General features: G+C 51.7%; 44 protein-coding genes, 2 tRNA genes and 1 riboswitch (2 of these 47 cut by a window edge). Of the genes, 38 read left to right on the forward strand and 8 right to left on the reverse strand.

From position 1 onward, the window contains the following. Together addB and addA are read left to right on the forward strand one after the other, a co-directional pair. Positions 1-1,588, forward strand: the 3' portion of a protein-coding gene (gene addB / locus SPTER_RS22830) for a helicase-exonuclease AddAB subunit AddB (protein ID WP_144352490.1). The gene continues 1,910 nt to the left of window position 1, outside the view; only the last 1,588 of its 3,498 coding nucleotides appear in the window; the start codon falls outside the window, past its left edge; its stop codon occupies positions 1,586-1,588. Further along, a complete protein-coding gene (gene addA / locus SPTER_RS22835) occupies positions 1,572-5,321 on the forward strand; it encodes a helicase-exonuclease AddAB subunit AddA (protein ID WP_144353050.1) in 3,750 nt (1,249 codons plus the stop codon). Before addB ends, addA begins: the two co-directional genes overlap by 17 nt. 44 nt (positions 5,322-5,365) lie before the next feature. On the opposite strand, the gene SPTER_RS22840 is transcribed toward addA, so the two are convergent. The 4 genes from SPTER_RS22840 to SPTER_RS22855 form a co-directional block, all read right to left on the reverse strand. Continuing rightward, entirely contained in the window at positions 5,366-6,253 is an 888-nt protein-coding gene (locus SPTER_RS22840) for an LPP20 family lipoprotein (RefSeq protein ID WP_144352491.1), read from the reverse strand. Between the two features lie 18 nt (positions 6,254-6,271). Continuing rightward, a complete protein-coding gene (locus tag SPTER_RS22845; RefSeq protein WP_144352492.1) occupies positions 6,272-7,372 on the reverse strand; it encodes a hypothetical protein in 1,101 nt (366 codons plus the stop codon). A gap of 28 nt (positions 7,373-7,400) precedes the next feature. Further along, positions 7,401-8,201 (reverse strand): CsgG/HfaB family protein, encoded by an 801-nt coding sequence (locus SPTER_RS22850; protein WP_144352493.1) that lies wholly within the window; start codon positions 8,199-8,201, stop codon positions 7,401-7,403. Positions 8,202-8,425: 224 nt separating this feature from the next. Beyond that, positions 8,426-9,376, reverse strand: coding sequence for a magnesium transporter CorA family protein (locus SPTER_RS22855; protein ID WP_144352494.1), 951 nt, complete (start codon positions 9,374-9,376; stop codon positions 8,426-8,428). A 631-nt stretch (positions 9,377-10,007) separates the two neighbouring features. Between SPTER_RS22855 and SPTER_RS22860 the strand changes: the two genes are divergently transcribed. The 8 genes from SPTER_RS22860 to SPTER_RS22890 all read left to right on the forward strand — a co-directional run bounded on the left by SPTER_RS22860 (position 10,008) and on the right by SPTER_RS22890 (position 17,902). Beyond that, a tRNA-Ser gene (locus SPTER_RS22860) sits at positions 10,008-10,096 on the forward strand. 62 nt (positions 10,097-10,158) lie between these two features. After that, a tRNA-Ser gene (locus tag SPTER_RS22865) sits at positions 10,159-10,249 on the forward strand. Between the two features lie 377 nt (positions 10,250-10,626). Then, positions 10,627-11,319, forward strand: coding sequence for an aspartate/glutamate racemase family protein (locus tag SPTER_RS22870; protein WP_144352495.1), 693 nt, complete (start codon positions 10,627-10,629; stop codon positions 11,317-11,319). A 160-nt stretch (positions 11,320-11,479) separates the two neighbouring features. Further along, entirely contained in the window at positions 11,480-11,770 is a 291-nt protein-coding gene (locus SPTER_RS25140) for a GNAT family N-acetyltransferase (RefSeq protein WP_211367371.1), read from the forward strand. A 1,280-nt stretch (positions 11,771-13,050) separates the two neighbouring features. After that, positions 13,051-15,696 carry a phosphoenolpyruvate synthase gene (locus SPTER_RS22880; protein ID WP_144352496.1) on the forward strand — a complete coding sequence of 882 codons (2,646 nt, stop codon included), beginning with the start codon at positions 13,051-13,053 and terminating at the stop codon, positions 15,694-15,696. 185 nt (positions 15,697-15,881) lie between these two features. Next, positions 15,882-16,064, forward strand: a riboswitch (cobalamin riboswitch). A 287-nt stretch (positions 16,065-16,351) separates the two neighbouring features. Beyond that, entirely contained in the window at positions 16,352-16,528 is a 177-nt protein-coding gene (locus SPTER_RS22885; RefSeq protein ID WP_211367372.1) for a hypothetical protein, read from the forward strand. Between the two features lie 260 nt (positions 16,529-16,788). Beyond that, entirely contained in the window at positions 16,789-16,932 is a 144-nt protein-coding gene (locus SPTER_RS24950) for a hypothetical protein (protein WP_170233377.1), read from the forward strand. Then, complete coding sequence (locus SPTER_RS22890; protein WP_144352497.1) at positions 16,907-17,902, forward strand: TIM barrel protein; 996 nt, start codon at positions 16,907-16,909, stop codon at positions 17,900-17,902. Before SPTER_RS24950 ends, SPTER_RS22890 begins: the two co-directional genes overlap by 26 nt. 118 nt (positions 17,903-18,020) lie before the next feature. Here SPTER_RS22890 and SPTER_RS22895 read toward each other — a convergent pair whose 3' ends face one another. Beyond that, on the reverse strand, positions 18,021-18,749 hold the full coding sequence (locus SPTER_RS22895; protein ID WP_144352498.1) for an alpha/beta hydrolase: 729 nt from the start codon (positions 18,747-18,749) through the stop codon (positions 18,021-18,023). 160 nt (positions 18,750-18,909) lie between these two features. On the opposite strand from SPTER_RS22895, the gene SPTER_RS22900 reads away from it, so the two are divergent. The 4 genes from SPTER_RS22900 to polX all read left to right on the forward strand — a co-directional run bounded on the left by SPTER_RS22900 (position 18,910) and on the right by polX (position 24,144). Further along, positions 18,910-19,107, forward strand: a complete 198-nt coding sequence (locus SPTER_RS22900) for a hypothetical protein (RefSeq protein ID WP_144352499.1) — start codon at positions 18,910-18,912, stop codon at positions 19,105-19,107. A gap of 506 nt (positions 19,108-19,613) precedes the next feature. Further along, the gene (locus tag SPTER_RS22905; RefSeq protein ID WP_144352500.1) at positions 19,614-20,297 is read left to right on the forward strand and encodes a TerC family protein; all 684 of its coding nucleotides are present in this window, start codon (positions 19,614-19,616) and stop codon (positions 20,295-20,297) included. A 133-nt stretch (positions 20,298-20,430) separates the two neighbouring features. Further along, positions 20,431-22,410 (forward strand): penicillin-binding protein, encoded by a 1,980-nt coding sequence (locus tag SPTER_RS22910; RefSeq protein WP_144352501.1) that lies wholly within the window; start codon positions 20,431-20,433, stop codon positions 22,408-22,410. Positions 22,411-22,422: 12 nt separating this feature from the next. Further along, positions 22,423-24,144, forward strand: coding sequence for a DNA polymerase/3'-5' exonuclease PolX (polX, locus tag SPTER_RS22915; RefSeq protein WP_144352502.1), 1,722 nt, complete (start codon positions 22,423-22,425; stop codon positions 24,142-24,144). A gap of 62 nt (positions 24,145-24,206) precedes the next feature. Here the strand turns inward: polX and SPTER_RS22920 are convergent, their stop codons facing one another. Next, positions 24,207-24,488, reverse strand: coding sequence for an alpha/beta-type small acid-soluble spore protein (locus tag SPTER_RS22920; protein WP_144352503.1), 282 nt, complete (start codon positions 24,486-24,488; stop codon positions 24,207-24,209). Positions 24,489-24,705: 217 nt separating this feature from the next. Here SPTER_RS22920 and hypA point away from each other — a divergent pair, with 217 nt between their 5' ends. The 8 genes from hypA to SPTER_RS22960 all read left to right on the forward strand — a co-directional run bounded on the left by hypA (position 24,706) and on the right by SPTER_RS22960 (position 32,639). Then, positions 24,706-25,047: a hydrogenase maturation nickel metallochaperone HypA gene (gene hypA / locus SPTER_RS22925; RefSeq protein ID WP_144352504.1), complete on the forward strand. Its 342-nt coding sequence runs from the start codon at positions 24,706-24,708 to the stop codon at positions 25,045-25,047. A 2-nt stretch (positions 25,048-25,049) separates the two neighbouring features. Continuing rightward, the gene (gene hypB, locus SPTER_RS22930; protein WP_144352505.1) at positions 25,050-25,739 is read left to right on the forward strand and encodes a hydrogenase nickel incorporation protein HypB; all 690 of its coding nucleotides are present in this window, start codon (positions 25,050-25,052) and stop codon (positions 25,737-25,739) included. Beyond that, positions 25,732-25,923 (forward strand): aspartyl-phosphate phosphatase Spo0E family protein, encoded by a 192-nt coding sequence (locus SPTER_RS22935; protein WP_144352506.1) that lies wholly within the window; start codon positions 25,732-25,734, stop codon positions 25,921-25,923. Before hypB ends, SPTER_RS22935 begins: the two co-directional genes overlap by 8 nt. A gap of 97 nt (positions 25,924-26,020) precedes the next feature. After that, a complete protein-coding gene (locus SPTER_RS22940; protein WP_144352507.1) occupies positions 26,021-27,385 on the forward strand; it encodes an amino acid permease in 1,365 nt (454 codons plus the stop codon). Positions 27,386-27,476: 91 nt separating this feature from the next. Next, positions 27,477-28,589 (forward strand): alanine racemase, encoded by a 1,113-nt coding sequence (alr, locus tag SPTER_RS22945; RefSeq protein WP_144352508.1) that lies wholly within the window; start codon positions 27,477-27,479, stop codon positions 28,587-28,589. A gap of 311 nt (positions 28,590-28,900) precedes the next feature. Then, positions 28,901-30,283 (forward strand): amino acid permease, encoded by a 1,383-nt coding sequence (locus SPTER_RS22950; protein WP_144353051.1) that lies wholly within the window; start codon positions 28,901-28,903, stop codon positions 30,281-30,283. A 269-nt stretch (positions 30,284-30,552) separates the two neighbouring features. Continuing rightward, positions 30,553-31,668 (forward strand): alanine dehydrogenase, encoded by a 1,116-nt coding sequence (ald, locus tag SPTER_RS22955; RefSeq protein ID WP_144352509.1) that lies wholly within the window; start codon positions 30,553-30,555, stop codon positions 31,666-31,668. A 191-nt stretch (positions 31,669-31,859) separates the two neighbouring features. Further along, complete coding sequence (locus SPTER_RS22960) at positions 31,860-32,639, forward strand: CheR family methyltransferase (RefSeq protein ID WP_144352510.1); 780 nt, start codon at positions 31,860-31,862, stop codon at positions 32,637-32,639. A gap of 9 nt (positions 32,640-32,648) precedes the next feature. Here the strand turns inward: SPTER_RS22960 and SPTER_RS22965 are convergent, their stop codons facing one another. Continuing rightward, entirely contained in the window at positions 32,649-33,809 is a 1,161-nt protein-coding gene (locus tag SPTER_RS22965) for a D-alanyl-D-alanine carboxypeptidase family protein (protein WP_144352511.1), read from the reverse strand. 128 nt (positions 33,810-33,937) lie between these two features. On the opposite strand from SPTER_RS22965, the gene SPTER_RS22970 reads away from it, so the two are divergent. Beyond that, on the forward strand, positions 33,938-34,657 hold the full coding sequence (locus SPTER_RS22970) for a polysaccharide deacetylase family protein (RefSeq protein ID WP_144352512.1): 720 nt from the start codon (positions 33,938-33,940) through the stop codon (positions 34,655-34,657). Between the two features lie 22 nt (positions 34,658-34,679). Here SPTER_RS22970 and SPTER_RS22975 read toward each other — a convergent pair whose 3' ends face one another. Continuing rightward, a complete protein-coding gene (locus SPTER_RS22975) occupies positions 34,680-35,063 on the reverse strand; it encodes a hypothetical protein (protein ID WP_144352513.1) in 384 nt (127 codons plus the stop codon). 434 nt (positions 35,064-35,497) lie between these two features. On the opposite strand from SPTER_RS22975, the gene SPTER_RS22980 reads away from it, so the two are divergent. The 15 genes from SPTER_RS22980 to SPTER_RS23050 all read left to right on the forward strand — a co-directional run. Next, complete coding sequence (locus SPTER_RS22980; RefSeq protein ID WP_246105405.1) at positions 35,498-37,003, forward strand: 4Fe-4S dicluster domain-containing protein; 1,506 nt, start codon at positions 35,498-35,500, stop codon at positions 37,001-37,003. Positions 37,004-37,190: 187 nt separating this feature from the next. Continuing rightward, the gene (locus tag SPTER_RS22985; RefSeq protein WP_246105406.1) at positions 37,191-37,787 is read left to right on the forward strand and encodes a glucosaminidase domain-containing protein; all 597 of its coding nucleotides are present in this window, start codon (positions 37,191-37,193) and stop codon (positions 37,785-37,787) included. A 132-nt stretch (positions 37,788-37,919) separates the two neighbouring features. After that, positions 37,920-39,083 (forward strand): glucose-1-phosphate adenylyltransferase, encoded by a 1,164-nt coding sequence (locus SPTER_RS22990; protein WP_144352514.1) that lies wholly within the window; start codon positions 37,920-37,922, stop codon positions 39,081-39,083. A 117-nt stretch (positions 39,084-39,200) separates the two neighbouring features. Beyond that, on the forward strand, positions 39,201-41,123 hold the full coding sequence (gene glgB, locus SPTER_RS22995; RefSeq protein ID WP_144352515.1) for a 1,4-alpha-glucan branching protein GlgB: 1,923 nt from the start codon (positions 39,201-39,203) through the stop codon (positions 41,121-41,123). 26 nt (positions 41,124-41,149) lie between these two features. Beyond that, complete coding sequence (locus SPTER_RS23000) at positions 41,150-42,352, forward strand: glucose-1-phosphate adenylyltransferase (protein ID WP_144352516.1); 1,203 nt, start codon at positions 41,150-41,152, stop codon at positions 42,350-42,352. Between the two features lie 44 nt (positions 42,353-42,396). Then, positions 42,397-43,509 (forward strand): glucose-1-phosphate adenylyltransferase subunit GlgD, encoded by a 1,113-nt coding sequence (gene glgD, locus SPTER_RS23005; RefSeq protein ID WP_246105651.1) that lies wholly within the window; start codon positions 42,397-42,399, stop codon positions 43,507-43,509. A 1-nt stretch (position 43,510) separates the two neighbouring features. Further along, positions 43,511-44,944 (forward strand): glycogen synthase GlgA, encoded by a 1,434-nt coding sequence (gene glgA, locus SPTER_RS23010; protein WP_144352518.1) that lies wholly within the window; start codon positions 43,511-43,513, stop codon positions 44,942-44,944. A gap of 55 nt (positions 44,945-44,999) precedes the next feature. Then, positions 45,000-47,441, forward strand: a complete 2,442-nt coding sequence (locus SPTER_RS23015; protein ID WP_144352519.1) for a glycogen/starch/alpha-glucan phosphorylase — start codon at positions 45,000-45,002, stop codon at positions 47,439-47,441. A gap of 17 nt (positions 47,442-47,458) precedes the next feature. After that, complete coding sequence (locus tag SPTER_RS23020) at positions 47,459-50,968, forward strand: bifunctional glycogen debranching protein GlgX/4-alpha-glucanotransferase (RefSeq protein WP_144353054.1); 3,510 nt, start codon at positions 47,459-47,461, stop codon at positions 50,966-50,968. A gap of 135 nt (positions 50,969-51,103) precedes the next feature. Then, positions 51,104-51,532 carry an RrF2 family transcriptional regulator gene (locus SPTER_RS23025; protein WP_144352520.1) on the forward strand — a complete coding sequence of 143 codons (429 nt, stop codon included), beginning with the start codon at positions 51,104-51,106 and terminating at the stop codon, positions 51,530-51,532. 4 nt (positions 51,533-51,536) lie between these two features. Beyond that, positions 51,537-52,922, forward strand: a complete 1,386-nt coding sequence (locus SPTER_RS23030) for a cytochrome ubiquinol oxidase subunit I (RefSeq protein ID WP_144352521.1) — start codon at positions 51,537-51,539, stop codon at positions 52,920-52,922. Further along, positions 52,913-53,917 carry a cytochrome d ubiquinol oxidase subunit II gene (cydB, locus tag SPTER_RS23035; RefSeq protein WP_144352522.1) on the forward strand — a complete coding sequence of 335 codons (1,005 nt, stop codon included), beginning with the start codon at positions 52,913-52,915 and terminating at the stop codon, positions 53,915-53,917. The genes SPTER_RS23030 and cydB overlap by 10 nt, the downstream gene beginning before the upstream one ends. A gap of 24 nt (positions 53,918-53,941) precedes the next feature. Beyond that, on the forward strand, positions 53,942-56,050 hold the full coding sequence (locus SPTER_RS23040) for a WD40 repeat domain-containing protein (RefSeq protein WP_144352523.1): 2,109 nt from the start codon (positions 53,942-53,944) through the stop codon (positions 56,048-56,050). Between the two features lie 17 nt (positions 56,051-56,067). Next, on the forward strand, positions 56,068-57,396 hold the full coding sequence (locus tag SPTER_RS23045; RefSeq protein WP_144352524.1) for an Hsp70 family protein: 1,329 nt from the start codon (positions 56,068-56,070) through the stop codon (positions 57,394-57,396). 14 nt (positions 57,397-57,410) lie between these two features. Then, on the forward strand, positions 57,411-57,671 hold the 5' portion of the coding sequence (locus tag SPTER_RS23050; RefSeq protein ID WP_144352525.1) for a DUF1257 domain-containing protein. Its footprint extends 120 nt past the window's final position; only the first 261 of its 381 coding nucleotides appear in the window; the start codon lies at positions 57,411-57,413; its stop codon lies off the right edge, out of view.

Consider the following 57,671-nt stretch of genomic DNA (forward strand, 5'->3'; position numbering starts at 1 on the left):
GCTTGGCGGCGGCGCCGTTGCTGATACTTTTGCGGAGCAGTTTTTGGTCTATACGGCCTTAACCCGGGCCAGCCGCTGGTTGTGGGTGAGCTATTCAATGGCTGATGCAGAGGGCAAAGCTCAGGGGCCGTCCCCCATTGTACGCCGGCTTAAAGAAATTACCGGTAACCAAGTGCGGGCATTGCCGGTTGAGCCGCCGCCCGGGCAGGAGGCGCAATATCTGGCCAGATCCGAACGGGCGCTGGCGGCCCTGGCCTGTGCCCTCAGGCTGTATAAGCAGACAGGCCGTATCAGTCCTGCCTGGTGGGATGTCTATAACTGGGCCTTGGCTAAAACCAGTCTGCGTCCACAGCTGGCTGCCGCCCTGGGAGGCTTGTTTCATTATAACCAGGTCGAACGGCTGCCGCAGAATCTCTCAGGCCGGCTCTACCTGAATAATGGAGTGCTGCGCGGCAGTGTCACCCGGTTTGAGGCCTTTCGGGCCTGCCCGTTTAAGCATTTTGCCCAATATGGCCTGGGGTTAAAGGAGCGGGCTGTTTATCAGCTTAAAGCCCCTGATTTAGGCCAGTTCCTCCATGCCGTCATTAAAGAGTTTGGTGATAAACTGACGGCAAGCAGGCAGGAATGGGGCGATGTGACACAACCCCAGATCAGCGAGCTGTGCACCGGTATTGTGGCCACCCTGGCCCCTAAACTGCAAAATGAGATCTTGTTAAGCAGCAAGCAGCATGCCCATTTAGTCACCAGGCTGACCCGGCGGGCTGTCCGGTCCATCAGCCGGCTGGTAGCCTGGGCCCGGGTCAGCAAATTTAAGCCGTTGGCGTTGGAACAATCCTTCGGGCGCGGCCCCGGTGCCTTGCCGCCGTTGACATTTCCCTTACCGGCCGGCACCTTGGAGGTAGGCGGACAGATTGACCGGCTGGATGGGGGTGTGCTTGACGGGCGGCAGTATGCGCTGGTCATTGATTATAAATCCGGCGGCGCCTGGCTTAGCCTGGCCGAGGTCTATTATGGTCTTAAGCTGCAGCTTTTAACCTATCTCCTGGTTGCCGTCAGCAAGCGGCCGGGCGTAAATGCCTGTCTGCCGGCCGGGGTGCTGTATTACTTCCTGAAGAATCCGGTGGTGTCCGGAGCAACCCTGAAGAGCGCCGAGCAAATTGAAAAAGAGATCAACGGTAAACTCAAAATGCCGGGCTGGCTGCTGGCTGATGTCAACCTGGCCGGACTTTTGGATGAGTCCTTAAACGGCTGGTCCGAGTTTTTCAAGATTGCTTTAGGCAAGAACGGTTTCTATGAAAGCTGCCTGGACAAACTTAAGACCGGGGAAGAATTTACCCTGTTGCTGGCTCATGTTGAACAGGAGCTGGTGGCTGTGGCTGAGGCGATTCTGGCGGGAGAAACGGCGATCAGGCCGTACCGTCTGGCCAAAACGACCCCGTGCGGTTATTGTGCCTTCCGGCCGGTCTGCCAGTTTGACCGAAATCTGCCGGAAAACGACTATCTGCTGTTGCCGCAGTTGGATGATCAGACCATTATGAGCGAACTGCGCCAGCGGAAAGGAGGCCAGAGTGATGCAATGCTCCCCTGAACAGCTCGCCGCCATTGAAACACGCGGCCATAACCTCTTAGTAGCCGCCGCAGCCGGGTCAGGCAAGACCTGGGTGCTGGTCGAGCGGATTATCCGGCGTATTATCGATCCCGGGGAACGGTTGAGTGTGGACCGCGTGCTTGTTGTTACCTTTACCAATGCGGCGGCCAGCGAGATGCGCAGCCGGGTGGGCGAAGCCTTAGCGGCGGCAATTGCCGATCCGGGCTTAACAGACCCCGAACTGAAGCGCCATCTGGAACGGCAGCTGGTATTGCTGAACTCGGCCAGCATTTCTACCCTGCATGCCTTTTGTCAAAGCCTTGTCCGCCAGCATTTTTACTTGCTGGATATCGAACCTAATTTCCGGATTGCGAACGAGACTGAGGTTACATTAATCAAGAGTGATGTGCTGGAGGCGGTGTTTGAGGAGGGGTATACCCAGGCCGATCCTGAGTTTTTAGCGCTGATTGAGCATTATGGCGATGAAGACGGTGACAACTCGCTGGCCGGGCTTGTGCTCAGACTGTATAATTTTTCGCAGAGTCATCCCTGGCCGGAAGACTGGCTGGCCGGGTTGCCGGCTGCGTTTGCCTTGCCGCCGGCAACTGATTTTGATGCTACACCCTGGTCGGCTTTAGTGCGGGACAGAATGATGCTGGACTGGGAGGAGGCCAGGCAGTCGCTGACGGCTCTTATGGCCCAGGCGGCGGCACCGGGCAACCCTGCCGCATATGCGGCCACCTTTGCGGAAGATATTCTAATTATTGACAACCTTTTGCTGGCGGCCGGCAAGTCCTGGTCAGCCCTGGCACCGGCGATGGCGGACCTCAGCTTTCCCCGGATTGCGCCAGTAGGCAAGGACGTCGCCAAAGAGGTTAAGGATTACTTTCAAAGCCAGCGCAACAAGGCGAAAAAGCGGGTGACTGATGCCAAGGCTGCCTATTTTGAGCGCAGTGGCAGCGAGCTTATTGGCGATTTGCGGCAGGTTGCCCCGCTGGTTACGGCCCTGGTCAGGCTGGTTGCCCGGTTTGCGGCCGGCTATACCACTGCCAAACAGGGCAAAGGCGTCGTTGATTTTAATGATCTGGAGCACCTGTGCCTGGCGGTGCTGCGCGAGGCAGACGCCGGGCCGGAGGCCTGCAGCCCGTCGGCTGTGGCGAGAAGCCTGCGGTCCAGGTTTAGTGAGATTATGGTTGACGAGTATCAGGACACCAACCGGGTACAGGAAGAGATTATCCGCCTTGTGGCCAGTGATGAGCAACCCAATCTGTTTATGGTGGGAGATGTCAAACAAAGTATTTACCGCTTCCGGCTGGCCGAACCGGAGCTGTTTATGGATAAGTACTACCGGTATCAAAGCGGCAGGGAGGCTGGCTGCCGGCGTATTGATCTCAGCCAGAACTTCCGCAGCCGGGCCGGTGTGCTTCATGCCGCCAACTTTTTGTTTTGTCAGTTGATGACCCGGCGGACGGCTGAGCTTGATTACGGGCAGGCCGAGCAGCTTAACCCCGGCCCCGCCTATCCGGTAACAGACCTGCCTGGTTTGAACGGTCCGGCCGAATTTATTATGATTGACAGTGATGGTGCTGATGAGGACCAGCAGGCAAATGACGACAGCAAAGCCGCGGACCCGGATCATGAAGGCGGACCTGCGGCTTCCGCCAGCCTGCTGGCCGAGGAGGAACTGAGCTCTTTTGAGCAGGAGGCAGTACTGATTACCCACCGTATCCAGCAATTGCTGAACAGCGGCAGTCACGTTTTTGATAAACACAGTGGCGGCTACCGGCCGCTGTGTTACCGGGATATTGTTATTTTATTGCGGTCCGTACAGGGGAAGGCCCAGGTTTTGCAGGATATCCTGCGGCAAAACGGCATTCCCTGTTATGCAGAGCTGGCGGCCGGTTATTTTGCCGAGACCGAGATTACCATTATGCTGGCTCTGCTGCATGTTATTGATAATCCGCATCAGGATATTCCCCTGGCAGCGGTGCTCCGGTCCCCCCTGGCCGGCCTGGCCGGGGACGAGCTGGCAGACCTGCGGCTGTGCAAGCCTGAGGGCAGTCTCTGGGAGGCGGTGGTGGCTGCCGGTACTGCCGGTGCAGCCTCGGCTAAGGTGGTGCTGCTGACCGAGCGGATCACTGCCTGGCGCAGCCTGGCCCGGCGTAAAGGGGTTGCTGATTTAATCTGGCGTATTTTCCGTGATACCGGTTACTATGATTATGTGGGCGGTATGCCGGGCGGGGGGCTGCGCCAGGCTAATCTGCGGGCTCTCTATGACCGCGCCCGGCAGTATGAAACAACTAATTTTCGCGGGTTGTTCCGTTTTCTGCGCTTTATTGAGCGACTTAAGGAAAAGAAGTCTGACCTGTCAGTGGCGCGGGCGCTGGGGGAGAGCGAAGATGTTGTCCGGGTCATGAGTATCCATAAGAGCAAAGGACTTGAGTTCCCGGTTGTCATTGTCGCCGATGTTGGCAAAAATATTAATCTGCAGGATACGACAGCTCTGGTATTATGTCACAAAGAGCTGGGCGTTGGCCCCTATGTCACACTGCCGGAGCTTAGGTTTCGCTATCCGACACCGGCCCGCTGGGGCATTCAGCATAAGCTCGAACTGGAGACAAAAGCCGAGGAGCTAAGAATTCTCTATGTTGCCCTGACCCGGGCCCGGGAAAAGCTGATCCTGGTCGGCTCGGCCAAGAAGCTGGCGCAAAAATGCGCTGGCTGGTGCCGGCGTGTTGGTGAGCCGGCGATTACACTTCCGGCCAGCCAGGTCATCAAGGCCAAAAGCTATCTGGAGTGGATTGGCATGGCCGTAGCCCGCCATGCCGACGGCGACGTGATCAGGCAATATGCCGGCTGCTCTGAGCTGCCGGCAACTGAACTGGCCCGGCACCCTTCCCAGTGGGAAGTGAAAATTTTTCAGCCTGGTGACATCAAACAACCGGCGCAGTCGGCTGCGGCCGATGATGCGCTGCTGGCGGCGGTGCGGCAATTAGCCCCGGCTGCCTGTGGTACTGACACCGGCTGGGTCGCTGAGATCCTGGACTGGGAGTATGGTTGTACCGCGGCTGCCGGCAGACCGGCCAAGCTGGCTGTATCTGAAATCAAGCGGCGGCTGGAGCTGGTTGAACTGGGGGAAAACCAAGCCGAGCATTTGTTTCGGCCGCCAGAGGTTCATTCCCGGCCCCGGTTTCTTCAGGCGGCATCAGAGCTGACTGCCGTGGAATACGGGGTTATGATGCACACCGTCATGCAGCATGTTTCCCTGGCCGGTCCGCATACGGCAGCCGCCATCGCTGCGCAGGTCCGGCAGCTGGAGGCCTGTCAGCTTTTGCTGCCTGGTCAGGCCCAGACTGTTGATGCCGCCGGGATCGCCGCTTTTTTTGCCTCACCTTTGGGCCAGCGGCTCATACAGTCGCCGCAGGTGTGGCGTGAGCTGCCTTTTAGCCTGATGCTGCCGGCTGAAAAATTCTTTCCCGAATTAAACGGCTGCGGTGAGCAGATTTTTGTCCAAGGGGTGATTGACTGCCTGTTTGCGGAGGAGGGTGGCCTGGTACTTGTTGATTACAAGACTGACCGGGCGGCTACAACCGATGAGCTGGCAGCTAAATATGCGGTTCAGCTCAGCATGTATAGCTGCGCGGTGGAGCGTATTTTTGAGCGCCCAGTAAAGGAGCAGATCCTGTATGCCTTTGGTTTGGGCCAGGCAGTCAGTTTAACGGCCTGGGGATAAAAACAAAAAAGGATGTGCAAAATGCACATCCTTTTTGTTAGTGACTACTGCCGTACACAAACCATGGCTCGCGGGAGGAAATTGCTCTGGGCGTTCGCAGCCAGTATCCTGTCAGCGTCAGCCTGACTAATAATGATATTTACGTTATGATCGCGGAGACCGATTGCTTTGACCATAATGGGGGTGGTACCGGCGCGGGACTGGCCCAGCTCAACCGCGCGGATATCTTCCGTAGTGCACATGTAATCGACCATTCCCTGCGATATGGCATACTCCGGAATAATATTGGTGTGGCCGTAGACGGCGCGGCCTGTATCATCAAAAATAACCGGGGACATCGCCCGTTCCAGCGGCAGGCCGCTTACATCAACAACTAAACCAGTATATACCGGCAATGCAACCGGGGGGGAGGACGGTGAGGGCGACGGCAGGGGAGCAGGCGTAACCGGTGCGGTGGCATCGACAATAACCTCGGCCAGGCTGCCGTGGCCATAGAGGTTAACCCGCAGCGTTACCTGATAAGTGCCGTCAAACACTTGTTGTTCATTGACGATTTTAGAGCCTTTAACAATGCCGGTGACCTGGGTTCTCACCGTATCATTGGTTGTTTCGAAGTTTTTCACCGTAGTTTCGGCTGTGATCTTTACCCCCTCAATGCTTTCCAGCAGATTACGCTGGGCGTCGACAATGGCTGCGCGTCTGGCCATTAGGCGGGCTTGCGCCGGAGACTTGGCGATACTTGACGGCACACCGGTACCGGTCGCCTCGACAAAACCCTCATCCCAGTTGATGGAACCATTGGCACCTACCTGATCAACAGCGGAGACAGAAACATTTACATTGGTATTTACGGTGGCTGCACCGGCTGCCAGCGGTAAGCCGGCAATAAGCAGCGCGCAGATTGTGAAGCAGATCAAAGTTCTTTTAAACATGGGATATCCTCCTCTGGATTAATATTTCATGACAGACTGAATGCCGCTGCTGGTAATGTCCGTGATATTCAGGGTAATACCACTTAATCTCTCCAGTTCATTGGCCAGGTTTTTAGGGGCATACGTATAGTTGATGTCGATTGTTACAATCCCGCCACCATAACTGCGGACATACACATTTTTGACACCTCGAACCTGCTTAAGCTCATTTTCCAGCAGGCTGACCTTGGCGTAACTGGTAACCCCTCTTACCACCAGCTGCACCCCCTTTTCCGGATTGCCGGCAAAGGCCATCAGCCGCTGGACCATATAATCGCCCATCTTTTCACCCGCTTCGGTAAGGGCTAATTTCGCGGCGATAAACTCTGACGAATGGACGCCTGTACCGTACAGACCGTTGGTGGCGATAACTTCACCGGTGTCAGCCTTTATGATTTTGGCCTCCAGCCGGGCCCCGCAGGATATTAAGCCGTATTGGAAGCTGCTGCGGGTGCTGAAAGCTTCCCCGACAATGAGATAATCAAGCCCCTGGCTGCTGGCAAAGGCCAGGGCTTCGTCCCGGTTGCCCTGAATAATAGCTTTAACGGTATTGGTATACCGGATATTCTGGATTTGCCCGATATCCACCAGCCGGCTAAAGCCGGCTGCCAGCAATTTTTTTATCATTGCTGTTTCGCCGGCCGGGTCCGGTATTCGTGCGGAAAGATGGTATTCAGGGATGATGACCCCAATGCGCGGATCACGCAAGCCCTGCTCAATCAGCTTTAACCGCTGCAACTGTCCCGTTAACCGGGAACTCGGCTGGGTGTCAACCTGAACGCGGGCGGTTACAACTGTTTGCCCTGGCTGGCTTTGCTCACTGATAATTGTCCAGTCCTGCACGAAGCCACGGGATTTGGTATAGATCTCGTCCTGGACTACTTCGGCATTTTGTATCAGCGTCTGGGAGTCAACCAGGGTGCCGACCGCCTGCTCAACCGCATTTCGCAGCGCATCAGTAACCGCTTCTTCCCTGCTAAGCCCATAGCCCTGGACGGTAACCTCCCTGGCCAGCGCCAGCGGTATGACTGCCGATAAACCCAGGAGGGCCATGGTTATAATCAGGATGAATCTTTGCAAACTTTTCACCACCTAATCATTGGGTACCCTATTTCTTTCTTACTTTGTCACTGGCTTGAATGCCCAGTGCTGAGCCCTGAACCTCACCAATAGCCATATCATTTTCAACACTGGTAATTTTGATTGTTGCAATATCAAACTTCTCTGCCCCCAGAACCCGGCCGGTTACAGGGTGGATAATAAGCTTGCCCTCGCGGAAAATGATATAGGATTGGCCAGGTTGCACGCCATGTTCGCGGCCAAGGTCGATATATACTTTTTTACCGGAGATTTGTACGACAAAACCTTCCAGGGGGTTAACCTGATTGATCTTATCCACAACCTTGATCACGGCTTTGCGGGCCGCTTCTGAAAATGCGGAGTTGCTTTGGCCCTGCGCGAAAATGGGCCGGCCGCTGTTATCGTTGAGAGAGCCCAAAGACACTGTGCCGTCTGCCTGCTCGGCCCATAAAATATTGCCGCTGTTGGCATCAATCATGCGGACCGATAAAACCACCTTGACCTGAGTTTGTGTGGCTAAACCGAACAGGTTAACCTGTTCGGCGCCGGCTTCGACGATCTTGCCGACAACCAGATAATCAAGGCCGTCAAACTTAACATATTGGGCAGGACCGGTACTGAATCCGTCCAGCCCTAGCTTTTTCTCCCGCATCATCTGAGCCAGCTGCTCACGCTCAATCACCAGATATGATTTGTTTTTTACAAGCTCGTTTACCAGGGTGTCACAAACGCCGCGTCCCAGCGCCCGGTCTGAGACCTGGGAAGCATTTTCAAAATCGACAATACCGATGCGTTTTTTCTCACCGGCCCAGGCGGTAGACGGACTCATAACCCCTATCAGGCAGGTGAATAAAAATAAAATAAGTAGTAAGACGGGGATATTCTTTTTTGACACCGATAACCAGTCCTCTCCAATTTTTCATGATTTTAGTATTTCGCGTAACAGAACTAATTTCCTGCCCTTTTTCCAGCAATAATCAAATATCCCGATATTAATAGCTTGGCAAAACATAAAAAAACCGGGGGTTCTCCCCGGTTTTAAACACTGATCCATTAAAACATATCTTTTCGCCACAGACCAAAAGCACTAAGGGCGGTAACTGCTCCGGCGAACAGCAGGGTAGCTAAAAAGCCGCCATGAATACCGCCCAGCGGTATATCGACATTCATGCCCATAAAACTGGCTACCATGGTGGGGATGGCCAGTATAATCGTCATAGAAGCGAGGAATTTCATAACCCGGTTAAGATTGTTGGAGATGATGGAGGTGAAGGTATCCATCATGCCATTCAAAATACGGCTGTACATCTCAACCATCTCAATGGCCTGCTTGTTTTCGATAATAACATCTTCCAACAGGTCCTCATCCTCTTCATAGATCTTAATGAGATGCTGAACCTGACTGGTGGAACGCAGTCTGAGCAGTTTTTCCAGGACAATACCGTTAGACCGTAAGGAGGCGGCAAAATAGGTTAAGCCCTTTTGCAGCTCCAGGAGCTGAAATATTTCCTTGTTTTGCATTGATCGCCGTAGATAGCGCTCAATCTCATCGGTGCGGCGGTTAATCTGTTTTAAGTATTTTAGATATAAAGCCGCCGATTTGTATAAGATCTGGAAAAGAAAGCGGGTTTTTTTAAAAGTACTGAAAGCCCGGGCGTTTTCCGGATTAAAATCTGCCAGCACATCGTTGGCTTCCAAACAGACGGTGATAATAAATTCGGGTGTCAGAATAATGCCTAATGGCAGGGTGTCGTAGCTGTCATGTCCGCGGGTCACAGGAATATTGGTAATGACCAGCATAAAATCTTCATCAAGTTCAATACGGGAACGTTCTTCTTCATCCAACGCCGCTTTCAGAAAATCCAGCGGGCAGCCGGTTGCTGCCACCACTTGTTCCAGTTCTTCCGGGGTTGGATTTACCAGTTTGAGCCAGGCACCCTTTTCAAGTGTCTGGAGTGTTAATTCAAATAGACGCGTACAGTTGCTGCGAAAAACTTTTAGCATAATTGCTCCCCCTTTCTTTAATTGAGGGGAATACAAAATTCTGCTGCGCTGCCAACGAGCAGGAAAAAACAATCAAACTGTGCAATCCTGTACGCTCAGACAAACACCAGGCAAGACAAAATGGAATATTCCCCTGTATTTAATTAAAATCGGCAGAATCGGCCCGCCAGGTCGGTCTATATCCATCTATCTCACCTACTTTTAGATTTCTACTGATTAGCTTTCGATAACTCTATAAAGAATATAATTCTGTTTACGTTATTAGTCAACCTTTTTATGCAAAATTAATCTGATTTTTACCGTTTCTTAGCATAACGTCAGATCCCTCTATGGTAGAATGTTACTAAACGCCCTGTTCTATGTATTAATGTATTATATGGGCAGGCTGAGTGTGACCGCAATGCTGATAAGAAGGGGTTAAAAGATGGAGGCTGCATTAGTGGATATAAAATTAACGGAAGAGGAACTGGATGAATTGCTGCGTGCTTTACCGCAGATCGTCCGGGAACTGGAAACTGCCTGCCGGGCCGAGGAAAACTAATCCTGTTTGCCTAACCGAGAAAAATTACCTGCAGCTGTTTTGTTGACAAGGACAATTGCCGTTTGTTATAATACTTAATGTGTCGGATGCGGAGGGGTGTCCGAGCGGTTTATGGAGCTGGTCTTGAAAACCAGTGATCCCGCAAGGGACCGTGGGTTCGAATCCCACCCCCTCCGCCATTATATTCAGTTGACTTACCCCATAGCGGCTGATATAATACTGTGTATAATTCATCAAACACGGAGTGGTACTCAAGTGGCTGAAGAGGACGGTTTGCTAAATCGTTAGAGGTCGTGAGGCCTGCCAGGGTTCAAATCCCTGCCACTCCGCCATACATTTAACAGAAACAGCTGTCGGTTATTTAACTGACAGCTGTTTCTGTGTGCAAACTTCCAAGGGATTTTTTCCTAACGGTTCTTTTAGAGTCGCTGTAGGCATATAAGGGCGGGGCCGGTACGGCAATGAGTATAAAATATGGTAAGTAAGGATTGACAAATAGAAGCAGGTTTAGTGTAAAATTAAAAATAAATGAATTATTTACCAGGAAGCAGAGACCGGAAGCATGGGGACGTTCATTTTGCTTCTCTTTGATTAAGGGAAGCAAAATGACATCCCGGCGCTTTTCTGGCTGCTGGAAAGCGCTAGAAAAAGCTTGCCGTTGTATTTAATTATGTAGATAGTGAAGAAAGATAAGGAGGTAGAGGGGCGTATGAAAAAAGCTGGGATTATTGGCGGAATCGGCCCTGCATCGACGTTAGACTATTATAGCGGCATTATTGAAGGATACCGTGCCGCAAGGCAGGACGGGCAATATCCGGGTCTTGTAATCGACAGCATAAATATGACAGAAATGTTGGGCTATGTTGCCGGGGAGAATTGGGATGGGTTGATTGCCATGTTGCTGGCGGCAGTAAAAAATGTGAAAAATGCGGGCGCTGACGTTGCGGCGATAGCATCAAATACACCGCATATTGTTTTTGACCAGTTGCAAGAGCAGTCCCCCGTACCTCTGATCAGCATTGTGGAGGCGACCTGTCAATATGTTCGGGAAACGGGATGTACCCGGGTCATTGTAATGGGGACAAAATTCACCATGACAAATGGTCTTTATACCGAAAAATTCCGCCAATATGGACTGCAGGCATTTGTTCCCGATGAACAGGAAAAAGAGGCTATTCATAATATTATTTTTCCTAAACTGGAGGATGGAATCGTCGTGCCGGAGGATAAGAAAAAATTGCTGGGAATTGCAGAAAAACTTATAACGAAACATCATGCCAATGGACTTGTTTTAGGTTGTACAGAACTCCCGCTGATGGTTCATGCCGGCGATTTGCCTATAGAAATTCTGAATACAGCCCAAATTCATGTGCGGTCAATTGTCAAATATATGCTGGCTTAATGGAGTGTCGTGGCAATATCTGGATGATATGCGAGCGCAGCTCCGAAGCAAAATGAACGTCCCGGTGCTTCTTCTGAACGTCCCGGTGCTTCTTCTTTGCCGGCTGTCACTTGTCAGGCTTTTTAAACGTATTGCCAATGATACTATGGAGGTAAAATAAATGGAGCTTAGGGTTTCGCTCGACCAAGATTTAGAGCAGATTTTAGCGGTTCATGCCGCTGCTTTTGGTGGAAGAAAAGGAGAGGAGATTGCTAATCTCGTCAATGATTTGTTAGTAGATGTTACAGCCTTACCACTGTTATCCCTGGTCGCAACTGTAAAAAATAATATTGTCGGACATATTATTTTTTCCAAAGCAAAAATTAGTCCTGACCAGGCAGTTTCATCAGTTATACTAGCACCACTTGCAGTCCATTCAGATTTTCAAGCCGAGGAATTGGCGGCAAATTAATAAAATGCGGATTAGTCAAATTGCTAACAGCAAGGGTAGAATTGGTTTTTGTCCTTGGTCACCCTACATATTATCCAAAACATGGTTTTTGTGTGGCGGGAAAACATGGACTTGATGCACCTTATCCCATCCCGGATGAACATGCTAATGCATGGATGGTTCAAGAGCTGCACCCTGGTTTAATAGGCCGAATTAAAGGCAGGGTTCAGTGCTCTGATGTGCTTAATCAGCCCCAGCATTGGCAGGAATAAAGGCAGGATAGGATTCAGTGCCTGGCTAGAACCGGATACAACGGTATAGGAGAAGCAAATGGACGCTGATTGATTATGAACGGCGGCAGGAATAGATCTGATACCCCGGCGGCGCTATTAGGAGATAATTAATGAAATATAATATCAATGGAATAGAATACACTTAATGCCAGCATACTTGCTAATGAACGGATACGAATTAGTTTTAGTGAGCTAGCCCAAAAAATATTTGGGTTAAATTTCGAAACTTGGTATCAGAATGGTTACTGGGGAAAAAGCAGAGATCTTGATGGAAGCAAAAGGACCGTCCCGTGCGCCAAGAAGCACACGGAGTATAGCGGGTGGGAATCCCGCCTGGGAAGGCCTAGCCAGTCACCCAGTATCCAGCCTTGGGACTGAAGCGGTAACGCCAGGTCTAAGCGTAGGCAGGAAAGGTAGTAGGGCGAAAGCGCAAGCTGAAGATGTAGAATCCCGAAATCCCTAATGGGAAAGGTCGATGCATGGGACGAGCAGAAGACAATACCGAGTTTAGCGATAAAGGCGAGCTAAGCCCGGCGCCCCGGGATCGAAGGTCTTGGCATGCTACACACTGTTACTCCGTGTGAACTTGGGAGACCCTGCCGCTCTCCGATAGGAGTATGGCCGACAAGTTGAAGACAAGGAAGCCAAATAAGTGGCAGGGAGTCGGATTACGTAGTAGTACCAAGGAAGCAGGGTAATGCCTGCGGAGGGAAGGACGTAACATAGTAGAGCCCTTGGAAAGAGAAACAATGGCTGCACTAGAGGCAGAGAAACCATTGGAAACAAAACTGACAAGGATAGCTGAGTTGGCCAAACAATAGCTATGGCTAAGCGTAAGTAAATGCTGCTATGAAGAGCCGGATGCCTTAATAGGGCAAGTCTTGTTCTGTGAGGGGGGGCTGGAACGTGAGTTCCGCCTCTACTCGACCCTGCTTCTCCCTAATTATGCAGGCCAAGTACTGGCTGGCGGAGCCGGGTGGTACATAAACCACGAAATGAGGAAGCAGAATGAGTCAATATGTCCTCAATTTCTCTGACATTAATAAATCAAGTCTGGCCGAGGTCGGCGGCAAAGGGGCAAACCTGGGCGAGCTGGGCCGTATTCCCGGAATCCGGGTGCCGGCAGGTTTTTGTGTTTCAACTAGGGCCTACGCTGATTTTATAAATACAAGTGGGGCGTTTGCGGCGTTATTAAACGGCTTGTCAGGCACTCTTCTATCGCCTGAACAGCTTAAAACGGCAGGGAAGCAGATCAGGGATCATATCGAAACCCTTGCTATTCCAAGTTTGATTCAGCAGGACATTATTCTGGCCTGGCAGGAGACCGGGAGTCAGCTTGCCTATGCTGTCCGTTCCAGCGCGACAGCGGAAGATTTGCCAGGGGCATCTTTTGCCGGCCAGCAGGATACCTTTCTCAATGTTAAGGGAGAGCAGCAGCTCCTGGATTGTATCCGGAAATGCTGGGCATCCCTGTTTACTGAACGGGCTATTGTTTACCGGCAGCAAAATGGGTTTGAACATGATAAGGTACTGTTGTCTGTTGTTGTCCAGCAGATGGTTTTTCCCGAGGTGTCGGGCATCATGTTTACTGCTGACCCGGTTAGCGGCAACCGGAAAACTGTAGTTATCGATGCCGGTTTTGGTCTCGGGGATGCGCTGGTATCAGGTATTGTTGCGGCCGATTTATACCAGGTGCAAGGCGGTACGTTAATTAAGCAGCAGATTGCCAGGAAAGAAACCGCTATTTATGCCAAACCTGAAGGGGGCACAGTTAATGTTGAGATTGCCGGTGAACGGCAGCTGGTTCCGGCTTTAGCGGCTGCCGATGCTATCCGGCTGGCCTCGCTGGGGCGAAGTATTGAAGCGCACTTCGGCAATCCTCAGGATATTGAGTGGGGTATTGCCGGTAACGAAATATTTATTTTACAAAGCCGGCCGATTACCACTCTTTATCCTGTGCCGCCTGCAAGCGGGGATCAGCTGCGTCTGTTCGTGTCAATCGGTCATCAGCAGATGATGACTGAAGCTATGAAACCTCTGGGCATATCGGTGCTGAAAACCCTGGTTCCGGTCGGAAAAAGCCGGCCTCAGGAGGAGAGTCCTTACCTGCAGGAAGTCGGCGCCAGGCTGTATCTGGATCTTACCGATCTGCTCGGCTACCCGCAGGTGAGAAAGAGGCTGCCCGAATTATTGCTGAATATTGACGAAATGATTGGCCGGGCGGTACGGGATTTTATCAGCAGAGATGAGTTCCAGCCGTCATTACAGCCTGACAAAAAGGTGGAACCGGCTTGGCTTACTACAGCCTTTCCTACCATCTTTGCAGTTTTCAGAAATATTCTGTATCGTGATAATGCAGCGGCAATGGAAGAGATAAACGGGTTTATTGAGCGTCAGATTCATGAAAACAGAACAAAACTGCTGGCGGTTGCGGGCGTGGCACGAATTACGGAGGTGCAGGAAATACTGTCCTCGCTGATACCGACAGTGCTGCCCAGGATAGCGCCCTATCTGGGAGCGGGGCTAATTACCTATAAGCTTATTGCGGCCCTGTCTCAAAAATGGGTGGGTGATGCCCAGGAACTGGGTGACATCAGCAAGTCACCAACCGGCAATGTAACCACCGAAATGGGGTTGGCACTGGGCGATGTAGCCGATGCAGCCCGGCCATATCCGGCGGTAGCGGCTTATCTTAAGCAGGCAGCAGACGACTCCTTTTTTGCAGGCTTGCGGGCTGTTGACGGCGGGGCCGAGGTTTTACCTGTGTTGTTAGCTTTCTTTGAGCAATATGGCATGCGGGGGACCGGCGAGATTGATGTCACCCGGCCGCGATGGCGTGAGGCTCCCACCGCTTTGGTGCCTGCTATTCTGAGCCAGATTGCAGGCATCCGGCCGGGGCAGCACCGCCTGGTTTTTGCAGCAGGAAAAAAAGAAGCTGAGCTTGCGGCCGACCGGTTGTTGGAACGATTACAGGCCAAACCGGGCGGTTTTTTCAAAGCCAGATGCATGCGGCGGCTGATCAAGGTTCATCGGGCCTTTATCGGACTGAGAGAACATCCCAAATTTTTTATTGTTCAGAATCTGGCTATCATTAAACAGGTGCTTTTGCAGGAGGCGGCTCAACTGACCGCCGCCGGCGTGCTGGCGGCTCATGAAGATGTTTATTGGTTTTCACTGCAGGAGTTCAAGACAATTATTGCAACCCAACAGGCTGACTATGCAGTTGTCGCCGGGCGCAAGGAGCAATTCAGCAACGTTGCCAAGCTGAAGCCGCCGCGTGTTATGACCAGTGAAGGGGAAATCATTACTGCCAACCCGGGGGCGTCCGTGCCGGCCGGCGCTCTGCCCGGCAGCCCGGTTTCGGCTGGAATCGTTGAGGGCTGCGCCCGCGTCATCCTTAAACTGGAAGAGGCTACAATGCAAAAGGGCGATATCCTGGTGGCCCCTTATACCGACCCTGGCTGGACCCCGTTATTTCCGCTGGCAGCCGGATTGGTGACCGAGGTCGGCGGCCTGATGACCCATGGGGCAGTTGTGGCCCGGGAATACGGTATCCCGGCGGTAGCCGGTGTTGATAATGCAACCGGTAAAATTCAAAACGGGCAGAGAATCCGGGTAGACGGCACACAGGGATTTGTAGAATTTATAGAATAGAGGCGTTTAGGCGCTAGCTTTGATCAGCTTGTACCTGCTGTTAGTCAAGCTGGTAATCAACCTGCACCAATCATAGCTGCGGGCGGTTTTATGAGGTTGGTTGTGCTGTAAAAGTAATTGACAAGCTATGACAGAAAGTGCTATTCTTGACATATTAATACTTTAATTTGTGCATTGTTAAAAATCGAATAGGTAATGAAATAGGTGCCCGCAAGGGCTTAATAGGGAAGACCGGTGTAACACCGGCGCGGTCCCGCCACTGTAATGGGGAACATCTTCGCAAGAAAGTCACTGAGGCCTAGGCTTTGGGAAGGCGCGAAGGAGTCATGATCCAGAGCCAGGAGAACTGCCTGTTTGACAATCACCGTTTACCTACGAGCGATAGGGAGGGGATTACGCTGGCGCATTGATCTGTTTTTTTACCGGTCCTGTTATAGCTTTGGATATCCTGCCCTTCCTGAATCTGGAAGGGCTTTTTTGCTGTCCTGAATAATGCGGCAAAATACCGCCAGGGATTAATCATAGGGGGGATGTCAAGGCAAAACCCTGATCGGTATTTACGCCCTACAACAGCGACTATCGGTATTGTGCCGAGGCATGCCTATAATGAGAAATATGCCGAAGCCCTGAGACCCGGCTGCTTATTGCTGATGAGATGAGCACAATGCTGGATGTGATTACCCAGGCGCAAATCTGGCAGTTGGTCCTCAAGGTAATTAAAGAGCGGCAGATGGGGTTGATTGCGATTACTCACAATCAGGCTCTGGCAGCAAAGATTGCAACCCGGCTTATTGATTTGCCGGCAATAAACCGGCTGCAGGCGTTAGCTTAGTACAAGCATGTAAAAACAAACGGCTATTGGTTTGGTTAGCCGTTTTTACTCTGTAGGTAGAGCTATCTAGTATTCGGTCTAGCAAAACCGTTCTTTGGCTTGCGGCTGTAAAGCGTTGTGCGCATGCTACCGTCAGCGGTTCGCCAGGATTGCTGATTACATGCTGTAAATGCTGCAATCCGGTATTTACAAGTCTATTTAACCCGATATATTATGGAAAAAAGGGGATTTTGGCTATGATGAACTTTTCTAGACATAATATGGCGATGTGGTTACAGGAAAGAGGCGGTTTGCTCGTGCTTGATTTATTGACAGTTCGAGTTTTGCGGCAATTTCTAGAATTAGCAATAAACGACCCGGCGAAAGGGGCAGATACGTATGCGGCAGTTAATCAGCCTGTCTAACGGCCCGGTTAGCCAGGACCTCAGTCCGGATAATTATGACTGGCTGGAGCCCTTGCTGGCGCGCCGCCACCTTGATGGCATTGAAGTTGAGCTGGGCGGTCCATGGGATCTCAAGGTTTTACCAGCGCAATGGATCTGCGGCGCATACCTTAACCTGGGAGATTCGTGGCTGGATTTCTGGCGGCAGGACCGCCAGGCACTCCTGCGCCAGTTTGGCAGCGAAGCAGGAATAAAAGCAAGGTATGGGACTTTGGACCGGGATGAATGGCTGGAAGGCTACCGGCAAAAAATCGATGATGCCCGGGCCGCCGGCGCCACGTATCTGGTCTTGCCGGTCAGTGAGGTTAAGCCCTGGGAAACCTATACCTGGCAGTTTGGTGCTACCGACACCGAGGTGATTAGCGCCGCTGTTGAGGTTATTAATGAATTGATAGCCCCGATATCGGAGGCTATGGCGCTGTTATTTGCAAACCAGTGGTGGCCGGGTCTGCGGCTGCTGGACAAAAAGCTGGCGGCCAGGCTGATCCACGGGGTGAAACATCCAAATATTGGCTTCATGCTGGACACCGGGCATTTGATGAATACGAACCAAAAGTTAAAGACTGAGGTCGAAAGTGTGGATTACATCCTGGCGGTGTTGCGCAAACTTGGCCCGTACGGGCGGTATATGCGGGGTTTGCATTTAAACTGTTCGCTGTCAGGGGAATATGTGCAGCGCAAACAAAAGCCGGGAAACGGGAGTCCGGGTGGGCCGGCGGAATTGCTGGCCCACCTGGTGCACATTGATGAGCATCGGCCCTTTAGGGTGCCGGCAGTCAAACGAATTATCTATGCCGTGAAACCGGAGCTATTAGTGCATCACTTCCGGGCCGAGCTGGTCTGCGAGTGGGAACGCAAAATCCGGCGGCAGCAGGAGGCCTTGCTCAGTCCGGCAGAGCGAAGGCGGCAGGGCGTGGGCATTTGCCGGTGATAAAGGCCGGCAGGCGGCGGGCAATACCAAAAGCTAAAGAATAGGCCAGAAAGAGACTCCGGCAGCGGTTCCGGAGCCTCTTTTTTTGAGCAAAAAATGTAATTAAGGCTATTCTCAGCTAAAGCAAGGCTTCTTTTCTCAGCCAAGCTATAATTGCTGCACCAGCCAGGGTGGTGTGGCCTGATAAATGGTGATCACTATTTTTGTACAGCTGCAGTTCTTTTGGGCCTGCTGCCAGCTTGTAAATGGTATAAGCCTGGCTGACAGGCACAATCGTGTCGGCAGTACCGTGGAGGATAAGCAGTGGCTTACGGCTAAGGCGTTTAACAGCAGCCAGCAGATCATGGTTCTTAAAGTCGTGGATAAAATCAGCGGTTAGCAAGAGATGGCCATATTCGTCAGTTATACTTAGGGTTTTTTCTGTTAACAAATCATTATAGTGAGCCCCTAAGGCCAATTGAAAAGTAGCTGTTAAGTCCCAGGGCGCTGACCAGAGGATAAGGCCTGCTATCCTCCGGTCAGCTGCGGCTGCGGCCAGGGAGGCACTACCGCCCATGCTGCGGCCCAACAATATGGTTTTTTTGCTGACAGCCTGGCGGGCATATTCAATAACGGCAGCCAACTCGGAGATTTGGCAAGTTAAGCTCTGGAGCGGGGTAAAGTCATACCGGATTACATGGAGACCGGCAGTGGCCAGTGTTTCAGCAAGCCGGACAGCCCGGCCCCCTCCCTCCTTCGTTCCCCGGAAGCCATGAGAAATAATCAGCGTTGTTTCTGAGGGCCTGCCGGCCGGATGGAGTATGCCGCTTAAACGGCTATTCCCGTTAGGAATTACAATGGGCTCCATTACATATATACCTCACAGAATGTTTAATTGCCGGGAAAAAATTATAGTGGTTTGGGCATACTTAAACTATAGCATAAAATTAAACGAAGGAGAACAACATGCAGTTGTTGAACACATGCTGCCCAGCGGTTGCCGGCCGGGCGAAGGAGGAGTCATTCAGATGACAGGGCTGATGCTGGAATATTTGATCAGCAATTTTCTGATTGACAGTCAGCAGTATGCGCAATGGAGCCAGCTAAGTGCAGACGATTTAAAAGATGCCCTGGCAATGGCCGGCATTATGACCGCCAACGAATTTGACAGTTTAAGCGGGCAGCTTACGGCCGTCCTTGCCTGGAATGAAGCCCAGAGTGAATAGGGGCCACCCAGCTGCTTTGCCGGCAAAACAAGGACCATACTCAGGAGACAAAGGTAAGTATATAATGGATACAGAAAATTGATAATATGATTTGGTAATAATAACAAATCATAATAAAAATTGAACCAATGAGAGGTAATTACCTTTGGGCAGAAATAAGGCTAAGGCTTTATTTCTGCTTTTTTCTGCCGGGAACGATTGGCTTGCTCCGTGCTTAGGAAAGTAAGCTGCTGCTTATGAGCAAGAGCTGGCGCAAGCCGGTGTTTCTTTATACCGGCAGTAAGCGATAAAATCATCTAAGGCCGCGGGCTAAGTAAAATAAGGAAGTGGGGGCTGTATACAATATTTTGCCGATAGGGGACTTGCGCATTTGATAATACCTTGATAAAATAAAATTTGTCCACACTTTTAATATCTGATACTAAAGCTTGCTATGAAATGTGGAATGTTGGCAGGCAGGTTGTGTACTATATCAGTCAGTAATTCACAATAGAGGAGTGCAGTAAATGGAGTTTTTGTTAGCGCTGGCTAGTATCATGATGGTGAACATCGTGCTTAGCGGCGACAATGCAGTGGTCATTGCTATGGCCAGCCGTTGTTTGCCCCCCAAGCAGCAAAAGATGGCCATTCTGTGGGGTAGCGCCGGGGCAATAGGGCTGCGGGTTATTTTGACACTTGTAGCGGTTGTACTCTTGCAAATACCCTATGTTCAGTTTATCGGCGGAATACTCCTTGTCTGGATTGCCGCAAAATTGCTGATGGAGGATCAGTGTGCGGAGAATGTCGAAGCCGGCGGTTCCTTCATGACGGCGATCAAGACAATTATTGTTGCCGATTTGGTAATGAGTCTTGACAATACCCTGGCTATTGCGGCTGTGGCCAAAGGCGATTATATGCTGCTGGGGCTGGGGCTGGCTCTCAGTATCCCGCTTATTATTTTCGGCAGTCAGCTTATTATTAAAATTATGGATAAATATCCGGTGGTTGTCTATGCCGGGGCCGCTTTGATTGCCTGGACAGCCGGGGAAATGATGATCAGTGATCATAAAATAGGCCCTGTTATTCACGGGCTGCTGCCGGCGTGGCTAATTCCCGCCGTTATTACCGCTGGCGTGCTGGGGGCAAGTGTCTGGTGGCGGAAAAGCCGCCGGGAGCAAGCGGCCGGCGCCGGTCAGTCTGTCCAGCAATAAGCTGTAAAGGAATATACAGGCCGTATTACAGACATTGCTTTGGCGCGATGTCTTTTTTTTGTGGCAGGTAATTGCTATGGTACAGCGAATATTTAATAGGTGAATTTTGTAATTTAAGGAAGGGTTGACTACCATGGTGGCAATGCCTGCACATACAAAAAAACGTTTGGCTTTGTTTCTGCTTTTAACAATAGCGGCGCTGGGTGGTTTGGCGGCTAGAATTGCCTGGATTCAGTTTGGCGAAGGTCAGCAGCTTAGTGCTAAAGCGCGGAACCAGCTTAGGGAAAACCGGATTATGCAGTCGCCGCGCGGCACTATTTATGACCGTAATGGCCGGGAACTGGCTGTCAGCACTATGACAAAATCATTATACGCTAATCCCCGGGAGGTCAAGGATGCCGCGGCGCTGGCCGATCTGCTCGCTGCTGCTCTTAATATCAGTCCGGCGGGAATCAGAGAACGCCTGGCCACAGGCGCAAGTTTTGTATGGATAAAACGGACCCTTGAGCCGGAGCAGGCTAAGGCTGTCACACTGCTGATTAAGGAACATGGGCTGACAGGCCTTGGCTTTGTTGAAGAGAGTAAACGTTATTATCCTAATGACAGCCTGGCAGCTCAGGTATTGGGTTTTGTCGGTACCGATGATATTGGTCTGGAAGGGATTGAAATGACGCTTGATAAGACCATTAAAGGGCGGGAACTCAAGCAGGTTATAGATACCGACAGTCATGGCACGCCGATATTTAAATCAATATTTTCATTTATTCCTGAGAAGCAGGGTAAATCGGTTTATTTGACCATCGACAGTACCATTCAATACATCGTAGAGCGGTCACTTGATGAGGCTATGGCCAAGACCGGAGCGAAGGCCGCTACCGTAATTATTATGCAGCCGAAAACGGGAGAAATTCTGGCGATGGCCAGCCGGCCTACCTATAACCCTAATCAGTTTGAGCGCTACAGCCCGGAACAGTGGAAAAACCGGGCGGTCTCTATCATCTACGAGCCTGGTTCAACGTTTAAGTCAGTTATTGCCGCCGCTGCCCTGGAGGACGGCAAGGTGCGGCCGGAGGAGCGTTTTGTTGATAAGGGTTTTGTTGAAATTTCGGGACGGCGAATAAAAAACTGGAGTGATGAAAGTTACGGGGAGGTATCCTTTACCGATATTATCAAGAACTCAATTAATACCGGCTTTGTTGAGGTCGGTATGCGGGTGGGGGCAGCCAAGCTAACAAGTTATGTGCGTGACTTTGGCTTTGGCAAGCGGTCAGATATTGAATTGCCCGGTGAGGAAGCAGGGCTGATGTTTGATCCTAAAGAAATGCGGGACAGCGATACGGCGACCATGTCCATTGGGCAGAGTATTGCTGTTACGCCTATTCAACTGACAGCGGCCATTGCCGCCATTGCGAATGACGGTGTATTGCTGAAACCGCGAATTATCAGAGAATATCGTAATGATGACGGTACCTTGGCAGAAATATTTGAGCCTATCGCTGTCCGTCAGGCCATCAGTCCGGAAACCGCGCGGATACTCACCGGTATGCTGGAGAAGGTTGTCAGTGAAGGCGGCGGTAAAAAAGCAACGGTAAAAGGTTACCGTTTTGCCGGTAAAACGGGAACTGCCGAAAAGCTGAAACCTGAAGGCAATGGCTATTTGGCTGGTCACTATATTGCTTCTTTTGGCGGGTATGGTCCTGTTGAAGATCCGCAGGTTGCCGCTCTTGTTGTCTTAGACGATCCGGCCGGATTTTATTATGGCGGCGAGATTGCCGCCCCGGTATTCAGCGATATTATGTCGCAGGTGATGCGATATCTGAATATCAGGCCTTATGACGGTAATCCGCTGCTGCCGCCTGCTCCCGCCGCTGCCGGCGTTGAGCAGCCAGACTCTGTGCCTGCTGCCCAAAGGCCTTCGGCGCCGCTGCCGCCCGGGCATGTGTCGATGCCGGCACTAAGCGGCAAGACGATCAGAGAAGCAGGGGAAGAACTGCACAGCCTGGGTCTGACTTTTGTGCCTGTAGGGACAGGCACCGCAGTCAAGCAAAACGTCGCTCCCTACACGGCCGTAAAACAGGGAACGGAAATCATTGTTCACTTTGAACCAAAGTAGAGGGGGCTGCAGATGAGCGATAAATATGAATTGGCCCGGTTATTGGCTGAAATTGCCCAACTCCTGGAACTGGGCGGTGAGAATATCTTCAAAATCCGGGCTTATCAGAATGCAGCCCGCACGATTGAAAAATTTGACGGTAATCTTACTGATCCTGATGCAGAGGCAAGATTAACAGGCCTCAAGGGAATTGGCCAGGCCCTCAGGGAAATAATTCACGAATACATTGCGACAGGGCGGATAAGCTATTATGAAGAACTCAAAAGCAGTTTGCCGCCGGGACTCTTCGAACTGATGGCACTTCCCGGTCTGGGAGCCAAGAAAGCTTGGGCCCTGCATGCGCAGCTTGGTATCCAGTCATTGGGGGAACTTGAATATGCCTGCCGGGAAAACCGGCTGGTAACCTTGGCCGGTTTTGGCAGCAAAACCCAGGAAAGGATTTTACAGGGTATTGAAGATATGAAAAAATTTCGAGGCCAGTTTATCCTTGGTGACGCGTGGCCGGTAGCCGATCTGCTTGTCGAATATATAAAACTCCAGCCGGGCGTGGAGCGGGCTGCGATTGTCGGCAGCATTCGCAGAGGGGTAGAAGTTGTCAGCTCGATTGAGATTTTAGCGGCCTGTTCTGCCCCGGCCGGCCTGGCAGCCGGTATAAGGGGTATGCAGGGCAGCGATCACGTCATTAGTGATGAGGCCGATAAATGTGTAATCAGGCTGGTAAATGGCCTTATTTGTACGATTTATATTGTTGGTGCTGATGAATACTGGCCAGCGCTGGTTTATCACACCGGCAGCAGCGGTTATGTCGCTAAGCTGGCAGACCAGGCCCGGCGGCAAGGCTTACTGTTTAGTGCCGCCGGTTTACAAACTGCGAGCGGCGAACCGGTTGCCGTACCGGATGAGCAGGGTCTCTATTCACGGCTGCAGGTAAATTATGCTGAGCCGGAGTGCCGGGAAGATGAGGACAAGCTTAGCCCGGCCGGGTCAGAACAGGCAGTATTGATGTCTTTGTCAGATATACGGGGCATCTTCCATGTTCATACCTCTTATTCAGACGGGTCGGCAAGCCTGGCTGACATGGCGGCTGCAGCCAGACAGCGCGGATGGAAATATCTCGGCATTGCCGATCACAGCCGGACGGCCGTTTATGCCCGCGGCCTCAGTATTGAAACCGTTAGGGCGCAGCGGCGGGAGATTGAAGCATGGAATGCGAAGCAAGCGGGGTTTATTATTTTGGCAGGGATTGAAAGCGATATATTACCTGACGGGTCTCTTGATTATCCTGATGAAATACTGGCAGGCTTTGATTTTGTAGTGGCCTCTGTCCATTCCGCTTTTCGTCAAAGTGAAGCTGATATGACGCGGCGGATTGTGAAGGCCGTGCAAAACCGTTATGTAACTATGCTGGGGCATCCGACCGGGCGGCTATTGTTAGGCCGGAAAGGATATGCGGTTAATTTGACAGAGGTTATTCAGGCTGCTGCCCACAGCGGCACAATACTGGAGATTAATGCCAGTCCCCACCGGCTTGATCTTGATTGGCGCTGGTGCCGGCTGGCGAAGGAACAAGGGGTCTTATTTGCGATTAATCCGGATGCGCATGCGGTAAGCGAATTTGACTATATGCGTTATGGTGTGGCGGTTGCCCGCAAAGCGGGGCTGGCTGCCGGGGATATCATTAATACCCAGCCTTTTCCGGCTGTATTGCCGCTGTTGCAGCAAAAGCGTCAATAAACTTAAAGATGGCTGAAAAGCACATAAGAGATGGCTAATTGCCATCTCTTATGTTAAATTAATTAATTGCTGCTGTTAATGTCATATTGGGAAGTCAAGGTGCCGGTAGGAGCAGTTGAAGTTGTGGTAGCGGTTGTGCTTTGGCCACCCAGTGATGATTCATATTGCTCGATCATCCGGCGAACCATATGGCCGCCAACCCGGCCGCAATCGGCGGAGGTCATGGAATACCATCCCTGACTGCGGACTTTTTCACTAATACCCAATTCATTGGCTATTTCCATTTTCATGCGATCAAGGGCGTTTTCGGCACCAGGATTAACTGGTTTTCTGCTTCTAGACATAAAGTAAAGCACCTCCTGAAATTTTTCTAAAACTAGTATCTGCGAGTGCATGAATCATTATTCCATAAATATTATGTTAATTAAGTGAAATATTGCCAATGACTTATTCTGTAAGAAAATAGTGAAGAATTTTTGGAAGGAATTTACAGAGGAAAGGAGAAACTTTATATGCACTGCAACGTTAAACTAGAACTGCCAGCCGGGGTGTGGGGCCGCCATGCATGAGCTGGCAATCGCCCAAGGTATTCTGGAGCTGGCTCTGAACACCGCTACCAGTCATGGTGCCGGTAAAATAACAGGCATTCGGGTCTTGACAGGCGAATTGACCGGTATTGTGCCTGAGTCATTGGAGTTTGGCTTTGCAGCCCTGGCCGAGGGTACAATGGCAGCCGGTGCTTGCTTGTCTGTTCGTATTGTCCCGCTAACCGGCCGGTGTCGGGATTGTGGCGACGAGCGCCGGGTCGACAAGTACCGCTTTATTTGTGCAGCTTGTGGCTCATATGCGATTGAGATTGTATCAGGCCGGGAACTTAAAGTTGAAAGTGTGGAGGTAGAATAGCTGTGGAAATTCCTGTTATGAGCAATATTCTCCATAAAAATGATGAAAATGCGGCAGAATTAAACACTATGCTGACAACCCGGGGGATTTTTACGGTTAATTTAATGGGGTCACCAGGGTGTGGGAAAACTTCGCTGCTGGAGCAGACTGTAAGTTTGTTAAAAAATGAGCTTACTCTGGCTGTCATTGAGGGCGACTTATATACCTCTAAAGATGCCGACAGGATTGCCGGGGCGGGAACACCGGTCGTACAGATCAACACCGGGGGCGGCTGCCATCTTGATGCCTTTATGGTTAAAGCCGCCCTAACCAAGCTTGATTTAGCAGCAGTCGATATTCTTATTATCGAAAATGTCGGCAATTTGGTATGCCCTGCTGAATTCAATGTGGGAGAGCATGCCAAGGTAGTGGTATTCAGCGTTACCGAAGGGGAAGATAAGCCTCTTAAATATCCGCTTGTTTTCCGGCAGTCAGAGGCGATTATATTGAATAAAACTGATCTGCTGCCTTATACGAGCTTTAACATGGATGCTGCTATCGATGACATAAAAGGCTTAAACCCGCAAGCAAGTTTACTGCAAACCTCATGCAGGACCGGGGACGGGTTACCGGCGTGGATCGAATGGCTGAAAGCCGGGGCAGCACGGACGCGCAGGCAGGCAAATATGATTCAGGGGGTTAAGTGTGACTAGTCTGGCGGAAAAAGAGCGGGAAATTGAGACTGTGCGCAGCCAGCTACACCTGTTAGTGCAGCAAAAACAGGGTGATTTCTCTGATAAAGAGGTAGCGGCAATGAGCATATATCTTGATAAGCTAATTGTGGAGTACGAACTGGCCAGCACCAGGCGGCCTAATCAGGCTAATCCGTCAGGCTAAGCAGAAAAACCGAGGTCTAATCCGGCTGCTGTAATTATAAATTGTACTGTGGGGTATCTATGCACACCCAATAGTACTTTTTATAGCAGCGGAGGGAATGGAATTGCGTAAAACAGGAAACAGGCAGGAACTCAAAAGAGGGCTTAAAGAGCGGCATATACAGCTGATCGCTCTTGGCGGCTCGATTGGGGTAGGGTTGTTTCTGGGATCTTCAGCGGCTATTCAGACGGCTGGCCCCGCGCTCCTCTTTGCGTATCTCATTGGCGGTATCGTCGTTTTCTGTCTCCTGCGGGCGTTGGGGGAGGTGGCTGTGGCCTATCCGGTAGCTGGTTCTTTCAGTACGTATGCCCATACCTTTCTGGGGCCCTTGCCCGGCTTCCTGACAGGGTGGACATATTGGTTCATGTGGGTAGTGACAGGTATGGCGGAGATTACTGCTGTGGGCGTTTACATGAATTACTGGTTTCCTGAACTGCCGCAGTGGATCCCGGCGTTAGTCGCAGTCATTATAATGACTTGTGTAAATCTTGTCGCGGTGGAAGCCTACGGTGAATTCGAATTCTGGTTTGCCTTAATTAAAATTATTGCCATTGTCCTTTTGATCCTGGGGGGATTTGGCATGATTATCTTTGGCATCGGTAATAATAATGTTCCCCTGGGGATTGCGCACCTTTGGCAGCATGGCGGTTTTTTCCCGCATGGAATCAGCGGAGTGGTTATGGCTTTGGCCATGGTGCTGTTTTCTTATGTAGGCATCGAGGTGATTGGGATTACGGCCGGTGAGGCCAAGGAGCCGGGGAAAAGTCTGCCTGCTGCTATTGATAAAGTGTTTTGGCGGATTATTTTGTTTTATGTCGGCTCCTTATATGTCATCATGTCAATCTATCCCTGGACAGAAATTGGCAGTGTCGGCAGCCCGTTTGTATCGGTCTTTGAAAAGCTGGGCGTAGCTAATGCTGCCGGTATAATGAACTTTGTTGTGTTGTCGGCGGCGCTGTCTTCCTGCAACAGCGGTGTTTTTAGTACCGGCCGAATGTTGTATACTCTGGCTAAACAAGGAGAAGCGCCGGTTTTTTTGCGGAAGCTCAACAATAGTCAGGTGCCGGTAAATGGCGTGCTTGTTTCCTCGGCTTGTTTAACTGCCGGGGTAGCCCTTAACTATCTCATTCCGGCCAAAGTATTTACATATGTCACCAGTATTGGCACCTTCTCCTGCTTATGGGTCTGGGCCACCATTGTTATTGTCCAGGCAAAGTTTCGGTGCAGTCTGACCCCGGCCGAGGCTGCCAGGCTGGCTTATCCAATGCCCTGGTATCCTGTATCGGGTATTTTTTGTTTGTTTATGCTGGCCCTTGTGGCTGTGGTCATGACTCAGGATCCTGATACGATGCTGGCCTTAATCATTGGGCCGCTATGGTTGCTGGCCTTAATTTTGGCATACTTTTTTTGTCGAAAGTTATAGTAGGGGCCGCTATAGCTACTGTATTTAAAAAATGGTGCGATTTTTGCATACCTGTTGTTGCAGAATTGATGCAAATTAGGGGGAAATAATCATGTTTGAGCGTCCGGTCTGGTCCGAGATCGATTTGTCTGCTGTCAAAAAAAATGTTGCATTGATAAAAGGCAGCCTTAAGCCGCAGGTGAAATTTTGTGCTGTGGTTAAGGCCGATGCTTATGGGCATGGCGCGGTACCTGTGGCCGGGGCCGTTTTGTCTGCCGGTGCAGACCGGTTGGCGGTAGCTCTCCTGAGCGAGGCTATTGAGCTTAGGCAGGCCGGTTTTTCCGTGCCTATTCAGGTGCTTGGCTATACGCCGCCGCACCAGGCCCGGACAGTTGCCGCTTATAATATTGCCCAGACCGTGTATTCGCTAGAGGCCGTTCAGGCGTTAGCGGCTGCGGGCGTTGAGTCCGGCAAGGCGGTAAAAGTCCATATAAAAGTTGATACAGGCATGGGGCGAATCGGCATTTTGCCCGAAGCGGCCGGAGAATTTGCCAGTACGGTTGCCAATATGCCGGGTGTAGAGCTGGAGGGGGTTTTCTCGCATTTTGCAACAGCCGATGCTGTTGATAAAACCTATGCCCAAGAGCAGTACGCTAATTTTGAGGCGGCGCTGCAGCGAATAAGGGCCAGCGGCATTACGGTGCCGATCCGGCATATGGCAAATAGTGCAGCTACGCTGGAAATGCCGGAGACCCATCTGGATATGGTGAGGCCAGGCATTATTTTATACGGCTTGTGGCCCTCGGCCGAAAGTAAGCGCAGCCTTGCCCTGACTCCGGCTATGCAGCTTAAAGCGCAGGTGGCGCATGTTAAAACTGTCGGGGCGGGAACGAGCATCAGCTATGGCCGGACCTATACCGCCCGGTCTGAACGCCGCATTGCCACACTGCCAATCGGTTATGCTGATGGCTGGACGCGGCTGTTATCAGGCAAAACGGATGTTCTTATCCACGGCTGCCGGGCCCCGTTGGTTGGCAGAATCTGCATGGATCAGTGCATGGTTGATGTCAGCAGCATACCTGCTGTTCAGGCCGGTGATACGGCAACCTTGTTTGGTACTCCTGAATTGCCGGCAGATGAGGTCGCGGCCGCTATCGGCACAATCAATTACGAGTTAGTATGTATGGTAAGTAAGCGGGTACCGCGGGTTTATAAAACCACCTGAAAATTGTGAACGGCACGAAGCCCCTGCGATTGGACATGATCATAAGTCCGATGCCGGGGCTTTTTAAATTGCATTTTTTGGAAATATAGATTTCCAGCTGGAAACCAAAAATACCATTAATTGTAAATATATGTTTCCAGATAAGCGGAAAAAGGCCTCTGTCTCCCTTTGATTATTATTTAGAACGTTGGCATAGTTTGTGCGAGGGATACATAGTGGGTGAATGTACTTCATTTTGTGGAGGTGAACCAAGAGAGGCTTATTGTAGTTGGTAAAATGAAGGAGGAGAAAGCGTGTCTAAGAAAGATGGAATGCATGAAGAACTGCACCGCGGGTTGGAAGAACGCCATATTCAGCTAATTGCCCTTGGCGGGGCAATTGGCGTCGGTCTGTTTTTAGGGTCGGCCTCAGCGATAAGAACTGCCGGTCCGGCGTTGATGATTACATATTTACTTGGTGGTATTATCATATTTTTCATTATGCGCGCCCTGGGCGAGGTGGCTGTGGCCTATCCGGTATCAGGCTCCTTCAGCGCCTATGCTAACAGATTTTTGGGGCCCATGGCCGGTTATCTGACCGGTTGGACATATTGGTTTATGTGGGTTGTCACCTGTATGGCCGAGATTACGGCTGTCGGCGTGTATATGCAGTTTTGGTTTCCCGAGGTGCCGCAGTGGGTTCCGGCCTTGGCGGCCTTGCTATGTATGACGGCTGTCAACCTGATTGCGGTAGCGGCGTATGGTGAGTTTGAGTTTTGGTTTGCTCTTATCAAAATTATTACAATCGTTATTATGATTGTAGCCGGGTTAGGCATGATTATTTTCGGTATCGGCAACAGCGGCATACCGATCGGTATCTCTAATCTGTGGGCTTATGACGGCTTTTCGCCCAAAGGCCTGCCGGGCATGATTATGGCATTGGTTATGGTTATGTTCGCCTATGTAGGCATTGAACTAGTCGGGGTGACGGCAGGCGAAGCCAAGAACCCGGAGAAAACGCTGCCGGCAGCAATTGACAAAGTTTTCTGGCGAATTCTGATTTTCTATATTGGCGCCTTGTTTGTCATTATGTCCCTTTATCCCTGGAATCAGCTGGGGTCTATCGGCAGTCCGTTTGTATTAACCTTTGAGAAGCTGGGGATACGGTCTGCGGCCGGGATTATTAACTTTGTTGTTATGACGGCGGCGTTATCTTCCTGTAACAGTGGAATTTTCAGTACAGGCCGCATGCTCTATAATTTATCGCTGCAAGGACGGGCACCTGGTTTTTTTGGCAGGCTGAGCAGTCGTAAAGTGCCGATGAACGGTATTCTAGTCTCAGCCATGTTTTTGTTGATTGGCGTTGTCTTAAATTACCTGGTTCCGGGCAAGGTATTTACTTATGTAACCAGTGTTGGTACCTTTGCGGCCCTGTGGGTGTGGGCTATTATTGTCCTGGTGCAGCTCAAATTCCGGCAGGAACTGACGCCTGAACAGCAGACTGATTTAAAATACCCGATGCCCGGTTATCCGGTGCTTAACTGGGTTTGCCTCGCATTTCTGGCCTTTGTGGCCGTTGTTATGTGTTTCGACCCGGATACGTTAGTGGCGATGATTGTAGGGCCTATTTGGCTGGCGCTGCTTGTGGCCGCATATTATCTGTGTGGCTGGAACAAGCTGGATAGTAAGGGCCGGGATATCAGCAGTACTAGATAACATGTATACAATAAACAAAAATATTTGGAAACTAATATTTCCAAATGGCACAGTTTAGTACCATGGTAATGGAAACATAAGTTTCCAGCAGTGAGTTTGCTGATAAATGCCGATAGTGGCGGTTTGTTGATCCTGCTGGTTTTATAGCAGGGCATACCAGAAGATGCTTCCGGCAAAACCACACAAATAATTATTGGCATAACAATTGCATTAACAATGCATGTGAGAAAAATTTGGTTTGGCATATCATTTATAAGGAGGCCAAGTATATGATTATTGGTGTAGCTAAAGAGATTAAAAACAATGAAAATCGGGTGGCCCTGACGCCGGCAGGTACGGAAATGCTGAAAAAGGCCGGGCATACAGTGCTTGTTGAGCAAAGTGCCGGTGTCGGCAGCGGTTTTTCTGATGAAAGCTATGTAAAAGCCGGGGCGCAGATTATTGCTGATAAGAAAGCACTGTTTGATCAGGCGGAAATGATTATGAAGGTCAAGGAGCCGCTGGCGCCGGAATATGAGCTGTTCCATGAGGGGCAAATACTTTTCACCTACCTGCATCTGGCACCTGAACCGGAATTGACGAAAGCACTGCTGGACAAAAAAGTAATTGGTATAGCCTATGAAACGATTGAGCGTCATCACACCCTGCCGCTTTTGACGCCGATGAGTGAAGTGGCCGGACGGATGTCTGTGCAAGTCGGGGCGCATTGTCTGGAAAAGCCCTTTGGCGGTAAGGGAGTCCTGTTAGGCGGTGTACCTGGCGTTGAATCGGCTCAGGTCGTAATTATCGGCGGTGGCGTTGTGGGGACAAACGCAGCTAAAATGGCTGTCGGTATGGGGGCCCGGGTTGCGATTATTGATAAATCGAATGAGCGGCTGGCTTACCTTGATGATATCTTTGGCGGCCGGGTCACTACGGTTATGTCGAACAGCTACAATATTGCCGGCTGGGTTAAAAAAGCTGATTTGCTGGTGGGGGCGGTTCTGCTGCCTGGTGCAAAAGCCCCCAAACTGGTTACCGAGGAAATGGTTAAGTCGATGGAACCCGGTTCAGTTATCGTTGATGTGGCTATCGATCAAGGCGGATCTGTGGAAACAATTGACCGGGTAACGACCCACAGTGACCCGACCTACGTGAAGTACGGCGTTGTTCATTATTCGGTCGCGAATATGCCGGGCGCTGTTGCCCGTACATCAACTTTTGCCTTAACCAACGCTACTATTGAGTATGCCCTGCAGATTGCCACTAAGGGGTGGAAGGCGGCCCTAAAGGATGATCCCGGCTTAGCCAAAGGCCTCAATGTATATGCTGGCAAGGTAGTTTTTAAAGGGGTCGCCGAGGCCCATAATCTGCCTGTTACGCCGGTAGAACAAATATTAGCGTAATAAAAGATGGAATGATTGACCGGATCAGGTTAGACTTGCTGTTCAAGCAAAGCCTAACCTGATCTTTTTTTGTTAATAGGTACAGGGATTAAATAAGCAAGCAGCTAGAGGTAGGAAAACTGCCGTATCATGTCGAATTTTACCATTGAATCAAATTGTAAATCAGCATATCGCAATAACAGGGGGTTTCCATGAGCGACAAAGACTGGGAGCTGTTTAAACAGAAGCTTCATGTTAAATCAGGTATTAATCTTAACGACTACAAGCCGGCGCAAATGCAGCGGCGTATCGGCAACATGATGAGCCGCCATGGGGCCAAGGGATATTTGGATTTTTTTGGCAAGATAGAGGCTAACCCCAAACTGTATAAAGAGTTTATTGATTTTCTCACCATCAATGTTACCGAATTCTTCCGGACACCGGAAAAGTTTGATGAACTGGAGAAAAGGGTTATTCCGGATCTGTTAAAACAAAGTTCCAAGCTTACCATTTGGAGTGCCGGCTGTTCCATCGGGGCTGAGCCTTATTCGCTGGCCATTATGCTCAATGAGCTCACTCCCTACAGCAAACATCGTATTCTGGCGACAGATCTTGATGTTGAAATGCTGGCCAAAGCCAAGCTAGGGGTTTATACAACCAATGAGCTGAAAAATATACCGCCGGCCCGGCTCAATAAGTATTTTAAGCAGGCCGACGGCGTTGTTACTATTGGGGATGATATTAAGGCGCGGATTGATTTTCAGCGACATAACCTCCTGGTTGATAAATTTGAATCAGGGTTTGACCTTATCCTGTGCCGGAATGTTGTCATCTATTTTACCGAAGAAGCCAAAGACGGGCTGTACCGCCGCTTTTTTACCGCGCTTAAACCCGGCGGGGTGTTGTTTGTAGGGGGGACTGAGGCGATATTGAACTTCCGGGATATTGGGTTTCAGCATTATTTGCCATTTTTCTACCGGAAGCCGGTATAGTTTAGCCTGTTATAATACCCCCCAGCTGGATAACCGCCTCATGGTATCCAGCCAGTGGCGGAGCAGAATTTTGCTTATAGTGCTTTCTTCAACGGCATTGCCGGCGATAATGTCGACAGTTTTTACCGCTTTATCCTGTATATAAAATATAATCTCGCCGATTTTCTGGCCCTGATATACCGGGGCTTTTATTTTTTCCGGTAAATCAACCTCCACTGTTACTGCCGTGTAATCTTCAGTACTTATTACCAGCGAGCCCGGGGCCTCGACAATGGCGTCAACCATCCCGGTCATTCCGTTTTCCACTGGCAGTGAGGTAAGTATCGTTCCCTGCTCCGCATATTCATATAAGTCAAAAGCATCAAAACCATACTTTAAGAGCTGCATCGAGTCAAACCAGCGCGAATGATCATTTAATACGACGGCAATAAGCTTTTGGTTGCCCCGCGTTGCACTGGATACCAAACATGGTCCGGCGCGATTGGTGGTCCCTGTTTTTACACCATCGGCATCCTCCAGCATCCACAGCAATTTGTTGGTATTACGGAGATTCCGGTCCTGACTTTTTCCTTTTCTGTCAAGCCATTCTATATTTGTTTCCTTCGTACTCACGATCTCGGCGAAGGTCGGGTTGCTCAAGGCATACCGGGTGATCCAGGCCAAATCGAAGGCTGTGGACAGATGGTTGGGGGCTGAAAGGCCATGGGGGTTGCTGAAATGAGTATGGACTGCACCGATGCTGGCCGCTTTCCTGTTCATAATTTCCACAAAACCAGTAACAGAACCGGCAAGATGCTCGGCAATTGCTACGGCGGCATCATTGCCGGAGCGGAGCAGCAGGCCGGTGACCAACTCCCGGAGAGTAATAATTTGACCGGGATAGAGATTAAGTGAAGAGCCGCTGGTACCGGCAGCGGCAGCACTGATATGAACGGTTTCATCCAGGCGCCCGCTTTCGATAGCAATGATCGCAGTCATAATTTTAGTCGTACTGGCGGGCGCGAGCTTTTTGTTTATATTGCGGTCATGGAGCACCTGGCCGGTTTTAAAATCCATTAAAATCGCCCCCTGGGCAGACAATACCGGCGGTGCCGCCAGCGCAATACCGGTAACAACCGTGCAGAGCAGTAGTAGACTTAAGGCGGCAGAGCGTAAAATCAGGCAGCCCATGGAATACCCCCTTTTAATCAGCTATATTAGTATATTGCTCAACCACGCCGGTCATACCCATTTAGTCATATATTACCGGCTGCAGGCGTAGTATCAAGAAGAACCTTGTTAAAGAGAAGGGGGCTCTCATGGACAAAAGGAAGAGGTTGGGCCGCAGCTTTTTTAGTATAACCGTGCTGGCTATCGGCTTACTGTGCAGTGCTTTGTACCAGGCTGTTCATGTATTTGACGATAAAAGCCGGGTGATCAGAAAAATACCAACTACGCACAAGGTCGTGGCAATCACTATTGATGATGGACCCCATTATAAAACAACACCGGAAATACTGAGGGTGCTGAAAGAGAAGCAGGTCAAAGCGACCTTTTTTGTTTTAGGGGCCAATGCTGAGGCTCATCCGGAAATCGTTGCCCAGGCAGTGGCAGACGGGCATGAAATAGCATCTCATGCCTACAGCCACAGACGTCTGAATAGGTTGACCGCCGCCGAGGTGGCGGAGGAGTTCGCACGCCTGGAAACAGTGCTGCAGCCGGTAGCCCCCAAGCCGACCCTGTTTCGACCGCCTGACGGGGCGTACAACGATGGTATTGTGGCGTTAGCGCGGGACCGGGGGTATACGACGGTGCTCTGGTCAGTTGATACCGGTGACTGGCGGCAGGGGCCGGTGGACCTTGTGGTAAAAGCAGTGCTTGAGCATGTGCAGCCTGGCAGCATTATCCTTATGCATGACGGCCAGTATCCGCTGCCTACGCCGCAGGCCATGCCGATCATTATTGACAAACTGCAGGCCCTGGGCTACCAGCTGGTAACGGTCAGTGAATTATTGCAGTATTACGAGGTAGCGCGTTAATTATGGTGCGCAAAAAATCATTTTAGTGTAGCTTTAAATTTTGCCAATGAGTCTGAATGAGCTGGTCATACCGGTGGATCGTAGCCGAACGCTCATTTCTCAGAGCCTGAATTGTGCCGAGGATTTTTTGATCAAAAGCATATACTTTGGCTTTGGGGATCGTTACCGGTTTAGCGTATTCTTTGAGCTTGGTGGCAACCTTACAATTAAGTTTAGTTTCCTTTAGGATAACAGCAGGTTCCAACAAGTCTGAACCTTCATAACGGTGAATAAGGCAATTAGGCTGTAAGCGGTCGATTACATTTTTGCTGTCACCGGCTAAGATAAGCTCGCTGCCGCAGCCGGGACAGGCAGATAAATCGTCCGGCAGGCAATTATGACAGCTCATACATACGACTTCGTTCATGTTAGGCATCCCTCCGACCTTATTGTGTCCGAAATACGGGACGGTTATAATGGTCAGTAAAAAATGGAAAGTAATGATGCATCCCGTCGGCACTTGTTGTTGGCAGCGGCTGGCAGCCTGCCGGCGAATTTTACTGGCGGCTTAGACTGCTTAATATTTAGAGGGAAAACATTTTACACGCTGGCCGCAAATGCGTATAATATTTAGTAAGTGTTATAAAATAATAAGTTTAATAAAGTAACGAATGGTAGGGATGCCTTAGAAAATACTCATTGTGTCGTCTTTTCACAACCGGCCCTGTTTATAAACCGGCAGCTGCCAGGCTGCCAGGGACCTTAAACAGGTTAGCCGCTATCGCAATATTTTTTGATTATTTGCCGCAATCATTACCACAATTTATAAACCCTATACGATGCGAGGAGGAATTTATTACTATGGCAATATCACAGGTTACCGAGGTTGTCATAATCCGCAACAAGGTTTTAACTGAAATCGCCAGAATGGCTTATAACGGCAGCTTAGACAAGGATATCGGCAGTATGCCGGACACCATTGTATCGGAGGCCGGCCCCAGATATCGCTGTTGTATACATAAAGAGAGGGCCGTATTGCGTCAGCGTATTAATCTCACATTAAGCCAATCCTTGGAGCTTACGCAGGCGGAAGCCGCTGCCGGTGCTCTGGCCGGCGAGATAGAGGATATGCCTTTTATCCATGTATTGCCTGAAGCCTGTGATCAGTGTCCGATTGATAAGTTTTTGGTGACTGATGCCTGCCGTAACTGTTTGGCGCATAATTGTATTAACAGCTGTCCTAAAAAGGCCATACTGGTGGTGCAAAACCGGGCCTATATTGATAAAACCCGCTGTGTAGAATGTGGTTTATGCAAGAAGTCCTGCCAGTATGGCGCTATTATCGAAATCAGCCGGCCCTGTGAACGGGTGTGTGCAGTTAAGGCCATTATTGCCGGCAGTGACCGCAAGGCTGTCATTAATCAGGATAAATGCGTCGAATGCGGCGCCTGCCGGGAGGCCTGCCCTTTTGGCGCGATTAGTGACCGGTCGCTTGTAGTTCAGGTTATTCAGCAGATTAAGTCAGGTAAACAAGTGTACGCTATTCTGGCGCCAGCCTTTGCCGGGCATTTTGGCGCCAGGACGAAACCGGGGCAGCTGATTAATGCCATTAGGCAGCTTGGTTTTCATGCCGTCCAGGAGGTAGCTTACGGTGCCGATATTGTAAGTATCAAGGAAGCAAACGAGTTTCTGGCAACAGTACCTGCGCAAAGGCCCTATATGACCTCTTCTTGCTGTCCGGCTTTTGTGGCTCTTGTTGAAAAGCATTTTCCCGATATGACGGACTGCATATCATCGACAGTTTCGCCCATGCTGGCCATGGCGCAAATTATAAAAAATAGTAATCCTGAGGCGGTTATTGTGTTTATTGGACCCTGTATCGCCAAAAAATCAGAAGCCCGCCGCAATTCGGCGCTGGTGGACTTTGTCCTTACTTTTGAGGAGCTGGATGCGATGCTGGCCGGCAAAGGTATTGATATAAGCACACTGGACGACAGCGAGTTTCAATCAGCTGCCTCCACCACGGCCAACGCTTTTGCCTGTGCCGGCGGGGTTGCCAACGCGGTTCAGGCCGCAGTCGCCGGTCTTGCGCCGGCAGTAACAGTCAAAGCCCATAGTACTGCAGGCCTTGACGAGTGTGCTAATGCCCTTAAACAAATCCGGTCCGGTACCCTGGAAGCTAATTTCTTGGAGGGGATGTCCTGCGTTGGTGGCTGCATTGGCGGTCCTGCCGGCTTAGCCAATGTCCGGGTAGCCGGGAGGCTGGTCGCTGCTTTTGCCAATAGCTCTGCGGCGAAAAGTGCCTTAACCAATAAGGCCGCCCAGGCCGACAGCGAGCAACCCGGCCACTGGCATCGCCAATCATAGCAATAATTAAAGCAATGATAAAAGGACCCAACCTTGACCTGGCAGGGATTGGGTCCTTTTCCCTACCGTCCCGGGCCGGTTTCTGCGCAGGCATGAATAAAGACCGGGGTAAGAGACTAAGATAGGTTATGCTGCTTTAAGGTGCAGGTGGGGAGGCAGACTTATAAGACTAATAGTTTGGGGTGATTTGTTTTTCATTTTAGTGCTGCTGCTGCTGTTTCCTCACCCGGTTTGGGCGAAGGAGCTGCCGGTAGAGTTGAAGGCCCCGCTTTTTATTGACTTGTCAATTATGGGTGAACCACTGGCGACGCAGGAGCAGTGTGTTGCTTATTTGCGTAAGCGGGGGCGTATGCCGTTGTTAACGGTATCTGTCGAGCAGCTTATCAGTCATTTTTATCAGGAGAGCCGCTTAGAGGGAATCAGGCCGGATGCGGCCTTGGCCCAGGCGATCCATGAGACCGGCCATTTCCGCTATGGCGGCGATGTTTTACCGCTGCAGAATAATTATTGCGGGCTGGGTACAACCGGGGGCGGGGTAAAAGGCGCCTGGTTTCCGACGGCGCAAATTGGCGTTAGGGCCCAGGTCCAGCACCTGCTGGCTTATGCCTCGATCAGGCCGCCGGCGCTGGCAATCGTCGATCCGCGCTATGAGCTTGTCAAACGGACGGACAGGTTTGGCCAGGCCCGTACCTGGACTGACCTGAACGGCAAATGGGCTGTTCCCGGGACAACGTATGGGCAGAAGATACTGCGAGTCCACCAGCAGATCCTGAGCGGTGACTAGGTGGAGTTGTCTGATTTTTGACTCAAGAGAACCGTCCCCTTGAGTCAAAGGGGGGATTCCTGTTCTAGGCGGTACCCGTCTTGCATAAAGTAGTTATATCTGCTATTTGGGCGACTTTTCAAGGAGGGGACAATGAGGAATAAAGAATGGATTGCTATGATACTGGCGGGCGGGCAGGGGACACGGCTGGGGGCCTTGACGAAAGATTTGGCCAAGCCGGCCGTTCCGTTTGGCGGTCAATACCGCATTATCGATTTTACGTTAAGCAATTGCCGTAATTCCGGCCTGGATACGGTGGGTATCCTGACCCAGTATGAGCCTTTCGCGCTCCATGCCTATGTCGGGAACGGCAGTGCCTGGGACCTTGACCGGCGTGACGGTGGCGTGCATATTTTGCCGCCCTATGCCCGGGAGCAAGGCCGCCGGTGGTATGCGGGAACCGCCGATGCTGTATTTCAGAATAAAGAGTTCATTGAACAGTATGAGCCGGGCTATGTGGCCGTGCTGTCAGGCGACCATGTGTATAAGATGGATTATGCCGCAATGCTCGAATATCATAAGCTCTGCCAGGCTGATGTTACTATGGGGGTCATTGAGGTGCCCGGGAGTGAGGTTAGCCGGTTTGGTATTGTGGAAACAGCAGCCGGCGGCCGCATTACGGATTTTATCGAAAAACCCTGTCAGTCCAAAAGTACTCAGGCCTCCATGGGGGTGTATATTTTTTCCTGGAAAGTATTAAAACAATATCTGTTGTCTGATGCGGCTAATAAGGAGTCCGGCCATGATTTTGGCAGGGATATCATTCCCGGCATGTTAGCGGCCAGGCTGCGCCTGCAGGCTTACCGTTTTCCTGGCTATTGGAAGGATGTTGGTACCGTGGACAGTTACTGGGAGGCCAATATGGACCTGCTGGGGGATGACCCCAAAATCAGGCTGACTGGTGATGAGTGGCCGGTGTATTCACCAAGCCTGAGCCTGCCTCCCCATTATCACGGCCTGGAGGCCTGCGTCCGGTGCTCGTTAATTGCCGGCGGCGCCATTATTTTGGGGGAAGTGGAGAACTCTGTTATTTTTCCGGGGGTTTATATCGGTCCCGGCGCCCGGGTTACAGATTCGGTTGTGCTGCCTCAGGTCCGGCTGGAAAGCGGCGTGACTGTCAACGGGGCCATTGTTACCGCCAATACGGTTGTGCGTAAAGACGCCGCCGGCAGTGACCGGAACGGCATTATTACGGTGACCGTTAACCGGCAGTCAGAAGCCTGTGAAGCGCCAATACAGGTAAGTCTTGCCGGATAATGGCAACAACTTAGGAAAATCACCATTAGCTAACAGGAATTTTCCATGCCGGTAGCGAATGTATCTAAAAAAAATATTGCCATCATTTTACAATTACCAGATAAAGGATGGAGTTGCATGAATACGGCGTGGATGAGTGATCAGGAACTATTTTTGTTTCATGAAGGGACCAACTACCGTAGCTATAACCTGCTGGGGGCACATGTAGTCAATGAGAATGGCCTGGCCGGGGTCCGGTTTGCCGTATGGGCACCTCATGCGCAGCGGGTTGGGATTATTGGCGATTTCAACAACTGGGATGGCAGCCGCCATCCCCTGCAGAAACTGAGCACATGTGGCATCTGGGGTTTGTTCATAGCCGAACTGAAAGCTGGTGATATCTATAAATACGAGATTGTAACCGCCGGCGGCGAGATTCTGCATAAAGCCGATCCTGTTGCTTTCTCGGCCGAACTTAGGCCGAAGACCGCCTCTACAGTGGCCGGCCTGGGCAGGCATGTCTGGCAGGATGAGCAGTGGCGGGCTGCGAAGGCCAAGCAGTCTGCATATGAGCAGCCGCTAAACATTTATGAGGTTGATTTAGGCTCCTGGAAACTGGGGGCCGACAGGCAGCGCCTGACCTACCGGGAGCTGGCGCCGGCTTTAGCCGGTTATGCCGTGAGCATGGGTTACACCCATATTGAGCTTTTGCCTGTGGCGGAACATCCCTTTGATGGTTCGTGGGGCTATCAGGCCACCGGTTATTATGCGGTGACCAGCCGTTATGGTTCCCCTGAGGATTTCATGTATTTTGTCGACTATTGTCATCAACAGGGGATAGGCGTTATTTTGGACTGGGTGCCCGGCCATTTCTGTAAAGATGCTCATGGCCTGGCCCGCTTTGACGGTACCGCCCTCTATGAATACGCTGACGCCGGCCGCAGCGAGAATCGCGGCTGGGGAACGCTTAACTTTGATCTCGGCCGGCCTGAAGTCATGAGCTTTTTGATTTCCAATGCCATATTCTGGCTGGATGTTTATCATATTGACGGCCTCAGAATTGATGCTGTTGCCAATATACTATATCTTAATTATGGAAAGGAGGAGGGAGAATGGGCACCTAACTGCCATGGCGGCACTGAGAATCTGGAGGGTATCCAGTTTCTGCGGCGCCTGAATGAGGCGATTTTCGCCAGCTATCCGCAAGCCCTGGTGATTGCTGAGGATTCGACGGTCTGGCCGCTGGTCACTAAACCGACCTCTGTTGGCGGCCTTGGTTTTAACTTTAAATGGAATATGGGCTGGATGAACGATATGCTGCGCTATATGGAGCTTGAACCTGTACACCGTCAGTTCCAGCATAACCTGCTAACATTTTCTTTCCTGTATGCTTTTTCGGAAAATTTTGTTCTGCCTTTGTCCCATGATGAGGTAGTACATGGCAAGCGGTCATTGTTAGCGAAAATGCCTGGCGATTATTGGCAGAAATTTGCTAATCTGCGTGCTTTTTACGCGTACATGATGGCTCATCCCGGCAAAAAACTGCTGTTTATGGGGGGCGAGTTTGGCCAGTTTATCGAGTGGAACTACCAGGACAGCCTGGACTGGCATCTGCTGGAATATGATATGCACGCCAAACTGCATAACTATGTCCGGAACCTTAACCGCTTTTATCTGGCTAACCCGGCCCTGTGGCAGAATGATCAGGACTGGAACGGGTTTTCCTGGATTGACTGCGAAGACAGCCGGCAGAGCGTGCTTGTTTTTAAACGGCAAGGCAAAAAAGACAGTGACTGGGTCATTGTGGTGTTAAACTTTACGCCGGTTGTCAGGCACGGCTACCGGATCGGGGTGCCGGCAGCGGATTATTATCTGGAGGAATTCAATAGTGATAATCCCGTCTTTGGCGGATCCGGGCAGGGTAATCCCGGTAAGCTGAAGCCTGAGCCTGAGCCGTGGCAGCAGCAAGCCAATTCGCTGGTGCTGACGCTGCCGCCGTTGGCGGCGGTGTACTTAAAACCAGGTGCTGCAAAGCGCAGAATCCGTAGCAAAAACAAATAGGATGATGACAGAGAGAGGGGAACACTTTGCGTAACAAAGAGTGTGTAGCTATGATTTTAGCCGGCGGCCAGGGCAGCAGACTGGGTGTGCTGACCAAAAAGCTCGCCAAGCCCGCCGTGCCCTTTGGCGGGAAATACCGGATTATTGATTTCCCCCTGAGTAATTGTTACAATTCCGGCATTGATACGGTGGGGGTGGTTACCCAGTATCAGCCGCTGGCGCTTCATTCTTATATCGGTATTGGCAGTGCCTGGGATCTTGACCGCCGGAAGGGCGGCGTCTATGTACTGCCGCCTTATGTCCGGGAAAAAGGCGGGGAATGGTATAAAGGCACCGCTGACGCCATTTACCAGAATATCAATTTTATTGAGATGTTTGATCCGGCCTTTGTGCTGATACTGTCAGGTGATCATATTTATAAAATGGATTATTCACTGATGCTTGATTATCATAAGCGTAAGCAGGCCGATGCCACCGTGGCCGTAATTGAGGTGCCGTGGGCCGAAACCGGCCGTTTCGGTATTATGAATACGGCCGCTGACGACCGGATTGACGAGTTTGAGGAAAAGCCCAAAAAGCCTAAAAGCAATCTGGCTTCCATGGGGGTTTATATATTTAGCTGGCCGGCGCTGCGGGCTTATTTAACGGCCGATGCGGTCAATGGTCTGTCAAGTCATGATTTTGGCAGGAATGTAATTCCCCAGATGCTGGCCGGCAGCGAGCGTTTGTTTGCCTACCGGTTCAAGGACTATTGGAAGGATGTGGGGACAGTAGAGAGCTATTGGGAGGCCAATATGGATCTGCTGGGTGACGAGCCGGCCCTGGACTTGTATGACCCCAGCTGGCGCATCTATTCGGTCAACCCTGCCCAGCCGCCCCATTTTGTAGCCGCTACGGCCAGGGTTGTCTGCTCGATGGTTGCCGAGGGCTGCAAGGTGTTTGGTGAGGTGGAAAACTCAGTATTATTTCCCGGGGTAACGATTGGTGCCGGCGCCAAAGTCAAAGATTCAATCATTATGCCCTATGCGTTTGTGGGGGCGAACACGATTGTCTCCAAAGCTATTTTGGGCAGAAAATCAGTGGTTGAGGCCGGAGCCCAGCTTGGGGCTGAAACTACGGCCGAGGAGGAAGCAAGCCACTGGTTTTCGGGTATTACCTTAATTGGTGATAACCTGACAATTAACAGCGAAACCAGAATCAGGCGCAACGCCCTGCTGGCCCGGCAATAGGACCTGGCAATACACCAGTTAGGAGGGGAAGTTTATTGAAGAATATGATGGGTCTTATCAATTTGCATGAAAGCGATGAGTTGCTCCGGGAAATAGCCAGCTACCGGCCGCTGGGAGCCATTCCCTTTGCCGGCCGTTATCGCCTGATTGACTTCATTTTGTCTAATCTAATTAATTCCGGTATCACAAATGTCGGAATTTTAGCGGCCGGTAATTCCCGTTCGCTGATGGATCATATCCGTTCCGGCAAGGAATGGGATCTGGCCCGCAAAAAGGATGGGCTGTTTATTTTACCCTCCTTGCAGACCGGCCATGTACAGGGGGCCTTTCCGAATGACTTAGCTGATTTTTTCAATAATCTTGATTATATCAAATGCAGCCGTCAGCGTTATGTTCTGCTGGCTGGCAGCCGGATGGTCTGCAACATTAATTTTGAGTCGGTACTCCGGTTTCATACCGAGAGAAAAGCCGATATCACGGTATTGTACAAAGAATATGACGGCAGTGATACCAGCCGGTTAAAGAATGCGACCCTGGTGGAAACAGATAGTGACGGCCGGGTTATTGACATGGAGATTTGCCCGGTTAATGCGCGCAGTAACAAGCTGTCAATGGAAATGTACCTAATTGACCGCCAGCTGCTGGTTGACCTGATTGATGCCAGCATGTCCCGGGGCGGGACTAACGTAGCCCGTGATTGCTTTATTAAAAATCTGGCCAGTCTGAGGATGTATGGTTACCTGTTCAGCGGCTATCTGGCTTGTATCAATTCTGTGCAGAGCTATTTTGAACACAGCCGGGAACTATTAAACCCGGAGGTGTGGCAGGAGCTCTTTTTTGCCAACGGCTCCATCCATACTAAGGTTAAAGATGAAGCGCCGGCTAAATATCAGCAGGATGCGATTGTGCAATATTCATTAGTGGCCAATGGCTCGGTTATCGCCGGCAAGGTCGAAAACAGCATTTTGTTCCGGGGCGTAAAAGTACATAAAGGGGCCCGGATTGTTAACAGCATTATCATGCAAAAAGGAGAAATTGGTCCGGGGGCCGTGTTAGAGAATGTCATTTGTGATAAAGATGTAAAAATTACAGCAGGCAAAAAGCTCAAAGGCGAGCTGAATCATCCGGTTGTAATCGGAAAAGGAACAGTGGTTTAATATGCTGAAGGTATTGTTTGTGGCACCGGAGGCCGCACCGTTTGCTAAAACCGGCGGCCTGGGCGATGTGATCGGGTCGCTGCCCAAGGAGCTTAAAAACCAGGCGACTGATGTCCGGGTTATCCTGCCTAAATACAGTTCAATCCCCGCCGAGTTTGCTAAAAAAATGACCAGGATTGCAACCCTTACCGTTCCTGTTGGCTGGCGTCACCAATATTGTGGAATTTATCAATTGGAATACCAGGGGCTTACCTGGTACTTTATCGACAATGAGTATTATTTTAAACGCGAACAGCTTTATGGCTATTACGACGAAGCGGAGCGGTTTGCCTACTTTTGCCGGGCGGTGCTCAAGGGGCTGCCCCAATTAGGGTTCAGGCCTGACATTATTCATTGCCATGACTGGCAGACCGGACCGCTGCCGGCCATGCTGGGGCAGCAGTATCTTATGCGGAGTGAGTATGCGGGCATAAAAACCATGTTTACTATTCATAACCTTATGTATCAGGGAATCTTTCCCGGTGATATTCTGGGTGATCTGCTCGGGCTGCCGGCCAGTGTATTTACCGAAGCTGGTCTGGAATTTTACGGTCAGGTAAATTTTCTTAAAGGCGGCCTGGCTTTTAGTGATTGCATTACCACCGTCAGCAAGTCTTATGTACAGGAGATTCAGCAGCCGTATTTTGGGGAAAAGCTGGACGGTTTTTTAGCCAGGCGTCAGGCTGACCTGCACGGCATAGTCAACGGTATTGACTATGAAGTATACCACCCGGCCAAAGATCCTGAGATTTATACGAACTATACCTGGCGCGGGACTGTTAAACGGCTGGAAAATAAGTGCAAACTGCAGGCTGAGCTAGGATTGCCTGTAACCAGGCAAACCCCGCTGCTGGGGATTGTCTCCCGGCTGGTGGACTCCAAAGGCTTTGATCTTATTGCTCATGTTATGGAAGAAATTTTGAACCTGGATGTCCAGTTAGTGGTGCTGGGGACAGGGGAGGCTCGCTTTGAGCAGCTATTTACGGCGGCCGCGCGCCGGTATCCGCAGAAAGTATCGGCAAATATTACTTTTTCCGAGCCTTTGGCGCACAAAATTTATGCCGGTTCCGATGTTTTTCTGATGCCGTCCCGGTTTGAACCCTGCGGTATCGGCCAGTTGATTGCCCTTAGATACGGCAGTATTCCTATTGTCCGGCAGGTCGGCGGTTTGAAAGACACGATTACGCCGTTTAATCCGGCAACAGGCGCCGGCAATGGATTTTCCTTTGTTAATTATAATGCCCATGAGATGCTGTGGGTAATTGAAGATGCCTTACGGCTGTACAAAGACCGGTCCCAATGGGCTAAGTTAATTAAAAATGCAATGTGTTCTGATAATAGCTGGCAGCGCTCCGCTTCTGAATACCGGGCACTGTACCGGTTGTTAACAGATTGATAAATACCAGGGTGTGTTTCTGATATTCCATAGCGGCTGAGGGGGATGGTTGGATATGTTTAAATCTAAAGAAGAGTTCAAAACAGCTTATATTGAAAGGCTGGAGACCCTGTTCGGACAAAGCCTGGATGAATCTTCCATGGCTGACAAATATGTGGCCTTCAGTGCCTTAATCCGGCAGCTTATCAACAAAAGCTGGTACCAGTCCAACCGGCAGTACCGGGCAACCAAAGAAAAGCAGGTCTATTATTTTTCTATGGAATTTTTGTTGGGGCGGCTGTTAGCCAGTAACCTGTTTAACCTGGGACTGACCGAAATTTGCGGGCAGGGGCTTAAAGAATTAGGCATAAATCTGAGCGAGCTGGAGGCGGTGGAGCAGGATGCCGGCCTGGGCAACGGCGGGCTGGGGCGCCTGGCGGCCTGCTTCCTGGACTCCATGGCAGCCTTGCAATTACCCGGCCATGGCTGCGGTATCCGTTATCGCCATGGGATGTTTGAACAAAAAATTGTGGATGGCTATCAGATTGAACTGCCTGATAACTGGCTTAAGGATGGCTATATCTGGGAAATGCGTAAGGCTGACCGGGCTGTAACCGTAAAGTTTGGCGGTCAGGTCCGGCTGGCCGAACAAGGCGGGCGGCTGGTGGCGATTCATGAAAACTATGAGCCGGTTGTGGCTGTTCCCTATGATGTGCCGGTGGTGGGTGCTAACTGCAATACGGTAAATACCCTGAGACTATGGAGTGCGGAGACCAACCACTTTGATTTGTCTTCTTTCAGCAAAGGTGACTTTTTGAAAGCGGTCGAACAAAAATATTCCCTGGAAGCGACTTCGCAGATTCTGTATCCTGATGATAATTACCCGGAAGGGAAAACACTCCGGCTTAAGCAGCAGTATTTCTTTGTATCAGCCGGCTTGCAGAGCATTGTCCGGCGCTACAAGCGGACCCACGGCGCCACCCCGGCCGACCTGGCTAAAATTCATGAGAAAATTGCCATACATATTAACGACACCCATCCGGCCCTGGCCATCCCTGAGCTGATGCGGATTTTGATGGATGAGGAGGGCCTGGGCTGGGATGAAGCCTGGAACACCACCAGCAAGACTATTTCTTATACCAATCATACAATTCTGCCGGAGGCTTTGGAAAAGTGGCCGGTTGATCTGGTGCAGGCCTTATTGCCGCGGATGTACATGATTATCCATGAGATTAATGAGCGGTTTTGTGCCGCCCTCTGGCAAGAGTATCCTGGGCAGTGGGAGCGTATCCGGGAGATGGCGATTATTGGTGACTGCTATGTCCGCATGGCGAATCTGGCGGTTGTTGGCAGCCACAGTGTCAACGGTGTCGCTGCCGTTCACAGTGAGATCCTGAAAAAAGAGGTTATGAGTAATTTTCATCAATATTTTCCGCACCGCTTTACCAACAAGACCAATGGCGTGACCCACCGGCGCTGGCTGGCTAAGGCGAATCCCAAACTGGCGTCTTTAATTACGGAAACGATTGGTCCCGGCTGGCTGGCCCATCCCAATGAGCTGGCTAACCTCCGCCGTTATGCGCAGGACCCGGCCTTCCAGGCATCCATTAAAGCCGTTAAACAGGCCAACAAGGCCAGACTGGCTGCTTATATCAAGAATAAAATGGCAATCACGGTTGATGTTAATTCGATCTTTGATGTGCAGGTAAAGCGCATTCACGCGTATAAACGGCAGACCCTGAACGCGCTGCACATCCTGGATTTATATAACCGGCTTAAGGCTGATCCGGCTATCGATATTGAGCCCCGCACCTTTATTTTTGGCGGCAAAGCGGCTACCGGCTACTATCTGGCCAAGCGTATTATTAAGTTTATTAACACTCTCGCCCAGGTAATAAACAATGACCCGGTTATTGGCGCCCGGATCAAAGTGATTTTTCTGGAAAACTACAGTGTTTCCCTGGCCGAGCTGATTATGCCGGCCGCTGATGTCAGTGAACAGATATCAACAGCCAGCCGTGAGGCGTCAGGCACCGGCAATATGAAATTTATGATGAACGGCGCTGTTACTATTGGTACCCTGGACGGGGCCAATATTGAGATCAGGGATGAGGTTGGCGATGATAATATTGTCATTTTTGGTCTGACAGCCGCTGAGGTGCTGAATTATTATAAATACGGCGGCTATAACGCGCTGGAGGTATATCAGGGCAATCCCCGGCTCCGCCTGGTGGTCGACCAGCTGATGAACGGCTTTTTGCCGGCCAGCCCGGATGAGTTTCACAGTATCCATCACTCTTTGCTGCGCACGAATGACGAGTATTTTGTCCTCCGGGATTTCGCCGGTTATGCGGCTGCGCAGGAAAAAGTGGCCTGCCTGTACCGGGACCAAAGCCGGTGGCAGGCCATGGCCGTTAACAATATCGCTTTTTCCGGCCGTTTTGCCAGTGACCGTACCGTAGCCGAATATGCGATTGGCATCTGGGGGATTAAGCCGGTAGTTATTCGGGAAAGTTAATGATGGAGGTGACCGGCATGAATCAATACTGGCTATTGCACGATTCCCACAATATAGATTTTCGCAGCCCCTTTGGGGCTGTTTCTTGTCATACCGAGGTAACGCTAAGGCTGCTGCTGGCCACACCGCAGAACTACCGGGTGCCGCCGGTCGAGTCGGTGGTCCTCAGGCAGTGGCAGGACGGGGCCGGTGAGACAGTAACCACTATGTGCCTGGTGCAGGAGCAGGGCGGTCAGCAGCTTTATCAGGCCGTGATTGCCGCCCCGGCTGTGCCTGGCGTTATCTGGTATTACTTTATTGTCAGACAAGGCGGTCAAACCTTTTATTATGGCAACAATAACGAAGAGACCGGCGGTGTGGGCCGGATTGCGGACGCGCCGCCGCCGTCCTATCAAATCAGTATCTATAAGCCGGGGGCGGTGACGCCAAAATGGTTCAAGCATGCCATTGTCTATCAGATTTTTGTTGACCGCTTTTATAACGGCCTGCCCCAGGGTCAAATTCTGCAGCCCCGGCCCGGCAGCCTGCTCCACGCCGACTGGCAGGATACGCCGGTATATACCCGGGCTATGGATACCGGGGCGATCCTGGCCTATGACTTCTTTGGCGGCAATCTGGCCGGTGTTATTGCCAAGCTGCCCTATCTTGCGTCTTTGGGGATAACTGCTATCTATTTCAATCCTGTGTTTGCCTCCCCCTCGAATCATAAGTATGATACGTCCGATTACAAAACCATTGATCCGATGTTTGGCGATAATGCCCTGTTTGCTGCATTGTGCGCCAAGGCTAAGGAGTATGGTATCGCCGTTATCCTGGACGGTGTGTTCAGCCACACCGGCAGCGACAGTATCTACTTTAACCAGGACAATACCTATGACAGCGTCGGCGCCTATCAATCCCCCGCGTCGCCCTATTATTCCTGGTATAAATTCTCGGACTATCCGGATCACTATGAGTCCTGGTGGGGGATTGGCACCTTGCCTAATGTCAATGAGAACGATTTGTCCTATCAGAATTTTATTATTGACGGTGCCGACAGTGTGCTCCGGCAATGGCATAAGCTGGGGATTAAAGGCTGGCGCCTGGATGTTGCCGATGAATTGCCGGCGGCTTTTTTAAAAAAATTTTATCAGACATTAAAAGAAACCGACCCTGAGGCGGTGCTGATCGGTGAAGTGTGGGAAGATGCGTCCCATAAAGTGGCGTATGGCGAGCTCCGGCAGTATTTTAACGGTACTAAACTGGATTCGGTAATGAATTACCCCTTTAGAAAGATTGTCCTGGACTTTATGCTCGGCTGGTGTGATGCACAGGCGGCACAGCGGGCCCTGTTCAGCTTATTTGAGAATTATCCCCGGGAAAACTTCTATGCCAATCTGAATATTATTGGCAGTCATGATGTGCCGCGCATATTGACCCTGCTGGGGGAAGCGCCGCCGGCGGGCTCACAAAGCGACCTGGCCGCCTTTAGACACCGGCTGACGCCGGCGGCGCGGGCGCTGGGACTGGCCCGTCTCAAACTGGTAATGCTGTGGCTGCTGACCTTCCCGGGAGCTCCCTGTATTTACTATGGTGATGAGGCGGGGGTTGAAGGGTATACGGACCCCTTAAACCGGCGGACCTATCCCTGGGGCCGGGAAGAGCAGGACCTGCTGGCCTGGTGCCGGCTGCTTACAGGGCTGCGCCGGCAGTATCCTGTGCTTAGGACCGGTGAGTGGCTGCCGCTAATGACTGCCGGTGATGTGTATGGCTATGGGCGGCGTATCCGGGGCGGGCAGGACGTATTTGGTGACCTGGAAGCGGATAATACAGCGATTATGGTTTTTAACCGCAACCGTAAGGAGCCGGCGGCAGTCAGTATTGATACCAGTACCTGGTTTGCTGACCAGGACTATGCCACTGATGTGTTGTCAGGTGAGAGAATACCGCTGCCGGCGCCGGGCCAGGCTGAACTGACCCTGCCGCCGCTGTCCGGTTGTCTGCTGCTGGGGTCGGTGGCGCCGGCCGGTAATGAGAGTAAACGCATAAGCGGTGTACTGCTGCATCCGACTTCACTGCCGTCGCCGTTCGGCATTGGTGATTTAGGGCAGGAAGCCTATCGGTTTGTGGATTTTCTGGCTGCTGCCGGGCAGAAGCTATGGCAGTTCCTGCCTCTTAACCCTGTCGGTTTTGGTGAGTCGCCCTATCAGTGCCTGTCCGCCTTTGCCGGCAATCCCCTGCTTATTGCCCCGGAAAAGCTGGTGACAGCCGGCTGGCTGCAAGAAGCGGAGCTGCCCTTTGGCGGCTTTAGGAATTCTGACCCGCAGAGTATTGATTTTCCGCGGGTTAAGCTATGGAAAGAAAAAATCTGCCGGCTGGCGTTTGACCGCTTCCGTCACCAGCCGCCGGCGGCCGCCTATCAGGCCTTTCTGGCGGATACCGCCTTTTGGCTGGGCGACCACAGCCTGTTTGCTGCTCTGAAGAAACACTTCTGTGGTTTACCCTGGCCTGAGTGGGATACTGATATCAGCCGCCGGGACGGGGCGGCGCTGGAGTATTACCGTCAGGTGCTGGAGGAAGAGATTGCCTATCAAATGTTTTTACAGTTTGTCTTCCGGCAGCAGTGGCAGGAGCTCAAAGCCTACGCCAATCAGCGGGACATAAGCCTGTTTGGGGATCTGCCGCTGTTTGTCGCTCATGACAGCGCCGATGTCTGGGCTAATCCTCAGTTATTTCAGTTGGATGCGGCCGGTCGTCCTGTCAAGGTAGCCGGTGTTCCGCCCGATTATTTTAGTGCTAGCGGCCAGCTGTGGGGCAACCCGCTGTATGACTGGGAACAGATGAAAAAGGATGATTATCATTGGTGGCGGCAGCGCCTCGCGGTGCTGATCAAGGCTGTGGACCTGATCCGGATTGACCATTTCCGGGGCTTGGAGGCTTACTGGGAGATTCCAGCCGGTGAATTAACAGCTGTTCAGGGCCAGTGGGTGGCAGGACCGGGCGCTGAGTTTTTTGCCGTGCTGGAGAAGTACCTGGGCAAGCTGCCGCTGGTAGCCGAGGATCTGGGCGTTATTACCCCTGGTGTCAACCGGCTTAAGCACCGGTTTGGTTATCCCGGCATGAAAGTATTGCCCTTTAGCTTTGGTGATGGCGGGGCAGCACCGGATTTCCCCCATAATACCGGCTATAATACGGTTGCTTACACCGGTACCCATGACAATGATACCCTGCTGGGCTGGTATCAAAAGCTGGCTGGCACCAGTCCTCAGCTCAAGTCTATTGTGCTGGCCCACCTTGAGCGGCTGCAGCTGGGCAGTGACTGGAGTGAGCAGGGCGTGTGTGAACAGCTTATCCGGCTCACCTACCTTAGTGCAGCCAATACGGTGATTATGCCCCTGCAGGACGTACTTGGCCTGGATAGCCGGGCGCGGATGAATACGCCGGGCACTGTGGGGCAGAACTGGGGCTGGCGGCTGGGGCCGGGGCTGATTACGCCGGCGGTGGCTGCGCGTCTGGCCGGTTGGACGCAAGCCGGCCGACGGGGATAAAGACGAATCATTTTTAATTAATATGATTTTTCAAATAATAGCTATTGACATTATTTAGGTTTTGGCAGTACAATAAAATCAATACTATACCAGTTGAGTATTGATTTATTATGACAACTAGAAGGTGGTGCCATTGTGCAGTGGAATCAGGCCACTGATTATGCATTCCGGGTAGTACTGTATCTGGCCGGGCTGCCGCCGGGCGAGGTGGCCAGTGGTGTCATTATTGCTGACAGGCAGCATATTCCCCACCGGTTTCTCCAGAAAATTATGCGGCTGCTCTCTGCCGCCGGGGTGGTAAAGTCATTTCGTGGTGTTGCGGGAGGCTTTGCCCTGGCTAAGGCGCCGGCAGCAATCAGTTTATATGATGTTATTGTCGCTATGGAAGGGCCGCTGGCCATTCATCGCTGCCTGGCTGACCGCAAAGCGTGTAATCGTGATTGTGAGCAGGAGTGTCCGGTGCATCAGGCGCTGGCCGGTATTCAGGACCGGCTGGCGGCCGATCTAGCCAGTGTTACTTTTGCAGCCCTGGCTGCTAAAGCAAATAAATCTAGCAGGAGGTAGGCATATGGAAGAACTCATTTTGTCCCGCTGGCAGTTTGGGATAACTACCATCTATCACTTTCTTTTTGTCCCGCTGACGCTTGGTCTGTCGCTTATTGTCGCTATTTTGGAAACTATCTATGTCCGCACCGGTAATGAAATGTATAAGCAGCAGACTAAGTTCTGGGGTAAACTTTTCCTGATCAACTTTGCTATGGGTGTGGTCACAGGTATTGTCCAGGAGTTCCATTTTGGTATGAACTGGTCCGAGTATGCCCGGTTTATGGGGGATATTTTTGGCGCCCCCCTGGCTATGGAAGCGCTGACTGCCTTTTATCTGGAGTCCGTATTCATTGGGCTGTGGATTTTTGGCTGGGACCGCATACCCAAAGTATTACACGCAGTCAGTATCTGGATTGTGGCGCTGGCTACTAATTTATCGGCTTTCTGGATCTTAACAGCTAATTCTTTCATGCAGTCGCCGGTAGGGTATGTTATTAATAACGGCCGGGCCGAGATGACCGATTTTGTTGCACTTATTACTAATCCCTATGTACTTTATCAATTTCCGCATACGGTTCTGTCAGGCTTTGTAACTGCCGGTTTCTTTGTTTTAGCCATTAGCGCGTATCATCTAATCAGGAGAACGCATTTGGATTTTTTCCGGGCTTCGTTTCAATTGGGGCTGATCTGGAGTATTGTCAGTTTGTTTCTGTTAATGGGCAGCGGTCATGCGCAGACCCAGTTTATGGCGAAGGCGCAGCCGATGAAGCTGGCGGCGGCTGAGGCCCTGTGGGAGACTGCCAACCCGGCACCTTTTGCCGTAGCTGCGATCATTGACGAACAAAATAAGACCAATACAGCCGAATTGAAAATCCCCGGCCTGTTGTCGATGCTGGCCAATAATAATCCTAATACGGCCGTGAAAGGGATTAAGGATATTGAGCAGGAGTATATTGCTCAATACGGCCCCGGTAATTATGTACCGGCGGTCACGCCCGTATTCTGGAGTTTTAGAATTATGGTGGCCGCCGGTTCGCTGATGCTGCTTGTCGTACTGGCCGCCGGCTTTTTCTGGTGGCGCGGCCAGCTGGAGGAGCGGCCCTGGCTGCTGAAGGCGGTGCTTTGGAGTCTGCCGCTTCCCTATATTGCTAATTCTACCGGCTGGTTTGTTACCGAAGGCGGGCGTCAGCCCTGGATTGTTTTCGGCCTGCAGCGGGTAGAGGAGGCGGTGTCGCCGTCAGTTGGCGCTGTAAGTATCTGGATTTCTCTGGTCGGCTTTACTCTGGTATATGCCGTATTAGCCGCCGCTGCTGTATATCTTGTCCAGAAATTTGTTCGCCAGGGACCAGGCATAAGCAGTGATCAGCCCAAACAACCGGCAGCGAAGGGGGCGGCATTATGGAGTTAAGTGTACTGTGGTTTATTCTGCTTACGGTTCTGTTTATTGGTTTTTTCTTTCTGGAGGGATTTGATTATGGGGTCGGGATCCTGCTGCCTTTTCTGGGGAAAAATGATACCGAGCGCCGGGTGATTATCAATACGATCGGCCCGGTATGGGATGGCAATGAGGTATGGATGATTACGGCCGGCGGGGCTATGTTTGCTGCTTTCCCGCATGTATATGCAACCTTATTCAGCGGCTTTTATCTGGCCCTGTTTCTCATGCTGATGGCCCTTATTGTCCGGGGCGTCGCGTTTGAGTTTAGAAGCAAGGATGAGAATCAGACCTGGCGCAGTACCTGGGATTTGATGATATTTATCGGCAGTGCCATACCGGCTATTCTCTGGGGAGTAACGGTGACCAATTTGATCCAGGGGGTGCCGATCAATGCGAATATGCAATATGTGGGGACATTCTTTGATTTGCTGAGCCCCTATACCCTGGTAGGCGGTATTGCGTTTTTCCTGGTCTTTACCTTTCACGGGGCTTTGTACCTGACCCTGAAAACAGAGGGGGATATGGTGGCGCGAGCCCGGCAGGCCGCAATCAAAGCCGGCGTTTTCGCAGCGGTGTTTTGTCTGCTGTTAGTCGGGCTGACCTATAGCCGCACCGATTTGTTTGCCAGTACGGGGGCCGGCATTGCCTTATGGGGAGCGGTGGCTTTGTTTGTCGCGGCCCTGAGGGCGGTCTACAGGCAGCGTTTCGGCTTAGGTTTTATTTTGAGCAGTTTGACAGTTATGTTGACAACGATTGCCTTCTTCTGGGGCCTTTTCCCCCGGCTGATGGTATCAAGCCTTAATCCGGCCTGGAGCCTGACAATTACAAATTCCGCCTCTTCCCAGTACACGCTGACAATCATGACGGTGGCCGCGGTGGCGTTAGTGCCGGTGGTACTGGTGTATCAAGGCTGGGTGTACTGGATGTTCCGCAAACGTGTCAGCGCGAAGGAACTGGAATATTAAACAACCTGTGCGGGTGGTGAGAAGATGGCGCTGGGTGATGATGATAAAGAATTTTTACGGCAGTTAACCTGGATCTATCCCAGTGAGTATGTGGCTGAACTCAAAGAACTGGCCGAAGCTGTTATAACCGAACAGCTGGCTGCCGGTGAGCGCCAGAATATCCGCGATATTATCTGGGGGATTATGGCTAAAATCCGGGCAGAGGCCGAGGGCGGCAGCAATACGGCAGCGGCGGCCGGGAAGGCCGCAAGCGAGGCGGTGCAGGCCGAAGCTGACCGGGAAATCCGGGACAATGTACAGGCCGCCCTTAGCGCCGGTCAGCTGCATATTCCGGCCGGGATGGGACCGGAGGTGATTATACCGCTGGTGGCAGCGCTGGCTGAGCCGGCAATAGGAGCCGGCGCCCGGTCTGTACTCTGCCAGCTGTCAGATAGCGGGGCGATTGATGCTTTGTGCGGGGAATGGGCTAAGACCCGTTCACCGGAACTGGAGCAAATAATAATGAAAACCGGGTATCTGGCAGCGCATCCGCTGGGTGTACGGCTGCTGACCGTGCTGAAGACAAAGGCTGACCGGGTTATGCTGGCCGAGGGCACCGAGCTGGTGCCGGAGCTGCTAGCCGCTGTTGATGATCCCGACCGGAGTATCGCCGGCTCTGCCCGGCGCCTGCTCCTGACCCTGACGAACAGGCAGGCCGTCGATACCGTATGTGAAACTGTCCTGGCTGATCCGGATAATGAACGCCTGCAAGCCTGGGCTGTTATGGCCGGCTATGCGCCGGCCGATGACAGCCGCGCCGCTTTGTACTACGCGATTACCGGGCAGTGGGATAAATATTACGCCCTGGACTGGCAGGAAGACCGGCCCCTCCTGGCCAGAGGCTATAGTGAGGCTTCGTTGCCTGAACGGCGGCGGTTTCTGGCGGCGGCCCGCAAAAGTGGCCAGGGGTTGCTGTTAACCGGCCTGCTCCTGGCCGGCAATGGTCAGGATGAATATGAGGAAATAACCGCTGCCGACTGGGAGTCCCTGCTGGATTTGCTAGCCAGCCAGCAGCGGTGGCCGGATTTGTACCGGCTGGTCTTTCGGGCCCCGGCACAATGGGCCGGCGAGATTACCCTGTTGTTGAAGAATTCCGGCTGGCAGCCAGGGGCCTGGGCGCAGCGGGGCTGGGAGAGAAGCCTGGCCGCCTGTCCGCAGTCAGGCAGAAACGCGTTTGTGCCAGACGGGCGCGAGTTGATAGCCCTTGCCTTCGATCAGGCCGAGATTGAGGCCATGGCGTTCCATCCCAACAAGCGGATTGCGGCCGGCGGCGGTCGTGACGGCCGGCTCCGGTTATGGCAGTTAGGCAGCCAGCAGATATGGCGGACCGTGGATTTGCATGCCGAAGCGATTACGGCTGTTGCCTTTACACCCGATGGCCGTTATCTGGCAACGGCCGGGCGGGAAGGCCGGGTTCATATCTGGCAGCTGCCGGCGGTGAAATGGGTCAGCAGTGTGTGCGGGCAGCCGGGGCTGGTCACGGCCATGGCTGCCGGTGCCGGCGGCGCCATTCTGGCCGCCGCCTGCGCCGGGGGCCTGGCCGCGGCCAGGGTTTGGGACTGGGATGGGGCTTATATGACAAATCAAGGCCAGTATCCCGGCAGCTGGTTCCAGGCGGCGGCGGTCAGTGCTGAACAAAGGCTGGCAGTGGGGGGCGGCCGGGACGGCATTATCCGGCTGTATCCATTGACAGGCAGCAAACAGGGTAAGCTGTGCTGGGCGGCCCACGCCGGGGCCGTACAGGCTCTCAAGCTGAGCGGGGATGGGAATTTTCTGGTAAGTACCGGGGCTGACGGTTTGTTAAAGATCTGGCAAACAGCGAGCGGTAAGCTGCTCTGGACGCTGCCGGCGGCAGGCCGGCTGCTGGCGGTTAGTGCTGACGGGGCGTTAGCGGCCATCAGTAATCCCGGCCGGCGCAACATTACGATAAAACAGCTGCGGCTGGTCAAGCCGCTGGCCCAGGCTACTCATGCCGACTGGCAGCATGCCGGGCAGTTACTGGCCGCAGCCGCTCTTGAGCCTGAGGCCGGCCAGGCGGTAGCGTTTCTACAGACGATACTTGACAGCAAGTTCTGTTATGATATTAGGCTGTAAGCCGGGGAGGGGACGAGATGGCAGGACGGCTGGCAATTGATTTCGGTCATACGTATACGGTGGCGGCCTATTGGCGGCAAGCCACCCGGCAGGCCGAAACCCTGTATGTGCCGGCGATTACGCGACCGGTGCGGGCCGGTCCGGGGAGTGGCGGGACAACCGTTTACGCGGCACCCTCATTAATATTGTATGATCAGGCGTCAGAGGCCTGCTGGATCGGGCAGGAAGCGGCTGAGAAACTGCGGGGCGCGGTTGATGCGCGGCCGGTATACAGCCAGCTAAAACTCGATGTCATTACAGGGAAACGAATTTTTGGCCCGGCCGGCAGCCGCTGGCTTTGCTGCCAGGATATGGCCAGAGACTATTTAGCCGCTGTTATCTGTCGTGCCGGTCAGGTGCTGGGGTTAAGCAGCGAGGCTGTTATCACTTTTACGGTGCCGGCAGAGGCTTGTCAGGCCGAAACCGGGTGGCAGCGGTATGGCCACTGGCTGAAGGGGGCCGTGAAGCAAGCCGGGTTTACCCGGCTGGAAATGGTTGAGCATCCCTGGGCGGCTGCCTGGGGGGCCGGGCTGTATGTGAAACCGGGCGATCGTTTCATTGTTATTGACCTGGAGGCCGAACTGGCCGAGGTTGCTGTTGCCCAGGCCGGGCAAGAAGCTGACGGCAATAAGGAGCGACGCCTGCGGGTGCTCAGCCATGTTCGGGACTGGCTGATCGAACCAGAGCCTGGCCAGGATCAGGAACTGGTTATCCATACTCAGCTTGAGCATATATTGCGGCAGGCCCTCCGGCAAACTGCCGGGCGGGGGTATGACGGCGATGGCTATGCCGGGGTTGTTTTGACCGGCAGCGGTGGGCTGCCGGCTTTGTATAAGCAAGCTGTCCATACGTTTTTTGCCGGTATTCCTGTTTATGATCAATGTTTGCTTAGTGCTGCCGCCTGCGGGGCGGCGTCATTGGCTGCCGGCATTGATGCCTGCGGCTATATCCGGTATAACTATGGGGTGCGTTATTGGGAACCGGGACAATACCGCTATCAGCCGGTGGCGGCTCGCGGTACCTTTTATCCCAGTGCCGGCCCTGTTGCCGAGTTAGTCATTAAAGCCAGCTATGATGGGCAGCAGGAGTACGCGTTATTTATCTACCGGCTGGGGGTGGAGGCCGGTTATTGTATAAACGGGGAAAATCCGCTGATATTAAGGACAGACCAACCGGCGCTGTCTGGTCAGCCGGTCATCCGGGCTACTCTCAGTATTGACGGCGCCGGCCAATTATCGGTAACCGCCTGTGATGCCGGCAGCGGCCAGATCATTGCTGCTGCTGTACCGGTGGTTAAGCTTATGTAGAGGAGGAGCAAGGGATGTCACATTTTACGCAGGTAGCTACTAAAATCACGAATAAAGAAATGCTGCTCAGTTGTCTGCAAGAACTGGGCTATGAGACGGAGGAAGGCGTAGCGATCAAAGGGTACCGGGGCCAGGAAACACCGGTTGATATTGCTGTACGTATGCGGCAGGGGTATGATGTCGGTTTTGCTCTGGGACCTGATGGAACGTACAGCTTGGTCGCCGATTGGTTTGGGGTGCAGGGCCTAAGCGAGCAGCAGTTTACCGCCAAGGTC

It is taken from the genome of Sporomusa termitida (assembly GCF_007641255.1).
GTDB lineage: Bacteria > Bacillota > Negativicutes > Sporomusales > Sporomusaceae > Sporomusa > Sporomusa termitida.

Bases quoted from the DNA above. Each gene is read 5' to 3' on its own strand.
- SPTER_RS22980 (WP_246105405.1), top strand. From the start codon at position 35,498: ATGGCAATATCACAGGTTACCGAGGTTGTCATAATCCGCAACAAGGTT.
- SPTER_RS24950 (WP_170233377.1), top strand. From the start codon at position 16,789: ATGGCGATGTGGTTACAGGAAAGAGGCGGTTTGCTCGTGCTTGATTTA.
- hypA (WP_144352504.1), top strand. From the start codon at position 24,706: ATGCATGAGCTGGCAATCGCCCAAGGTATTCTGGAGCTGGCTCTGAAC.
- SPTER_RS22870 (WP_144352495.1), top strand. From the start codon at position 10,627: ATGAAAAAAGCTGGGATTATTGGCGGAATCGGCCCTGCATCGACGTTA.
- SPTER_RS22855 (WP_144352494.1), bottom strand. From the start codon at position 9,376: ATGCTAAAAGTTTTTCGCAGCAACTGTACGCGTCTATTTGAATTAACA.
- SPTER_RS22850 (WP_144352493.1), bottom strand. From the start codon at position 8,201: ATGAGTCCGTCTACCGCCTGGGCCGGTGAGAAAAAACGCATCGGTATT.
- SPTER_RS23020 (WP_144353054.1), top strand. From the start codon at position 47,459: ATGAATCAATACTGGCTATTGCACGATTCCCACAATATAGATTTTCGC.
- alr (WP_144352508.1), top strand. From the start codon at position 27,477: ATGTTTGAGCGTCCGGTCTGGTCCGAGATCGATTTGTCTGCTGTCAAA.
- SPTER_RS22950 (WP_144353051.1), top strand. From the start codon at position 28,901: ATGCATGAAGAACTGCACCGCGGGTTGGAAGAACGCCATATTCAGCTA.
- SPTER_RS23030 (WP_144352521.1), top strand. From the start codon at position 51,537: ATGGAAGAACTCATTTTGTCCCGCTGGCAGTTTGGGATAACTACCATC.
- addA (WP_144353050.1), top strand. From the start codon at position 1,572: ATGCAATGCTCCCCTGAACAGCTCGCCGCCATTGAAACACGCGGCCAT.
- polX (WP_144352502.1), top strand. From the start codon at position 22,423: ATGAGCGATAAATATGAATTGGCCCGGTTATTGGCTGAAATTGCCCAA.
- glgA (WP_144352518.1), top strand. From the start codon at position 43,511: ATGCTGAAGGTATTGTTTGTGGCACCGGAGGCCGCACCGTTTGCTAAA.
- ald (WP_144352509.1), top strand. From the start codon at position 30,553: ATGATTATTGGTGTAGCTAAAGAGATTAAAAACAATGAAAATCGGGTG.
- SPTER_RS22885 (WP_211367372.1), top strand. From the start codon at position 16,352: ATGAGCACAATGCTGGATGTGATTACCCAGGCGCAAATCTGGCAGTTG.
- SPTER_RS22880 (WP_144352496.1), top strand. From the start codon at position 13,051: ATGAGTCAATATGTCCTCAATTTCTCTGACATTAATAAATCAAGTCTG.
- SPTER_RS22990 (WP_144352514.1), top strand. From the start codon at position 37,920: ATGAGGAATAAAGAATGGATTGCTATGATACTGGCGGGCGGGCAGGGG.
- SPTER_RS22910 (WP_144352501.1), top strand. From the start codon at position 20,431: ATGGTGGCAATGCCTGCACATACAAAAAAACGTTTGGCTTTGTTTCTG.
- glgD (WP_246105651.1), top strand. From the start codon at position 42,397: ATGATGGGTCTTATCAATTTGCATGAAAGCGATGAGTTGCTCCGGGAA.
- SPTER_RS22965 (WP_144352511.1), bottom strand. From the start codon at position 33,809: ATGGGCTGCCTGATTTTACGCTCTGCCGCCTTAAGTCTACTACTGCTC.
- SPTER_RS22960 (WP_144352510.1), top strand. From the start codon at position 31,860: ATGAGCGACAAAGACTGGGAGCTGTTTAAACAGAAGCTTCATGTTAAA.
- SPTER_RS22905 (WP_144352500.1), top strand. From the start codon at position 19,614: ATGGAGTTTTTGTTAGCGCTGGCTAGTATCATGATGGTGAACATCGTG.
- SPTER_RS22890 (WP_144352497.1), top strand. From the start codon at position 16,907: ATGCGGCAGTTAATCAGCCTGTCTAACGGCCCGGTTAGCCAGGACCTC.
- SPTER_RS22970 (WP_144352512.1), top strand. From the start codon at position 33,938: ATGGACAAAAGGAAGAGGTTGGGCCGCAGCTTTTTTAGTATAACCGTG.
- SPTER_RS22900 (WP_144352499.1), top strand. From the start codon at position 18,910: ATGACAGGGCTGATGCTGGAATATTTGATCAGCAATTTTCTGATTGAC.
- SPTER_RS23015 (WP_144352519.1), top strand. From the start codon at position 45,000: ATGTTTAAATCTAAAGAAGAGTTCAAAACAGCTTATATTGAAAGGCTG.
- SPTER_RS23045 (WP_144352524.1), top strand. From the start codon at position 56,068: ATGGCAGGACGGCTGGCAATTGATTTCGGTCATACGTATACGGTGGCG.
- SPTER_RS22940 (WP_144352507.1), top strand. From the start codon at position 26,021: ATGGAATTGCGTAAAACAGGAAACAGGCAGGAACTCAAAAGAGGGCTT.
- SPTER_RS25140 (WP_211367371.1), top strand. From the start codon at position 11,480: ATGGAGCTTAGGGTTTCGCTCGACCAAGATTTAGAGCAGATTTTAGCG.
- glgB (WP_144352515.1), top strand. From the start codon at position 39,201: ATGAATACGGCGTGGATGAGTGATCAGGAACTATTTTTGTTTCATGAA.
- SPTER_RS23040 (WP_144352523.1), top strand. From the start codon at position 53,942: ATGGCGCTGGGTGATGATGATAAAGAATTTTTACGGCAGTTAACCTGG.
- cydB (WP_144352522.1), top strand. From the start codon at position 52,913: ATGGAGTTAAGTGTACTGTGGTTTATTCTGCTTACGGTTCTGTTTATT.
- SPTER_RS22920 (WP_144352503.1), bottom strand. From the start codon at position 24,488: ATGTCTAGAAGCAGAAAACCAGTTAATCCTGGTGCCGAAAACGCCCTT.
- SPTER_RS22895 (WP_144352498.1), bottom strand. From the start codon at position 18,749: ATGGAGCCCATTGTAATTCCTAACGGGAATAGCCGTTTAAGCGGCATA.
- SPTER_RS22840 (WP_144352491.1), bottom strand. From the start codon at position 6,253: ATGTTTAAAAGAACTTTGATCTGCTTCACAATCTGCGCGCTGCTTATT.
- SPTER_RS22975 (WP_144352513.1), bottom strand. From the start codon at position 35,063: ATGAACGAAGTCGTATGTATGAGCTGTCATAATTGCCTGCCGGACGAT.